Genomic DNA, 57,671 nt, shown 5'->3' on the forward strand with positions numbered 1-57,671 from the left:
TTACAAGAAAACAGCTTAAGTAAGCTATTTTCCCTTTTTCAATCTGCCCCCCTAAAAAACGGGTAGTTGAAAAAGGAAAAATGCGATAACTTTTAACAATATTAATAGGAATTAATCATAGAATTCAGGGAGAGAAAGATAGATGCCAGCTTAGCTCATAATTATACGATACTTATATCAAACTCACGTTATGTTAACAAAAAGAGTCAAATATTTTATCATTCTGCCACTTCATTCAGATTATTTATTATTAATTCTTTTAACTTATCTTCGGGAACTATGACATTAAAGTTCCCCCAAAAGTTTTTATCGTATTCGTATTTGGTTTCCGAGAATATTTTGAGAGGAGAAATACGCTCATTACGTGGAAATCCAACTACATTTTCTTTTTCCATCTTACAATTTACCATCTCAAACCAAAGATGCAGAGGTGCACTAAAGAGCCTCCTTTTCTTTCTGACTTTGAATTCTAAATCTCCACGAATATGATTTATGTAGTCATAGCCATCCTCCGATCGTTTGTATGAAACAGTATAACTGGCACGCTCAAGCGTCATTTTGAGATCTTTGTTTATCCGTTCTATAAACTGCTCTGTGGCTTTTTCTATATAACGGGGATGCAATTCGAATCGGGCTTCAATTAAAGCCTGATTGTAGGTGTCAATAAACAATTGCCCTTTATATAAGGATTCTTTAATGTAATCTTTTTGTTCGAAAGAAATAACATTCACTCTGCGACCATCTATTGTTGTAATATCCGTATGAGTATAAACAAAAGACTGTCCCCTGCCTTCGGGATCAAGAAAATCGGGAAGCTCCTTCACTATATCGAGCATCAGACAAGAATTAATCCCCGATTTTATTCTGGTAAAAATAGTATCGCTATCCAGCTTACTTTTAATTCTACGCATCTTTACCATTTTCACCTGATCGTACTTAACACTTTGAGGATAACCAGTCTTGTAAATTTTCAGGACGGCTTCGGTAAGATCAATATTTTTTTTCTTGAGGTCTATACCCTCTCTATAGAAAGCTGTTATATACACAGGCTCCGAAGGATAATTCTGCTCGCGCTTCGCCAACATTTCCTTTAATAAGTCTACCGGATTTACGGCTCTTACAATTACTTCCTGCAAAGGAATAACTTTCGGCGCAAGAGAAAATCGCACATGCTGATCAATCAATAAAGAGATTTCGATCTCCTGACTTTCATATCCTACATTGGTCAGTTTTATTGAGTGATTTAATAATGAATCAGGTAATATCAATCTGAATTCTCCATCCTGATTGGTAATAGTTCCAATCGTTGTATTATTAACTCCAACAGAAGCATAAGCCAATGGTTCTTCCGAGATACGATCATAGATTATACCTCCCAAAGTGAAATAGCTACTTTGTTCAATTATTTTATCTTCTGCAATCTGTATTTTTGTTTCCTTTTCTTCGGGCAATTGTAGTAAAATATGGTTGCCTACAACCAATATCTTTAATCGTTCGTTTCCGGTTATAGCATATATGGCGTCGCGCACTGTGTATTCTCCTTTCGGAATTTTCATTACTTTATCGTTATCTATAATCTGGCTATCATAAACAAACAGGTAGCCTGACTGATCAGATACCTGCTTCAACAAACGATAAATTGTGTCTTTACTTTTTGGTAACCGGACTTTGCGATCCAACACACTCCCATCTTCTGCCTGCAATGCCATTACTGTAAAAAACAGTAAAAAGCAGGCAATAAAACGATGAAATATGTCGCCCGTCATTCGTCTCATTCTAGTATATTTTCTTACTCGGAAATAATAATTGTATCCTCTTTTTGCGTTAGTTTAAGATCCAATGCCATGCAAATCAATTTGGCCATACTATAAGGTGTATCATCAGAGAAAGTCACAGTAAGCAATCTGTCCTCAAGCCCCGGTGCAACTTGTAATACCGAAGAACCCGAGTTTATATTAATAACATGAACGATATCTGCCAATCGCTCATCTTTAAATTGTACTTTTCTCAAATACGCACCAAATTGTCCTGCATCTATTGTCTGCATTGTCTGCAATTTATCAGATTGAAACAAGGCCGTTTCGCCAGCTTTGACATAGACAAATTTACCATCTTTTTTCGAGGTAATCTTAACCTCTCCACGTTGAACCGATAAAGAGAAAGATTCATCTTTACTTTTCACATTAAAAGCTGTCCCAAGAACCTCTATCATCGTTTGCTCTGTATCTATGATAAAAGGCTTTTCCTTATTCTTACTTATATCAAAAAATGCATCTCCCTGCAAAAAGACTTGTCGTCTATCTTTAGGAAAATGGTCAGGATACTGCAAAGATGTATGGTTTGCCAAATAAACCACAGAACCATCTTCGAGAGTAGAGACCAAAGTCGGCGCATCGCCTCCATTGCTTAAAATCTGATTATAAATTTGCGCTGACTTCCTATTCTGTATAACCGATACAGATGCTATACAGATACATATAACGGCTATACTTGCTACCCATTTGAATGTGGCTGAGCGTAATACTGGTCGCTTATCTGAAGTTCTGACCTCTAATAGCCCCTCTTCATCCAACCGATTGTATAGGCGATTCCACGCCTGATCTGTAATTTTATTGTTTTCTTTTAGTGTCATAATGCATGCGTATATTTTTCCACTTCGTGGCGTAGTACCTGATATGTTTTTGTCATTTCTGCTTCAACTGTTTTTACCGATACAGAAAGAATTTCTGCTATTTCTTTATATTTACGTCCTTCCATCCGATGCATCTGAAAAATACGGAGGCGTCTGGCTGGAAGCTTTTTCAACGTTTCATTTATCAGATCCTGCAACTCTTTATATTCCAGCTCATCCAAAGGACTCGATTCTTCTATATCGTCTTTACGGTTCAGAACACTCTCCCGGTAACGGGACTGTACATTCTGATGTTCACAGTATTGCAAAGACTGATTGCGAACTGCTCCATAAAGATAGCTTTTCAAAGAACGTAGTATCTGAACATTCTCGCGCTCTTTCCATAGCGTATAAAACAATTCCTGTACAATTTCTTCTGCCGCTTCTTTCTTGCCTACTATGCTGAATGAGTAGATATAGAGAGAGGAATAGTATTGTCTAAAGACATATTCAAATGTCTTTATATCACCATCTTTTATCTTTTTGAATATAAATAAGTCATTCAGCATAGCAGACCAGAAAATAAAGTAAATTCAATCAAATATAGAAAAACTTTTCATCCAATCATTTATTTTGTTTCTTCAATTTAGTTACGGCAGATTCTAACGATTCGGTAGGCTCTATAATATTATAGTCTTCCCAGAAGTCCTGATCGTAAAAGCTACCTACTTTATCTGATAGAGAATGCTTTTCATTGAACAACAACTTAGATGGAATGCGTTCTACATGGTCTTCTTTTCTTTCTGTCATAACCATTTCCAGTAAGATTGTGTAGTTCGTAGAGAACAGGCGTCGCTTCCAGTCACATTTAAAACGAATTTCGTTACGTATATAATTCAAATAGCTTCGTCCATTTTGTTCTTTGTAAGTCACCACATATGAAACTTCTTCGGGTTTAAAACGGAGTCGATACGGCTTCTTTCTCAATATTGCTTCTGTCGCTTTATTTTGGTCGTCCATACTTAAACTAAATTCCGCACGAGAGAAGGCCAGACTTTGTTTATCGATGTAGAGCTTTCCATACAATAAGGCGTATGGCAAAATTACCTGCGGCTTAAAGCTAACTACATAATGCAAACGTTCGTTCAGAATAACAGGGTCCTCGATCGAAAACTCATAGTAAGAAAGTGTTTCGGGATTAAGCATAAGATCCTTATTCTTCACAACATCCAGATAAGTAGACAGATTAGGGCCACCTAAAAACTTAACAATAAGTGTATCCGATGGTTTCGGGCTAAGAAGTTTACGCCCCTTACAAACCTGAATATTGTCACGGGAATCGTCTTCGTCGTAAGGTGTTTTATAAACATCTACAACGGCCTCGGAGATATTAATATAATTACGTCTCTTCTTGACAGTCTCGCGATAGAATCCCGTCAACAGATTCGCATTACAGCTATTATTATCCGCAATCTTACCGATTGCAGCTTTCACTAACTCTAGCGGATCAACAGATTCGATAACAACCTCTTTCAATTTATTATCATTAGCAGTCATGAATATGGTTATATCATCTTCGTTGCCCTTTATTGAATATCTTTGATTAGCATATCCCAATCGCGAAAGTTCTAATACCTTAGCTTGAAGCGAATCTTTTACCTTGATAGAAAAGCCACCATCTTCATTTGTCACAGTACCTATACTTGTTCCGGGTATAGAAATACTTACATATTCCAGTTTATCTTTCGATTTCTTGTCTTTTACTACACCATTTATTGTAATGTAATCGGGATAGTCCTGCGCACAAAGCGGAAGCACCATACCAGCGATGAAAAAAATAATGATAAACCGTGCTACTTTTGAATATTTTGTTTTCATGTCATATTTTTTTAAGATGATTAATAAAACCGGCTGTACTAATATGATCGTTCAACGAACAAAAACCCTAAAGAAAATTGTAAGTATTTTATTCTGTTCTTTAATACAAGTAGAATTGAAACAAATTCTCTATGCTTCTGATCATAAACATGGACAATACTGTCCGATTACGGACACTTAACAAACACATAAACATCTATTTAATAATACATTAACCGATGGCACATGCTTTGCAAATATAAAATCAGAAAAAAGAACACAAAATGGATAGAGAAATTTCTGTTAGCGAGAAAAGAAAAAAGAGAAGAAAACTTATTATACGGTTTTCAATTATAGGTTCAGTATTTATTGCTGCACTTGTTTAAATTCAAGAAAAAAACGCCTTAGATTATATACCTAAGACGTTTACTTATATTTTAAAGGATTATTTCAATAAATGCGTATCACCGAACCTCCGCTTGCTGCTAAAGGTAATTCTATAACATCTCCTTTTTTTACCTTCTTAGTTAGTTTCACCAGATGATTAGGATTTACATCAACATCTTTACTATCAGCATAGGTATCAGCCGTATATTCCTTATTATCGAGGAAATCAAGAGTAACAGATAATGCTCTGGCTTCACTATTATTCAATGATCCGATGTACCAACTATCGCCATTCCGGCGGGCAATGGTGATATATTCATTTACCGATGCATTGAGAACTTTTATTTCATCCCACACAGTAGGTAGTTTTTGTATAAAATCAAAACCCGGCTGCCCCTCATACGATGGAGGAGTATCGCAAACCATACCCAGATAACTTTCGAGAACGACATACATTGCCAGCATGTGACATCTTGTGCTTGTCACCAATGGATTCGTAAATTGAACTTTAAATTTATTTTCTGGTACAGCCCTAAAACCTCCCAAATGATAATCGGTAGCACCTGCAATCAGACGAGTGAAAGGCATTGAAATATCATGATCGGCATTTATTTCGGCACCCCATTTATACCCCTCATAATTCATTGTCCCTTCACGTGTAAACTCATTCGGATAAGTACGATGAAGACCCGAAGGTTTACTTGAACCATGAAACTGGATAAATAAATGATGCTTAGCTGCTTTTGCCAATATTTCTTCCTGTATGCGAATCATTTCCTGATCATCCCTATCCATAAAATCGACCATCATACCCGAAATTCCCCATTCTTGAAAAAGGGCGAATGCCTCATCTATTTTGGCATACAATGGCTTCCAGTTTATCCAAAGGTGAATACCCACACCTTGACTATGAGCATATTTGCAAATCGCTTTCATATCAAGAGGTTTAATCGGCTTTGTTATATCGGAATTTGGTCCGGGTGTTCCAAAATCAAATCCATCGTCAACATACCAAGGCTGCTCGGCATAACCATATATAGAATGATAATCCAAACCGCTACGGGCAGCAAAATCTATATAATATTTGTTCGTATCGAAGTTATTTCCGGGAGCAAATGTTGTATCCGGTACTACATTGCCATTCCACCATGTAAAAGTTGTCTTCCCTGGTCTTAGCCACGATGTATCTTCTATTTTACAAGGTTCGTTCAGATTTGTCAGAATATTCGACTCAATAATAGCCCCAACTCTATCACTAATAGATATTACACGCCAGGGAGTGCGATGAGGAATATCTGCTTTCACTTTTATTTTTGTCTGTCCGGGTAATGGAGATAGCTTACCGACAAACATACCGTTTTCTTTCATCAGATACATTCCTGCATAATCAACAACCGCCGCTTCGGTTATAGACATGAAAATGTTGTTCGGACATTCTAGCATTATAGGCATATCCATTAGTTTATTCTCTTCTATATCATTATAATTCAAATGAGTATAAGGTCCCTCATGCGACGAAGTATAAGACGGCAAGAAAAGAGTTAAAGCCTTGGGGTTCCCTTCCAAATTGAAAGTAGTATTCTCATCATACATAATATATGAACTCCAATCAGGCTGTTTAGGGAATTCGTACCTGAAAGCAATACCATCATCAAAAGCTCTTACAACCATATTTATTTTTCTACCCTGTGCTTTTTTCTCTTCAAAAGGAATTGTAACCTCTTTGTATTGACTATGCACAGTCTTTGTCTTCCCTACTACCAACTCGTAAGTTTCGCTGCCTGTCCTATATATGGGTTTATTAATTTTAAGACCGGTACCGAATGTGCCATTATCGAAATCGAAACCGAGTGGTGAATCTTTTATCAGAATTTGCTTCTTAAACATTATCTTATACGAAGGGTATTCATCACTCAATTTCAAGGAAAAAGTGAGTCTGCCGTCAGGTGATAATAAAGAAACCGTTTTTTGAGCGAAGCCGTATTGCGACAACAGGAGTAGTAGAATAATTGATAGATTTATCCTTTTCATTATATTAGAATTAATTGAGGTTATATAAAACTACGCTTACATTTTTATTCATCCCAAAGCTACAATATTTTTATTCACACTTGTATTTATTTCCCTGTCATTAATTATTATTGCTATCAAAGATTAATGCTTTTATGTCAAAAATATAAGTGAAACTTTCAATATTTTCTTTAATTTTAGAATCCATTGCATTCGTACTAATTTATTTCTAAAACCTAAAAATAAGATTACCATGAAAGAACTAAAAATGTTTGTGGACGGAAAATTCATCGAAAACACGTCCGGTAAATGGATCGATGTTTTGAATCCATCGACAGAAGAAGTAAACTGCCGTATGCCCGAAGGCACTGTAGAAGACGTAAAAAAGGCTATAGATGCAGCAGAAAAAGCACAGAATAAATGGGAAAAAACTCCCGCTGTAGAAAGAGCCAGCTATCTGATAAAGATTGCCGCAGGCATCCGCAAAAGAGAAAAAGAATTAACTGATATTATTGTAAAAGAAGGTGGCAAAACACAAGGTCTGGCAAATGTCGAAGTACTTTTCACAGCCGACTATCTCGAATATATGGCTGGATGGGCACGCCGCTACGAAGGCGAGATTATACAGAGCGATCGTCCGAATGAAAACATATTCCTGTTTAAGAAACCAATCGGAGTAACTACAGGTATTCTCCCTTGGAATTTTCCATTTTTCCTAATAGCACGCAAGGCTGCCCCCGCATTAGTTACAGGAAACACAATCGTAGTAAAACCAAGTCAAATCACTCCGGAAAATGCATACGTATTTGCTCAAATAGTAGAAGAGGTTGGTTTGCCTGCAGGCGTATTCAATATGGTGATGGGACGCGGTTCGGTAATAGGTCACGAAATGGCGGCTAACCCGAAAGTAGGAATGGTCAGCCTTACAGGAAGTGTAAGTGCCGGACAGCAAACAATGGCTGCCGCTGCACCTAATATAACTAAAGTATCGTTAGAACTTGGAGGAAAAGCACCTGCAATCGTTATGGACGATGCCGATCTTGATTTGGCTGTAAAATCGATTATAGCATCACGTGTAATCAACACAGGACAGGTATGCAACTGCGCAGAACGTGTATATGTACACAAAAAAGTGAAAGATGCATTCCTCGAGAAACTGATTGCCGGCATGAAAGCCGTAAAAGTTGGTGATCCTGCGCAAATAGCAGATTTAGATATGGGACCACTTGTAGAGGCCAATGCTTTGAAATCGGTAACAGAGAAAGTAGAGAAAGCACTTAAACAAGGAGCTAAACTAGCCTGCGGTGGAAAACGCATCGGCACTAAGGGTTATTTCTTCGAAGCAACTGTATTAACCGAGGTTACTCAAAAGATGGATATAATTCAGGAAGAAACTTTCGGACCGGTACTACCGGTTGTTGAGTTCTCCGATATAAACGATGCTATTGACTGGGCTAACGACTGTGAATATGGACTGACATCATCTGTTTACACTCAAAATCTGGACACTGCTTTTAAGTTGGTAAGATCACTTAAATTCGGCGAAACTTATATTAACCGGGAAAATTTTGAAGCCATGCAAGGATTCCATGCAGGATGGCGCAAATCGGGTATCGGTGGTGCTGATGGCAAACATGGTCTTGAAGAATATCTTCAAACACATGTTGTTTATTTAGAAACAAAAGGCTGATAATTATGAATAACGGTATATTGAATATTCTCTTATCTGTATCCCTATCTTCCGATTCGGATACATTCTGGATATTGGCACTATGTGCTGTTATACCGGTTATTCTATTAATTGTATTTTTGGGATTCTTGAAAATGGCAGGTCACAAAAGTGCTTTATTGACATTGGTTGCCACACTGGCGATAGCAGTGCTAGTCTTTAAATTCCAATAGGCGATACAGCTCTATCCATAATTTATGGAATACTTAAAGCCTTTTTTCCTATCCTAATAATCATTATTATGGCTATCTTCAGCTATAATGTACTTGTACTGACAGGCAAAATGGAGATCATAAAAGAACAATTCACCTCCATTTCCTCAGATAAATGTCTTCAGGTTCTGCTACTCACGTGGGGATTCGGAGGATTACTAGAAGGTATGGCAGGCTTTGGTACCGCAGTGGCTATTCCTGCTGCGATATTGATAGGCCTAGGCTTTAAGCCTGTATTCTCAGCCGTAGCGAGCCTTATAGCAAACAGTGTTGCTACAGGGTTCGGGGCTGTAGGAATGCCGGTAAAAGTTTTAGCCGAACAAGCCGGAATTACCGATATTCAGACATTAAGTTCCAATTTGGTATTGCAATTGTCGCCTTTGATGCTAATAATACCTTTCGTATTGGTATTTATGACAGATCCAAGAATAAAGGCCCTACCTAAAAATATACTAATCAGTATACTTGTTGGTGGGGTATCTTTGATTACACAATATATAGCAGCTATTTACATGGGAGCCGAAACACCTGCTATCATTGGCAGTATAGCGTCTATCATAACCATAATAATATTTGCTAAGATAACAGCAAAAAAAGAAGACAAGGTACTGGCTGAGAAATCGCAGAAAAGAACTAGCGCTGAAATTTTAAAGGCATGGAGTGTATACGGTATTATACTTATTCTAGTAATACTAAGCAGTCCGTTATTATCAATAAGGGACATTTTGGCTCCCCTCCTGACATCTTCGTTCAATTTCAGCATTTTCGATTCTGTAAGTCAGCTTAACGTTACAAGATCTGTGAAAATATCATGGCTGATTGATACCGGAGTATTACTATTCTTAGGTTCTATGCTTGGAGGACTAATTCAGGGAGCCAAAATAAAAGAGCTTTTCAAATTATTATGGAAGGTTGTTAAACAGCAAAGAAAAACGTTCATCACAGTTTGCTCTCTTATTGCTTTATCTTCAATAATGGATTTTTGCGGAATGATCTATGTCTTAGGTATTACTTTGGCTTTACTAACAGGTTCATTCTATCCATTATTTGCTCCTACAATAGGATGTTTAGGCACATTCCTTACAGGAAGTGATACATCGTCTAATATATTGTTTGGAAAATTGCAAGCTAATGTGGCTCACAATATCGGAGTAGATAACAGTTGGTTAGCGGCAGCCAATACTGCCGGAGCAACAGGTGGTAAGATCATATCTCCTCAAAGTATTGCCGTAGCAACTTCAGCTATCGGAGAACAAGGAAAGGAAGGCGAAATTATGAAAAAAGCATTTCCATATGCTCTCGGATATATAATTATTACAGGACTTATGGTCTATTTCGTACCCAGAATTATGGGATCGCTCATTTTCTGATTTTGTAAAAAAACTATCAACTAAAAAATATTGACATGAAAGTAGGATTATTTATTCCTTGCTATGTGAATGCTATATACCCCGAGGTGGGAGTTGCATCCTACAAGCTGCTCGATTATCTCGGTGTAGATGTAGACTACCCTATCGACCAGACCTGCTGCGGGCAACCGATGGCAAACGCAGGATTTGAGGACAAGGCAATTCCTTTGGCTAAAGAATTCGAGAAGCTTTTTGACAAATACGAATACATTGTAGCACCGTCGGCTAGTTGCACCGCTTTTGTAAAAGAAAATTATCCCCGCTTATTAGAAAAAGAACAACATCTTTGTCAAACCAGCGGAAAAATATACGACTTGTGCGAATTTATTCACGACATATTGAAAATAGATAAATTACCAAGTAAGTTTCCTCATAAAGTGAGTGTACACAATAGTTGTCATGGTGTACGCGAATTACACTTATCTTCTGCCAGCGAACTAAATATCCCCCGCTACTCTAAAATAAAAGATTTGCTTTCTCTTGTGGAGGGAATTGAAATACTTGAGCCGCAGAAGGTAGACGAGTGTTGTGGTTTTGGCGGTATGTTTTCGATCGAAGAACCTTCTGTTTCGGTATGCATGGGACAAGACAAAGTAAAGAACCATATTGCTACCGGTGCGGAATATATAACAGGAGCTGACAGCTCGTGTCTGATGCACATGCAAGGTGTTGTAAGCAGGGAAAAACTCCCTGTTAAATTTATTCATGTTATTCAAATTTTAGCTGCCGGATTATGAGTACAAAACATACAGAAGCTGCTAATCGCTTCATTGCAAACAAAGGACAGGAGACATGGCATAACGAAACTCTCTGGATGGTTCGCGAAAAAAGAGATCGTATGGCTATGGCTATCCCCGAATGGGAAGAGCTAAGAGAATTGGCCAGCAAAATAAAAATGCACACAATTACCCATCTCGATCAATACTTGGAAAAGTTCACTAAAAACGCAGAAGCAAACGGCGTTATTATACATTGGGCTAAGGATGCAAATGAACATAATGAGATTGTCTATAAAATACTATCGGATCATAAAGCGAAAAAGCTGGTAAAGAGCAAATCGATGTTGACCGAGGAATGCCACCTAAATCCTTACCTGATAGAAAAAGGTATCGATGTTGTAGAGAGTGATCTCGGAGAACGGATTCTACAATTGATGGACGAACCGCCGAGCCACATCGTAATGCCCGCCATCCATCTCAAAAGACAAGAAGTCGGTAAACTTTTCGAAGAAAAATTACATACCGAAAAGGATAACAGCGACCCTACATATCTTACCCGTGCTGCCCGTCAACATTTACGAAATGAATTTCTCACTGCAGATGTAGGTATGACAGGGGCAAACTTCGGTGTTGCCGAAACAGGAGATATAGTTGTATGCACCAATGAGGGAAATGCAGATATGGGAACATCGCTGCCCAAAGTACATATCGTATCTATGGGATTAGAAAAAGTAATACCTAGCCATAAAGCATTGAGTGTATATACCCGCTTATTGGCACGTTCGGCTACCGGGCAGCCTGTAACCACCTACACCTCACACTTCAGAAAGCCACGCAAAGGATGTAAAATGCATATTATATTAGTAGACAACGGACGTAGCGAAATATTAAGCAATAAAGAACATATCCAGACACTGAAGTGTATCCGTTGTGGTGCATGTATGAATACCTGCCCTGTGTATCGTCGCAGTGGAGGATATTCTTACACATACTTCATTCCGGGACCTATCGGCATTAATCTGGGTATGCTAAAAGCACCAGAAGAATACTTTGATAATGTTTCGGCTTGCTCGCTTTGCTATTCGTGCAACAATGTTTGTCCTGTACAAATCGATCTGGCAGATCAAATTTACAGATGGCGGCAGAACCTCGATTCATTCGGTAAAGCCGACAAAATGAAAAAAGTAATGTCTTCAGGTATGAAGTTCCTTTTCGGTCACCCGAGCCTATACAATAACGGACTTAAATTTGCTCCCATTATAAATCACCTGCCTCGCTTCATGCTTTATAATGGATTGAATGATTGGGGAAAAGGACGTGAATTACCACATTTTGCAAGTGAATCTTTTACTCAAATGTGGAAGAAAGGAAAAGTACAGAACAAAAAGAAATAAGACAATGAGCAGCAAAAACGATATATTAGGAAACGTAAAACGACATATCACCGACAGATACGATATGCCCGACATCGATATTCAGGGAATCCGGTACGCAGATAAGATAGCACAGTTCATAGACATCAGTAAGGCTGTGGGTGGCGACGCTATTTTACTCAACGAAGGCGAAGATATAAACAAGATTATCGGCAATCTATATCCCGAGGCAAAAGTTATAGCTTCTAATCTTAACGACATTTCCATTGCGACAGACAATCCCGATAATGTTCCAGACCCTCACCAATTGAATGGAACGGATCTGGCAATCATTCAAGGCGAAGTGGGTGTCGCAGAAAATGGCTGTGTATGGATACCGCAAAATGTAAAGGAGAAAGTCGTTTATTTTATAGCCGAGTACCTTGTTATAGTACTCGACAAGAAGAATATAGTGAACAACATGCATGAGGCTTATGATAAACTCACCTTCAACGATTATGGCTTCGGTGTATTCATTTCGGGACCGTCAAAAACCGCCGATATAGAGCAATCTCTTGTGGTAGGGGCGCATGGAGCAAAAGGAGTTACGGTTATACTAAAGTAGGATATTCCTTGTGAGAATATAGACAACCATAACCTGAATTCTTTCAGATTGAGTTCAGGTTATTTACTATATTTTTAAGTTATCTTGAGAAGATATCAACAAAAACAGAAAAATGGAATATCTAAAATAATTCGGGATATTTCTCTTTAGAAATGCAGTGAGCGTGACTCTTTATATCTTCATCGACTAATGATTTCCAACCTAACTTGTCAAACTGCTCTTCCAGAGCAAGGCATACTTTAAAATCTTCATCCGAAACTTTATAAGTCTGACCATCTTTTGTACCGGATACAGTTATTTCGAAAAGATGCGCTAATACCCATATATGAACTTTATATCCGAAAATGTCTACATATTGAGGTTGTTCCAAATCATTGAATTGCGAAATTGTAATTTTCAATTTATCCAAATCATCAAATGAATATGATTCCAACGGATCGAAAGCAATAAAACCCTCTTCAAGCTTAGATAAAACTACTCCTAGCTTAGATAGTTTACCTATCAAATCCTCTCGTCCGTCATATTTTATATACACGGCAAAAGAATCGCCCTCGCAATTATGTCCGCTGCGAGCTCGCATATAATGAAAATATTGAAGCCTTTGGCACCAACGCTTTACATCTTCTTTTGTATTATTTTGAAAAAGACGCTCGTCTGATATTTTATCTAAATTCATAAGTTGTAATTTATCTATTGGGCTAAGTTATCATAAATTTTTCTTTCGGAGAAAAGTTAAAGGCGGAAGTTGATCATATTCGACAAAAACGAGAGAAGGCTTTCGGCAAGTATTCTTTAAGTAAAAGAAAAAGTCTCCCAGATCACAAGATCAAGAAGACTTTCTAATTGTTTTAGTATAAGTTGTACTTATAAGTGGGCGATGACGGGTTCGAACCGCCGACCCTCTGGGTGTAAACCAGATGCTCTGAACCAACTGAGCTAATCGCCCTTTTAAAGGGTTGCATTTTCTCTCAAACGCAGTGCAAAGGTATATCTTTTTTTCAATCTGCAAAATAATTGAAGAAAAAAAATACAAAAACATTTTCGAGAGGTTCATTTTTAGATCGATTTTTAAATCTTAATTTTTATCAATTTTCGGCGTAAATTGCAAAGATTTAGCTATTTTCGCAAACTAGAAAATATAATAAACGATGAAAGTAAAAATTATAAATAAATCGCATCATCCACTTCCCGAATATGCGACCCCATACTCTGCAGGAGTAGATCTGAGAGCAAACATAGAAAATCCAATAGTACTAAAGCCGCTGGAGAGAACCCTTGTCCCTACCGGTTTATATTTAGAACTGCCCCAAGGCTATGAAGCTCAGATACGACCCCGAAGCGGATTGGCTTTCAAACATGGATTGACCGTTCTGAATAGTCCGGGTACGATCGATGCCGACTACAGAGGAGAAATTCGTGTTATACTAGTCAACTTATCTAACGATGACTTTGTTATAAACGACGGCGAACGAATTTGCCAGATGGTTATAGCTGCTCATTCGCAAGTAGAATGGGAAAAAGTAGAATCGATAAACGAAACCGAGCGTGGAGCCGGTGGTTTTGGACATACAGGTAAACAATAACAAAGCGTATACAAAATATGCATATAAAAACATACATTCTTTGCTTTTTTGCATTCATTATTGGATGTTCGAACATCTTTGCACAAGAAAGCAAAGCAAACACAACTCTGCAAACAAAGCTATCGCTGGACGACCAGCGTAAATTCGACTACTATTTCTATGAGGCTATGAATGCCAAAGCATTAAATAAATATGCTGCTACATTCGACTATCTGAAATATTGTATCGAAATAGATTCTACAAATGCTAACGTATTGTACGAACTGGGCGATTATTACAATTCGCTGGACAAAAAAAACAAGGCCATGGATTTTTATCGTAAAGCTATCACTTACGACAGTGATAATTTTTACTATAATATGGCTTATGCAAATCTCTGTTTCGAATTTAAGCAATACAGTGATGCTATCGAAAAATACGAAGCACTGATATTGAAAAACTCTGACAACAACGAGCTATACATATATCTGTCGGAAGCCTATCGCCTGGATGGTGATCTACCCAAAGCTATAGAAGCATTGGACAAGCTTGAACAGGTTATCGGATTAAATGAAAAAATAAGTATTCAGAAATTTCAGTTATATTCGATGCTTAAGCAAGAGAAAAAAGCATTTTCTGAAATCCAGAAATATATAGACAAATATCCCACCGAAATCAGATACCAAATACTACTAGGCGACTTATATCTACAATCAGGAAAACCGCATGAAGCTTTTATGATATATAGCAAAGCTAAAGCGATAGATCCCGAAGATCCATATCTGATTTCGTCGATGGCAACATATTACGAGCAAACGGACAACAAAGCTGCTGCCGAAAGCGAATTACAAACAGCCCTTGTAAGCCCCAAAATGGATATAGATACAAAATTGGGAATATTAGCCCAATATGTAGGGACACTTCAACAGAACAAAAAAGACACAAACGTTGCCAATGCTCTTTTCGATACTCTAATGACTCAACATCCGCAAGAGCCCAAACTGAATCTGATGTATGGCAACTTGTTAATGATACAGGACAGAAAAAATGATGCCCGTTTTCAATATCAGGTATTTGCTGAATCTGAGCCGACAAATCCTACGGGATGGGAGCAAATGTTAAGTACAACCTTTCCCGACAGTATCGATCTGGCTATAAAAGTATGCGAACAAGCGATATCATATATACCTGATCAACCTCAGTTTTATTTCTATTTGGGAGTCTCCAAATATATGAAAGAAGAATACGAAGGTGCGCTGTCAGCTTTACAAAAAGGAGTTGTATATGTTGATCCTGAAAATGTCGGACTCTTGTCTGACTTTTACGGGCAAATGGGTGATCTTTTCTACAATTTAGGAAAACAGGATAGTGCTTTTGCAACATACGAAAAAGCACTGCAATATAATCCGTCTAATGTTGGTATATTAAACAATTACAGCTACTATCTTTCATTAACGAAAAAAGATCTGGATAAAGCCGAGAAAATGAGTAGCCTCACCATCAAAGCCGAGCCTACAAACCCTACTTATCTCGACACGTATGGCTGGATATTATTCGAGCAAGGAGCCTACGCTCTGGCTAAAATATATATCGAAAAAGCATTACAATATAGCGAAGATGGCAAAGAACCAATAAGCGCAGAGGTACTGGAGCATTATGGCGATGTGCTTTACAAAACGGATGAACCCGAAAAAGCACTGGAATATTGGATAAAAGCCAAAGAAAAAGGTGATAGCAAATCCAAAACTTTGGATAAGAAAATAGAAACAAAAACTTTTATTTCAGAATAATGAAATTAACTAAGTTAAAACAAACGGCAGCATTGGTTATCACAGTAACTGCACTAATTTTCGTTACAGGTTGTAAATCGAAGCAAACATCTGTAAACACAGGTGGGAAATTAGAAACTAAATCTCACAACGAGGTCATCAACGATGTTTTGGTGTCGGAACTAAAATACAAAACGATAACAACGAAAGGTAGTCTCGAACTGAAAAAAGGAAATTCGGGGAAGAAAATGACTACCGTTTTCAAGATTGTTAAGGACAGTATTATTCAGGCATCCGTGCGTCCTATGTTTGGAATGGAAGCCATACGCGTAAGTTTTACACCCGATAGCATCCTGATCATTGATCGTCTTAAAAAACAATATGTTGCAGAAAGTTTCGCAAATTCTGAAATGATTAAGAATCTCGATTTCAATTATTCGAACTTGCAGGCACTGTTTACCAATCAACTTTTTGTTCCGGGAAAAAAAGAAGTCTCGAAAGGTGACTACAAAAAATTCAATCTATCAACGACATCGGATGTTCATCTGTTACAAACAAAAGATAAAAACGACTTACTCTACAATTTCGCAATAGACGCATCGAATAGAATTGCTTCGACCTTGGTTTACAATGAAGCTAAAAAATTCACATTACAATGGTCTTACAGCGACTTTGTAACAGATGGAAAGAATATATACCCGACTTCGATGGTAGCAAAGGTAGATGTTGCGAAAAACAGAGTCGATGTAGGAATCAACTATACAAAACTGGACATAGACAAAGAATTAAATATAGACAATTCGATTCCGTCAAAATATACTAAAGTTAGTTTTATAGACTTCATGTCTTCATACATAAAATAGTAATGCGCAAATTTCTTCTTTTATTCGCCCTGCTAATCAGCATATCATCTTTCGCTCAAAATTCCAAAATTAAAGAATTGGAAGAGCAAAGGAAACAAGCTTTGCGCGACATATCGAATACCGATAAACTGCTGCGCGACACAAAGAAGAGCACGACGACCTTACTAAGCCGTATTAAACTGATTTCGAATCAAATTATTTCCCGACAACAAGTTGTTGGGCTGCTAAATCAAGAAATAGGCGGCATCAGCGATGAACAAAAGCAAATAGAGCGTGAAATAACCATACTGGAATCGGAGCTGAAGGACAAACAAAAGAGCTATGCCAAAGCCATTGATGGTATGCTGCTCAATCGCCAAAACGAAAACAAAATGCTTTTTGTACTTTCGGGCAAATCTCTGACCGAATCTTATCGTCGTTTCCGCTATCTGAAAGACTACTCCGAATGGAGAAGTAAACAAGCTGACGATATTAAAGAAAAGAGCGATCAATTGAAAGAGAGAAAAGAGGCTCTGGCAAAAACCAAATCGGAAAAATTAGCGCTTCTTGGTCAGCGAGAAACTGAACAAGCTAATCTAAAGAAAGAGGAAACCAATTATCAGGAAGAAGTTGGAGAGGCAAAGAAAAAGCAGGGTGAATTGCAAAAAATATTAACCCAAAAGAAACAACAAGCTGCGGCATTAGACAAACAGATAGCTAAACTCATAGCCGAAGAGGTTGCACGTCAGGAACGTCAAGCCAGACGCATAGCTGAAGAAAAGGCAAAAGCCGAAGAACGCGAAAGAGCAAAAAATGCAGGAAGTACCAAAACCCCGACAAGCAAACCGAAGTCTACAACTTCGACTGCACCGGCTGTCAGCGCCGAAAACGTAACTTTATCCAATACGTTCTCAGGCAATAAAGGTAAATTACCATTCCCTATAACAGGAAATTACTCTATCGTCAACCGATTTGGAACACATCAGCACAGCCAATGGCAGGTAACGACTTCGAGCAACGGTATAGACGTACAATCTCAATCGGGAGCTCAAGCCAGAGCAGTGTTCGATGGCGAAGTTTCTCGTGTGGTTGCTTTCCCGGGATACAACAACTGTATTATTATTCGTCATGGAAACTATTATACATTCTACGGAAACATTCAGAATGTATCTGTAAAACAAGGCGACAAAGTAAAAACAGGTCAATCTCTGGGTCTGGTATATACCGATCCGGACACAGGTACATCTCAACTTCACTTCCAACTTTGGCAGGGTACGACTAAACTGAACCCTGAACCTTGGTTGAGAAGATAAAACAGGGAGATATGAAACGTGAACAGATCATCGAATTACCTAAGATTATCGATCGCCGAGGGAATCTCTCCTTCGTGGAAGCCCGAGAACATGTTCCGTTCAATATAGCACGAGCATACTGGATATATGATGTTCCCGGCGGACAACGCCGTGGTAGTCACGCGTTCAAAAAGCAACAGGAGCTTATTATCGCTCTGGCCGGCAGTTTCGATGTTGTGCTGGATGATGGCAAGAAGAAACGCACTCACACGCTCAACCGATCTTATATGGGGCTCTATGTCCCGAATATGATGTGGAGAAGTCTCGAAAACTTTTCAACCAATTCGCTTTGTTTAGTTATAGCATCCGACCCCTATGATGAAGATGATTATATAAGGAATTATCGGGAATTCAAAAAGATGGCAATTTCTGATAAAACCGATTGCTTCACTATCGACAAAATTAAGGGTGACATAGATATAAGATCGCAATATAATACTGTTTTTGACTGCTCTCTCATAGAATTTCCCGTTATAAAAAATAGAGCCGGCAATATAACCCCTGTCCATAGCTCCGATAGCATACCTTTCGATATAGAAAGAGTATTTTATATTTACGATATACCTAGTGGCGAAAAAAGGGGAATGCACGCACACAAGCATTGCCATGAGATACTGATAGCAGCGAGCGGTAGTTTCAATGTGGAACTGGATGACGGAACGAACAAAAAGGTGGTAACACTCAATCACCCGATGTATGGGCTACATATACCACCGGGGGTGTGGGCTACCGAAAAAGAATATTCTTCAGGAGCAATATGCATAGCTCTGGCATCTGAGAAATACGATAAAAAAGATTATATCCATACATATTCTGAATTTAAGAAATACCGCACAGATGGAGATTAAATTATACAAGCCGGAATATAAAACAGAGTGGGATAATTTTATTCGTAACTCCAAAAACGGGACATTTCTCTTTTGCCGCGATTTCATGGAATATCATTCCGATCGGTTCAACGATCATTCATTCATGTTCTATATTGACAATAATCTGATTGCAGTCATGGCAGGGCATCTAAAGGAACAAATATTCTATACGCATCAAGGTCTTACCTATGGTGGTCTGATAATGGGCGATAAAATAACGACAGTAGATACTCTTTCCGTCTTTGAACATATCACCATAACCCTTAGGCAGCAAGGGATAAAGAAGATTATATATAAAACGATCCCCCATATCTACCATCTGTCTCCTGCCGAAGAAGATTTATATGCCCTATTCAGAAACAATGCTGTTTTGATAGAGCGAAATATATCTTCTACAATCCTCTTATCTAACAGGATCGAATACTCCGACTCTCGTAAACGAGGTCTCAAGAAGGCCGAGAAAAACAACTTGAGAATTGGATTATCTAACGACTTGAGAAGTTTTTGGAAGATATTGGGTGATAACTTAAAAGGAAAATACTGTACAAAACCCGTGCATACCTTAGAAGAAATAAGCTATTTACAATCAAACTTCCCTCAAGAAATACATCTTTTCTCTGCATTGAATACAAAAAATGAGATAATAGCGGGGTGCGTAATTTTCGAGATGAAAAACCTCATCCATGTACAATATACAGCAGGTACAGAAGAAGGAAAAGACTGCGGGGCAATAGATTTACTTATCGACTACATTATAAATGTAGCATATCCGCACAAAACATATTTTGACTATGGCATCTCCACCGAAAATAATGGTGCTTATCTTAACGAAAACCTGATTTACCAAAAAGAAGGTTTCGGAGCAAGGGGTACCGTATATGACATTTATTCAATTGAATTGTAACTATAAATGGGATTAAACTCACTACTTAGAAAAAAGAACATTAACGATATTACTACCGAAAGCGATTCATTAGGCTCAGGAATGAAACGCATTTTAGGAGTCAAAGACCTCACTCTATTCGGTATTGCAGCCATAATAGGAGCCGGGATTTTCAGCACAATCGGGAGAGCTTCATTTCATGGAGGGCCAGCCGTTTCATTACTATTCGTATTTGTTGCTATTGCATGTATTTTCACGGCATTGTGTTACGCACAATTTGCCTCTATGATCTCTGTCAGCGGAAGTGCATATACATATACTTACGTATCGCTCGGTGAAGTATTCGCTTGGGTGATTGGTTGGGCACTTATTTTAGAATATGCCGTATCGAATATGGTTATTGCTATTTCGTGGTCGGAATATTTCACTACTATGCTCGAAGGATTTGGCATTCACTGGCCCGACTGGCTTGCCATAGGGCACACCACCGCATACAATGCATACAAGACAGTGATGGAGGGCGCAACAGACCTCCCATCTAACGTAATTAAAGCTGCACAAGTTTATCAGAATGCACCGGAATTATTCGGAATAAAGCTATTAGTTAATCTGCCAGCCGGATTAATTGTTATAATACTTACTGCTCTGGTTTACATTGGAATTAAAGAATCGAAAACAGTCGCTAATCTTCTGGTTTTCCTTAAAATAGGGATCATACTCTTAGTCATTATTGCAGGAGCATTTTTTGTAAAGCCCGAGAATTGGAGTCCATTTGCGCCCAATGGCATACAGGGAGTGCTAGGTGGCGTCGCCGCAGTTTTCTTTGCATTTATCGGTTTCGATTCCATTTCGACCACAGCCGAAGAATGTAAAAATCCACGCCGAGATATGCCTCGTGCCATGCTATATTGCTTAGGTATTTGTACCATACTTTATGTTGCCATAGCACTTGTACTTACGGGGATGGTCAACTTCAAAGAACTGGGTGTAGATGATCCATTGGCTTATGTCTTCCAAAAGGTAGATATGAATTTTATAGCCGGTGTTATCTCTGCCACTGCTATAATAGCCATAACAAGTGCAATACTTGTTTTTCAGATAGGGCAACCGCGTATATGGATGACTATGAGCCGAGATGGACTGCTTTGGCCTAGATTTAGCAAAATACATCCAAAATTTAAAACCCCTACATTCGCTACATTTATTGCAGGAATACTCGTTTGTATTCCATCTCTGTTCCTCGATATGCAGTTCGTTGTCGACCTGACAAGTGTGGGTACGTTTTTTGCATTTATCCTTGTTTGTTCGGGAGTACTGTTTCTCGACCACAAAGGATTAAGTAAAAATGCTAAATTTAAAGTTCCTTATGTAAATGGGAAGTATATCATTTTCATATCATTCGCAGTTGCCGTATATTTGTTCCTTAGTTTGACTGACTATCGTGCAATTATGATAAACAAACCCCTGCTATCTGTCTTTTGGCTGGTATGGTTAGGTCTATCGGTTGCCGCTTTTAAATATAAATTCTCATTATTACCCATATTGGGTATTCTCACCAATTTATATTTGATGACCGAGTTGGGATGGTCTAACTGGCTAATGTTTATATTATGGCTGGCAATAGGTTTAACTATCTATTTTTGCTACGGATATAAAAAAAGTAAGTTAGCTTTGCAGAAGCGTTTCGAAAAAGAAATAAAAAAAGAATCTATAATAGAATGAAAGAGAAAGAAATGATTTTTGGCATCCGTGCCGTAATAGAAGCCATAGAGGCAGGGAAAGAAATAGACAAAATCATTATGCGCCGTGAGCTGCAAGGTGATCTTTCGAGAGAACTTTTAGCTGCACTAAAAGATAAAGATATATCTATACAACGTGTTCCTGCTGAACGCTTAGACCGGTTTACCCGCAAAAATCACCAAGGTGTAATTGCTTTTCTTTCAGCTATTACTTACGAAAGAATAGAAGATATTATACCATTTTTGTACGAAAACGGAAAAGATCCTTTTATCATGCTACTCGATGGTATTACCGATGTTCGTAACTTCGGTGCTATTGCCCGTACATGCGAGGTGGCAGGAGTTGATGCAATCGTTATCCCTTCGCGTGGGAGTGTAACGGTAAATGCGGATGCAATCAAAACATCTGCCGGAGCATTGCTTAAGATTCCTGTATGTAAAGAAAACAGTTTGACAGAAGTTATACAGTTTCTAAAAAATAGTGGGGTGAAAGTTATTGCCGCTACCGAGCGTGCCGCTGACAATTACACGAATGCTGACTATAAAGGCCCTATTGCTATTGTGATGGGAGCTGAAGATACCGGTGTGTCGAACGAAAACCTTCGAATAGTAGACAATCTGGTAAAAATACCTCAATTTGGAACAATTAGTTCATTAAATGTATCGGTAGCCGCAGGGGTATTGATATATGAGGCTATTCGCCAACGAAAAGGATTTTAAGACAATAGTAAATATCAAAAGAAAAACAATCAATAAACACATATATGAAAAAAATAATAGCGACAACCAATGCCCCTGCGGCGATAGGTCCTTATAGCCAAGCAATAGAAGTAAACGGAATGCTTTTCGTTTCGGGACAAATACCTATTGATCCTGCAACAGGTGAATTCGTTTCGGGAGGAATCAAAGAACAAACAGCTCAATCTTTTAAAAATATAAAAGCAATTCTTGCCGAAGCCGGATTAACCATGGATAATGTTGTAAAAACAACTGTTTTACTAGCTAGCATTATGGACTTCGGAGAGATGAATGATGTGTATGCAAGCCAGTTTGAGGGCACATTCCCTGCCCGTTCGGCATTTGCGGTAAAAGATCTGCCAAAAGGTGCACTCGTAGAAATAGAAGTAATAGCAGCACGCTAATTTTTCATAAAAAAGAGTTTGAATAAAATATCCATCTGAAATTTGCGTTTCTCCAATTAGTAACTCAAAGAAATATGATTGTCGACGAAAAATATATGCACCGCTGCTTACAATTAGCAACTAACGGAAAGGGTCTTGTAAGCCCCAATCCAATGGTTGGTGCAGTTATAGTTCATGGCAATAAAATTATCGGAGAAGGATACCATCGTCAGTATGGCAAAGCACATGCTGAGGTGAATGCTATTAATAGTGTCAGAGATAAGTCTTTACTCAAAGAGTCGACAATATATGTCTCTCTCGAACCATGTTCGCATCATGGAAAGACCCCTCCCTGCTCTCAACTAATTATTGATAGCAAGATACCTAATGCAGTTGTTGCGTGCCTTGACCCTTACCATGCCGTTGCAGGAAAGGGGATTAAAATGTTGCAAGACGCCGGCATTAATGTTATCACAGGGGTATTGGAAAAAGAAGCACTCTTACTTAATAAAGAGTTCTTTACCGCTCAAACTAAAAGACGCCCTTACATCTATCTCAAATGGGCACAGACCCATGATGGATTTATTGACAAAGAGCGTATAAAGGGCGAGAAACCTGAACCAACTCCAATCTCCAATGATTTCACACGAATGCTTGTGCATAAAAAAAGAGCAGAAGTTTCGGCTATAATGATTGGAACAAATACAGCGGTGAATGATAATCCATCATTGACAACTCGCTATTGGCATGGAAAAAATCCAGTTCGGATAATACTAGACAGACAGGCTCGCATTCCACTTGACTATCAGATTTTTGACGGGAAGGTGGAAACAATTGTATTTGTAGAGAAAAAGCCTACCATTAAGTCGGCAAACAACATACTCTATAAAGAAATAGTTTTCGATGAAACACTGTTTGCCCAAATATTTAAAACACTTAGAGATCACCATATAAATTCGGTGTTAGTAGAAGGCGGCAACCAACTACTGCAAAGCCTTATCGACCAGCAATTGTGGGATGAAGCATACATCGAAACATCGCCTATTAATTTTGGAAAAGGAACAAAAGCTCCAAGCATCCAAGGTAAAGTGATTGAGGAATGGAATTGGGGATCATCCAAGCAATTACATTTGAGTCTTACTTAGTTATAAAATTGCATAAATATTAGATTTGTTGAGGCATAAGCCGAAATTCTTTCTATTTTTGCAAATTGATATTAAACAAACCTGTTTAAACAAATGAATTTAAAGAAAAGTTTACATTTACTTCTTGCTCTGGTTCTTTCCATATATTTCTACTCTTGTGGAGAAGATGGAAATTCTACGTCATATGGAACGGCATCTTCGGATGGACAAATATACGGACTATCACTTAGTTGTATTGCGCGTTCATCTGCCGATACTATTAATTATGCCGTATTAGCAGAAACTAAATTTGTTATAGACCAAGCAGGACAGAGAATATATAATCCGGATTCTCTTCCATTCCAAACAACGCTTAAGAAGTTCGCTACAACCCTTAAGCTCTCTCCTTTTTCAACACCTGCCGGAACCACTTTACTTTTTAAAGGGGACTCGACTGCCACTTGGAATTCTACTGATTCCATTGACTATTCGATACTCGCCGGATACAGGATTTTTGCTGAAAACGGAACACCTAGAGATTACAAGATTGAACTGAGAATACATCAAATTGATCCTGACACTATTCCATGGAAGACTACTTTACCTTCTTTGGCTATCAATACGAATAATCAAAAGACACTTCTGAAAGGGAACATCTTTTATTGCTACTCGGTTTCAGGTTCAAATTTATCACTGAACACATTTGATAAAACGACAGAAACATGGTCGTCAAAAACGCTTGCAACACCTCCTTCGGGAATCAATCTTGAAAGCCTGACTTTATTTAACGATCAGTTTTATGCAATAAATAATGCCGGACAGACTTTCTCATCAACAAATGGCTCTAAATGGAATGCGCTCAGTGGCACTAATGTACACAGTGTACTAGGAATACTCCCTGATGCTACAAATACACTCTTAGTAGTTGTAAAAAGCGGAGCTGATTATTACTATGCGACAACTACAGATATGAAGTCATTTGAAACTGTAACGAACATAGTCGGTGCCCCTTCCAACAAAGTCAAGTCAAGTTTTCCATCAAATGGATTCAGTTCAGCAACAAATTATGGAAATGACAAAATGCTAATTATTACCGGAGGAAATAACTTCAGCAATAACAAGACAAATTTATCATGGCAAATTAAAAATGGAGATGATGGATTAGAAGTCGAATATACTCAACAAAATAATATATTTGAAGCAACTTCCGGGATTGCGAGTTTCATTTATGATAATAAGCTTTATGCACTGACCGGAAATCAGTTTTACATATCATCCAGTGCAGGAGTTAAATGGGTTAAAGCCCCGGCTAAACAAGCTTTAGACCCTGGCATGCCTAAGACATCCGGACAGTCGGTTATTGTTGACAGTGAAAATAACATTTGGATATTCGGTGGAGTAGCAAATGGTCCTATAAAGGTATACAAAGGAAGATTGAACAGACTTAATCCGAAAGTGTAATTAAAGTTTACTTACTATATACTTTTAGTCTCATTTTCTGCGTTAAAGAAGATATTGCACAATAGATCATAGATGAAAAAAGAAATAAAAATAAGCATACTTTTATTTGTCATCTATTCTCTATTCTCATTCACAGCTCTAAAGGCGCAAGATGATTATAAATATGAGATTGGGGGAATGGCTGGTACCTCATTCTATATGGGTGACGCCAACAAGACAAGACTGTTTCAGAATCCGGGATTGGCAGCCGGCATTGTATTCAGATACAATAAAGACTTACGCTGGTCTATCAAGAATAATTTTGTTATAGGACGCGTTTCAGGTGACACAAGAGATTCTGGAAATGCATTTCCTTTTGGGCAGCAAGCTAGTTTTAGCCGAATGTTTTATGAGCTGGGAAGCCAGATCGAATTTAATTTCTTTAATTATAGTGATAAGTTCGAATATCTGGGAACAAAACGAATAAGTCCCTACGTATTTACCGGAATAGGATTTACATACGGATCGGGGGAAAAAACTTTTTTTGATGCAAATATACCAGTGGGTGTTGGCGTAAAATATAAATGGAAAGAACGGTTGAATATTGGATTTGAGTTTTCATTCCGAAAACTATTCAGTGACTCTTTTGATGTAACAGATAAAGATAGCGACAAGTTCAATCTTGATGATCCATATGGAATTAAAAGTAATGTATTTAAAAATAAAGACTGGTACTCTCTTACTATGATAAGTGTAACTTGGAATTTTGGAGCAAGAGTATGTCCATGTCTCAATATTGATTAATAAAACCTAAAATTAAGGCGAATGTCCGTTTTAGATCTAATAAATAAAAATAAACTTCCACAACACATCGCCATTATAATGGATGGCAATGGACGCTGGGCTAAACAGCAAAGTCTAGACCGAGTAATGGGTCATAAAGAAGGCGTATCGGCTGTTAGACGGATAATAGAGGCAGCCACTAAGATAGGTGTGCCCTATCTGACCCTTTATACCTTTTCAACTGAAAACTGGCATCGACCAGAGGAAGAAGTAAAGGCGCTGATGTCGCTTATGATACAAGCTGTCGTAAGAGAGACTCCCGATCTAATAAAGAATGATGTCAGAATAAAGACTATTGGTGACCTCGATCGTTTGCCTGAAGATACAAGAAAAGCTTTAGAGCAATGTATGGAAGACACCTCTCATTGTACAAAACTGACTGCCGTATTAGCATTAAGCTATTCCTCGAAGTGGGAAATAACAAGAGCTATGAAAAACATTGTATCAGATATAAAAGCCGGCAAGATAAAAGAAGAGGATATAAAAGAGGAGTTAATTGACGAATACCTGACTACGAAAGACATACCTGACCCGGATATACTGATTCGAACTGGAGGCGAAAAACGGATAAGTAATTTCCTATTATGGCAAATAGCTTATTCGGAACTATATTTCACAGACCAGCTTTGGCCAGACTTCAACGAAGACTCCCTATATCAGTCTATTGTCGATTATCAGAACCGTGAAAGGCGATTTGGTAAAACCAGCGAGCAAGTTCTGAATGAACAATAAAAAATTTAATTATAAAACAATACATTTTAGTAAGTAACGACTAATTCTGATATGTTAAAAAAAGGCTTATTTATCCTATCTATCATCTTGTTATCTATAACAAATCTATATGCACAAGTTGTAGATAGTACTGAGATTCGCAATGTCAACAAAGCTCTAGAAGAAAATGTTGAGAATTTACCTGTGATCTCGTACAATACCAGCAAAAAATACGAAATTGCTGACATCAAAATATCCGGTCTTGTAAATCCGATGTATGAAGATTACGTTCTTATCGGATTCTCTGGATTAGTTGTTGGCGACAAAATTGAAATCCCGGGAAATGAGATAACGAATGCCGTAAGACGTTTCTGGAAACAAGGATTATTCTCCGATGTAAGAATATCTGCATCAAAAATCGAAGATAATAAAATCTGGCTCGATATCAAGTTGAAAGAACGTCCACGTATTTCCGACATCATCTATACCGGAATGAAAAAAGGAGAGCGTCAAGACATTGAAGCAAAAATAGGTATGGTGAAGAGTTTGCAAATAACACCTAATCAGCTTAACAAAGCCAAAGATGTAATCAGAAAATATTTCGATGAGAAAGGATTCAATAAGGCAGAAATAAACATAACTCAAACGCCTGATCTCTCGAAGGAAAACCATGTCTTTTTGAATATTGATGTTCAAAAGAAAAATAAAACTAAAGTTAATTACATCGTTTTCGAAGGAAACGAAGAGGTTAAAGATAAAACCTTAGAAAAGGCCATGAAAAAGACAAGGCATAAAAGCACTTTTCAATCATGGATTACCAATTTCCTACGCTCTACTAAATATGTACCTGAAAGCTACGAAGAAGACAAAGAAAATATTATCGCCAAGTATAATGAACTTGGATATCGTGATGCTACCATTGTATGGGATACAGTATTCACTGATAGCAAAAAAACCGACAAAGTAGATATTGAAATAAAAATAGATGAAGGTAAACAGTATTTCTTAAGTGACATTAAATGGGTCGGTAATACCGAATATCCTACCTCTCAACTCCAAGCGCTTCTAAACATGAAGCCAGGTGATGTCTACAATCAAAAGAAACTGACCGAACGTCTAATGGCCGACGAAGATGCCGTAATGAATTACTTCTACCAAAATAACGGGTATATCTTTTCTCATGCCGATCCTGTAGAAATCAATATTACGAATGACTCTATCGATCTGGAAATACGTATCACCGAAGGCCCGCAAGCTACAATCCGTAAAGTATCCATTTCGGGTAACGACAGACTATATGAAGATGTAGTGCGTCGCGAACTGCGTATCAAGCCGGGAGCATTATATAGCCGCGAAGATATCATGCGTTCACTTCGTGAGATCATGCAAATGGGGCATTTCGATCCGGAAAGCCTTCAACCATCTATCGTGCCGGATGATGCAGAAGGAGTAGTAGATATAGGCCTTCCTCTAACACCTAAAGCGAATGACCAAGTGGAATTCTCTGCCGGATGGGGACAAACAGGTATAATCGGTAAATTGAGTTTGAAATTCTCGAATTTCTCAATAAGAAACTTACTGAATCCTAAATCATATAAAGGTATCCTGCCACAAGGGGAAGGACAGACTCTGACTCTTAGCGGACAAACAAATGGTCGATTCTATCAATCGTACTCTGCTTCATTCTTCGACCCATGGTTTGGAGGAAAACGACCGAATTCACTAACAGTTAGTGCATTCTACTCGAAGCAAACCGATGTATATAGCCGATTTGCAAATAACAACTTTAACTTTGGAAACAGTGGTATGTACGGAAATAGTCTTGGCAATAGCTACTCAGATATCGGATATGCCGCTGACCCTAACAAGTCGATACAGATGCTTGGTGCATCGGTAGGTTATGGTAAACGATTGAGCTGGCCTGATGATTATTTCTATATACAGGCAGAACTTTCATATCAGTTGTACAAAATGAGAGACTGGGCTTACTTTATTGTTAGAGATGGAAATGCTAATAGTTTAAGTTTAAATCTATCATTAAACAGACGTACTATCGATAATCCGATATATACCCGTAGAGGTTCAGACTTCTCTGTAAGCTTGGAATTAACCCCTCCTTATTCTGCTTGGAATGGTGTAGATTATGCAAGCATGGTGCCCGATGAAAATGGTTTTGAACCTGGAGAGAAATTTAAATGGATAGAGTTCCATAAATGGAAATTCAGATCGAAAATATTCATTCCTCTTGCTGAAACTAAGAAAACACCGGTATTGATGACCCGTGCCGAATATGGTTTCGTAGGTTATTACAATAGACATAAAAAGTCTCCTTTCGGAACATTCTATGTTGGGGGTGATGGTATGTCAGGATATTCCAGTACGTACGCAACAGAAACCATCGGTCTTCGTGGATATGAAAATGGTGCATTAGGTAATCAAGCGAGTGCATACACCCGTTTAGCCCTAGAATTCAGATACCCACTAATTCTTGAACCGACATCGACTATCTACCTACTATCATTCGTAGAAGCCGGTAATGCATGGTATGATCTTACAAAGTTCAGTCCTTTTGATTTGAAACGTTCTGCAGGTTTCGGAGCCAGAATCCATTTACCGATGATCGGACTTATGGGTATCGACTGGGCATACGGATTTGACCCTATCAACGGATCGAGAGACAGAAGCGGAGCTCAATTTCACTTTATTATCGGGCAGGAATTCTAACCGATATAGCTAATTAACATTATTTATGTAAGGTTGAGTAAACAAAAGTCGTTACTAGATGTCTTATATAGTATACTAAAAAATATAGTTATGAAGAAAATATTATTACTATTCACACTACTCTTAGGTATTTCATGTGGAAGTTATGCGCAAAAATTTGCACTAATTGATATGGAATATATATTAAACAACATCAGTACCTACGAAACTGCTCAAGAACAGATAGAGGTGATATCCCAAAAATGGCAGGCTGAAGTTGAAAAAGGACAGCAGGAAATTAAAGGCTTATATAAGTCGTATCAGTCTGATCTCGTTTTTCTGTCGGCAGAGCAAAAGACAAAAAGAGAAAATGAGATCGTAGAAAAAGAAAGAGATGTTCAACAATTGAACCGCACTTACTTTGGACCCGAAGGAGAACTATTCAAAAAGAGAGAGGCTCTTATAAAACCTATTCAAGACGATATATATAACGCAGTAAAAGAAATCTCTGAAGCAAAAGGCTATCAACTGATACTTGACAGAGCTTCAGCCGAGAGTGTGATATTTGCATCCCCTAGGATAGACATAAGTAATGAGGTTCTTGCAAAACTAGGATATTCAAAATAATTATATATATTTGTCGAATAAAATTTGAAACCAATAATTAAAGACTAACTTATTATGTTGAAAAAAGTACTCTTACTACTACTTGTTATTGCTCCATTATCGATATTTGCTCAAGAAAAAATCGCATATATCAACGCGCAAGAAATATTTACTCAGATGCCAGAATTTGCAGGTGCGCAAGCAAAGTTGAAAGCTAAAAGCGATCTTATGGAAAAAAATGCTGCTGCTATTGAAAATGAATATGCTGCACTAATCAAGAAATTCCAAGAATCAACTGAGGAACCAACTGTAAGTTTGGCTGCTGATCGCCAAAAACAAATAGATCAATTGAAAGAAAGATACGAAAGTTTCGTGCAAACAAGCCAGGCTGAACTTGAAAAAGCTCAACAAGAGGAATATGCACCCCTTCAACAAAAATTGAGAACAGCAATTAAAGAAGTAGGCGACGAAAACAACTATACTTACATTGCCGATGCTGCTATGTTTTTACATATCGGAGCTCATGCTGCAGATGCAAATAAACAAGTAAAAGCAAAATTAGGTATCAAAGAATAATCTTTTATCTATATGAGATATAAAAAGAGAATGGTAATTAACCATTCTCTTTTTGTTTTCTACAAACACCAAAAGATAAAATATGTATCTTTATGGTCATAATAAAATATTGAACCCTGATTCAAAACTATGGAAATAAAATCAGACATTGAAATTGCCAGAAGTATTAAATTAAAAAACATATCTAGCATTGGCTCTCAACTCAACATAGCTGAGAGCAATTTACATAATTACGGGAAGTTTATCGCAAAAGTTCCGATTTCTCTAATCGACGAACAAAAAGTAAATAAAAATAATCTTATCCTCGTTACTGCCATTACGCCTACAAAAGCCGGCATAGGAAAAACAACAATCTCGATTGGTCTTGCACTTGGACTAAACAAAATAGGGAGGAAGACCGTGGTTGCTCTTAGAGAACCATCTTTAGGACCATGTTTCGGGATGAAAGGCGGGGCAGCAGGTGGCGGATATGCACAAGTGTTGCCGATGGAAGATATAAATCTACATTTCACAGGAGACTTCCACGCTATTACATCGGCCCACAATATGATCACTGCTCTTTTAGATAACTATCTGTATCGTAACAGAGGAACAGATAAATCCCTAAAAGAAGTTGTTTGGAAAAGAGTTCTCGATGTAAACGACAGAAGTTTGAGACATATTGTTACCGGCCTCAACGGTTCAGAAAATGGTATCCCATCAGAATCCGGATTTGAGATAACACCAGCATCTGAAATTATGGCTATCCTCTGCTTGGCGAAGGATATAGATGATTTGAAAAGACGTATTGAGAACATTATTTTAGGATATACAGCTGCCGGAAATACTTTCACAGTAAAAGATCTTGAGGTAGCAGGAGCTATTACAGTGCTGCTAAAAGATGCCATCAACCCTAATCTGGTACAAACAACCGAAAATACGCCAGCCTTTATACATGGAGGCCCTTTTGCTAATATTGCACATGGATGCAACTCTATCATTGCTACGAAAATGGCAATGAGCCATGCTGATTATACAATTACCGAAGCTGGATTCGGAGCTGATTTGGGAGCGGAAAAATTCTTCAATATTAAATGTAGAAAGTCAGGGTTATCTCCTAAATTAACTGTTATAGTAGCTACAACACAAGCATTGAAAATGCATGGTGATGTCCCAATCCAAGACATAAAAAAAGAAAATATAGAAGGATTAACTAAAGGCTTTGCCAATCTAGATAAGCATATTGAGAATATGAAATCTTTCGGACAAAGTGTTGTTGTCGCCCTTAATAAATATGGCTTTGATACGGAAAATGAGATTGAGTTGATCAAACAACACTGCAAACAAGTCGGAGTTGGATTTGCTATCAATGAAGCATTCATGAAAGGTGGAGAGGGTGCCATTGAGTTAGCAGAAGCCGTTGTTGCTGCTATTGAAAAAACTCCGTCTGAAGCAGTTAGATTCACTTACGACAACAACGATTCCATTGAAACCAAGATAAGCAAAGTAGCTACAAGTGTTTATGGAGCCAATTCTGTTAAATTTAGCGATAAAGCAAAAAAGAAACTATCTCTAATAAATAGACTGGGGTTAGAACACTACCCAGTATGTATTGCCAAAACCCAATACTCGTTTTCTGACAACGCACATGCATATGGGGTATCCAGAGATTTCACTTTTACGATCAATGATATTGTAATTAATAACGGCGCCGAATTTATTGTTGCAATAGCTGGCAGCATAATGCGTATGCCAGGATTGCCTAAAGATCCGCAAGCAAATCATATAGATTTAGTAAATGGACAAATTGAAGGTTTGAGTTAAATATGAAAATTGCTAATATTGCCATAATAATACTGCTTCTTGCTCTATCTCCCAATATAGCAAATGCAACTATTGTATATAGTAAAGCAGACTCATTAACTTACGAATCATACATCAAACAGGTTTCCCCATACAAGAACGAACCAATTAACGAGCTAGTTATAAGAACAGCCAAATTCTTTATAGGCAGACCTTACGTAGCATCGACTTTAGAGGGTAATACAAAAGAAAGCCTGGTAATAAATTTGCACGAATTTGATTGCACAACATTTGTTGAAACTTGTATTGCATTATCGAAAGTGATCAAATCCGATGATTTATCTTTCTCTAATTATTGCCAGACACTAACTTCTATACGTTACAGAAACGGAGTAATCGATGACTATTCCTCTCGCTTGCATTATTCGAGTGACTGGATATATGAGAATGAACAAAAGAAAATATTTAAAGATATAAGTATTGACTTGGGTGGAAAGATTAGCTCTAAGAAAATTAACTATATGTCGACTCATCCTCAGCTTTATAGTCAACTAAAAAATAACAACATCAATATAAGGGAATTGAGAGGTATTGAAAACAAAATTAACGAAAGAAATAATTATAAGATTATACCTTCTGATGCTATATCATCTGCTGACGAAAACATTTTAGATGGAGACATTGTTCTATTTGGAACAAATATAAATGGACTAGACTACTCTCACATGGGAATTGCATATAGAAGCAACAACATTCTTCGATTTATCCATGCATCTAGCCGTGCAAAGAAAATTATTATAGAAAGCAAATCATTAAATGAATATTGTGCAGAATCTAAAACGTGCAATGGCATAACTATATTACGACTAAACTAACATTATTGAAATGATTAATAAAGAGATCTTTTATAGAATGGGAGGATGGTCACAATTATTATTCCTTTCATTATTAACTATTCTGGGACTAATGATAGGCATTGTACTTATATCAATAACCAGTTTGGCTTTCGCACAAGAAGATGGGATCGCTGCTCTGTCGCAATCTATATCATTTCTAAAAACAGCTCAGGTAGTACAAACAGTCTCCATATTCATTATCCCTGCATTTATATTTGCATATCTTTTCAAGAATGATCCAATGTCTTTCTTGAGAATAAATATTGCACCAGGTTATAAATTTGTGCTCTTGGCTCTTACTCTTATTGTTGCTGTTCAACCAATATTGCAACTAACAAGTTATTACAATCAACAAATTAGTTTTCCCGAATCGTTATCTACTATAGAAAATTGGATGAGAGAAAAAGAAGATGGGGTGAAAAAGATTATTGAAATGTTTCTTGCGGATAAATCCATATCAGGAATCTTAACAAATTTATTTATCATAGCCGTTTTAGCCGGAATTGCAGAGGAACTATTTTTCAGGGGTTGCTTACAGCAAATCATAAAAAAAATAGTTTCAAATAAACATATTGCCATTTGGATAACAGCTATCATTTTTAGCACTATACATTTCCAGTTCTATGGTTTCTTCCCACGAATGATTGCCGGAGCCCTATTAGGCTATCTATTCCTCTGGACAGGCAATTTGTGGATTCCAATTATAGCGCACACTATTCACAATGCTATTAATCTTATTTTATCGCAGATATACTTTGGAACACCGCAATACGATAATATGGAATATATGGGTATTGAAGACCATAAATGGCTAGCTCTAGTTAGCGTTATTGTTTGTTGCGCTATAATATATATCTTTGTCAAGAGAGGACGGCAAATACAAAATACTAATACTAGTTTATCATGAAAGAAATGTCCGAAAGAAGAGAGAGTTATGGATACCTGATTGATTGGATTATCCGTTTTGGAGATCTTATCCTCATCAATTCATTTTTCTTCATGCTATATTTTCTTTTTTGCAAAGAATTTATTCCTGAAATATCTCTTTCTTACGAAAAAAAGATTGAAGCTATATTATTAATAAACCTATCATATTTTGTAGCATCTACCTTCGTGCGCTTTAATATATCGTCAAATATTATTTCTATAGACAAGATTATTCAAAGCTCATCATATTTTATAGCTCTATATATAGTTATCGTAACAGGTAGTTTTTCCTTATTTGATATATTATCTATCCCTGTAGTACCCTGGTTGATAAGCTTCCTTGTATTGGGTATGTTATTTTGTATCTCTCATATTTTGTTCCGTCTCATGCTAAAAGCATATCGGAGAAAAGGGTATAATTACAGAAGAGTCATTATCATTGGCGGCGGAATTAATGGGATTGCGATATACAATGAACTCGTCGGTAGTGATTTCGGATATAGAATACTTGGCTTTTTCGATGATAATATTGCAAATATAGATGCCCTACCCAATTATTTAGGTGATACATCTAAGATTCAAGAATTTGCAAAAAAAGAAAAAATTGAGCAAATCTACTGTACTTTACCAGGGAATCAAGATGCAAAAATATTAGAACTGATCAGCTTTTGCGAAAAGAACATGATTCGTTTCTTTTTGGTTCCAGAGTTTTATAAATATATTAAAAGAAGATTTGCTCTTCATTCTTTGGAAACGATTCCAATTCTTAGCCTTAGATACGAACCCCTACAACATAAGTCTAATCAATTTATAAAAAGAACTTTTGATCTTGTATTCTCGATCTTAATTCTGGTATTAGTATTCCCTTGGATCTATCTGATCTTTGGATCAATAATTAAGATATCATCTCCAGGTCCTATATTTTTCAAACAAAAAAGAACCGGAATCAAAGGTAAAGAGTTTTACTGTTATAAATTCCGGTCGATGCGTCTTAACGCTGCAGCAAATAGTATCAGCGCGACAAAAGAAGATCCCCGAATAACCAAAGTCGGCTTGTTTATGAGAAAAACCAGCATCGACGAATTACCTCAATTCTTTAATGTTTTAATGGGAGACATGTCTGTAGTAGGACCTCGTCCTCACATGCTTAAGCATACTGCTTTATATTCAATGCTCATAGAGAAATTTATGGTTCGCCATTTAGTAAAACCAGGCATCACAGGATGGGCACAAGTTACCGGATTCAGAGGTGAAACAAAAACATTAGCTGATATGGAAGGCCGTGTAAAGAAAGATGTGTGGTACATCGAAAATTGGTCTTTCTTCCTTGATCTTAAGATTATATTCAAAACCGTTATGAATGTCTTTAAAGGAGAAGAAAAGGCATACTAAGACTTCTCAAACAAAAAGACAATCTACTGATAATAAGTAAATCTCGAAACTTAATAAATACTACGCGCATTAAGTGCTTGCCTATACTTATTTGCATTCTGCTGATGTTCACCAAAGGTCACTGCAAAGTTATGCCTTCCCGAAAAATCATCTTTAGCACACATGTATAGATAATTGTGTTTGCTGTAGTTTAAGACACCATCTATACCCTTAATAGACGGCACACGGATTGGTCCCGGAGGTAACCCTGTATTCAAGTATGTATTGTAAGGTGAATCTACCTCGAGATGCTTGTTCAATATGCGGCGCAAACTAAAGTCTCCCACTGCAAATTTCACCGTAGGATCAGCCTGCAATGCTTGCCCCCTATGCAAGCGGTTCAAATACAAACCTGCGACCATAGGATATTCGTCTGAATAGGTACATTCCTCCTCTACGATAGATGCCAAAGTCGAAACTTCAATTGGCGATAATCCAATTCCTTTAGCCTTATTAAGCCGCTCCTGTGTCCAAAATTTTTGATATTCTTTATTCATCTTCGCCAGAAAAGCATCAACCTTTACATCCCAATAAAATTCATAAGTATTAGGTATAAACATAGCAATGATAGTCTGAGGATTGAAGCCGAGGTCGGCACAAATTTTCTCGTCATTGAGAATCAATAACAGCTCATCATTCGTAAACATGAGTTGCTCTGAAATACGTTCCGTTAAATCTTCCTTTGTTCGTATATTATTAAACTTAATTTTAACAGGTACTTGATGGCCATTGCGGAGATTTCTCACTAAATCTAAAACAGTCATATCCGGTGTAACGGCATACTTACCTGTTCTCATCGCTGTTCTATAATCCAAAAAAGAAGCGACTTTCTCAAAGCTGCCTATACTCTGAACCTTTGCTGTTGATTCCAGCTCTTCCAACAAAGCATTGTAATCTTTGCGAGAATCGACATAAACATACACCGTTTCCTTAATATTGAATCCCGTGGAAATAATACTATAAACATATCCTGCGACAGCGATACCAATCAGTAACAGAACGCCGATAACAATTCCTATTTTCTTCTTCATAAATAAATTTAGTCTTTCAATAATAACGAACTGTCACCATAACTAAGGAAGCGATAGTCGTTGTTAAGTGCATGTTCATATATTTTCTTCCAATCATTACCCGAGACAAACGCCGATACCAATAGCAACAATGTACTTTTAGGCTGATGAAAGTTTGTCACTACACCGTTCACTATCTTAAACTCATATCCCGGTGCTATTATAATCTGTGTATTTGCAATCAAGGTATTTAATTTATTGCTATCTAGGTAGGCTAGTATATTTTTTAACGCTTTTTCTTTAGATAATCTATTGCTAGTGTGGAAGTATGGTTGCCATTGTGAGACAGTCAATTCTTCAGGCTGATCATTCTCTAGCAACTCACCTAAGTAATAAAGGCTTTCGAGTGTACGCACAGATGTCGTTCCCACGGCAATAACCTTACCTTTATGATTAAGCAGACGCTCTATTAAATCTTTACGAACCGAAATGAACTCAGAATGCATCTCATGATCTTTTATCTGTTCCGATTTAACAGGTTTGAAAGTACCTGCCCCTACATGCAGTGTCACCTCGTCGGTTACTATCCCTTTTTCCTTTAATGCTGAAAAAACAGTATCGGTAAAATGCAGACCTGCCGTAGGTGCCGCTACCGAACCTTTTATCTTTGAGTAAACGGTCTGATAAGTCTCCTTGTCTTTTTCCTCTGTATCCCTGTTCAAGTAGGGAGGTATAGGCAGTTCGCCACCACATTCCAGAATATCGGAGAATGAGATATTTATGTTATCCCATTCAAACTCTATAATGTGAGAATCACCATGCGATTGTAGTTTGCGTGCCCTTATCAGAATCTCACAATCGTGTACAGTGAGTGCTTTTATCAATTCGCCCTCTTTCCATTTCTTGAGATTGCCTACAAGACATATCCACGAGCATCGTTCAGTTTGTTGAAAATTCAATAAGTAATCGTTCGGTTGATAAGGCTCTAAGCAGAATATCTCGATCAGTGCCCCTGTCTGCTTTCTAAAATGCATACGTGCCTGAATAACCTTTGTATTATTAAATATCATCAGGCTATCGGCTGGAAGATGATCGGGCAATGTTTTGAAACAAGTATCAGTTATCGCACCTTGTTTATAAATCAGCAGCTTCGAACTGTCTCGTTCAGCCAGAGGGTATTTCGCAATACGATCGTCGGGCAGATTGTAATTGTAATCATCAATGCGTATTTCCCGAGGGTTTGATATTTCCACTTTTTACTTTTTTTATCCGACAAAAATAGTCAACTTTGTGTGAATAAAAAAGTCTAGACGAGGCTTAACAAGATAAATTAAGATTTATGAAAACAGGAGATAAAGTTCGCTTTCTAAATACTACAGGAGGCGGCGTTGTTAGTGGCTTCAGAGGTAAAGACATAGTTTTGGTAGAAGATGAAGATGGTTTCGAGATTCCAATATTAATGCGGGAATGCATCGTTATCGAGCCGGCGAACGACGCACAGGTAAGACAATCGACAAAACCAAATGCCGAAGTTACCAGAACTGCAACCACTCAGCCCAAAGAAGAATATAAAATAGAGGAAACGAAGGAAGGAGAACAGATAACCATCTGCCTTGCTTATCTGCCCAACGATATAAAGAATCTAAGCACAACCGATTACGAATGCTACTTGGTGAATGACAGCAATTATTACCTGTCGTTCAACTACATGAGCCGATCGGATGCAGGATGGACAAGCCGTAAAGCAGCTGTAATAGAACCTAACACAAAGCTGTTTCTTGAAGCATTCGACAAAGCCGAGCTAAACGACATGGAACATATCTGCTTCCAGTTCTTCGCTTATAAGGAAGATAAGCCTTTCGCATTGAAGAATCCGGGGTCTATCGAATTACGTATAGATACCGTTAAGTTCTACAAGCTGCACAGCTTTAAAGACAATGATTATTTCGACGAAAATGCGCTAATATATCCTATTGTAAAACGCGACTTACCCGAAAAGGAGCTGATTATTTCGACCGAAGATTTAGAAAGGGCAATGCTCGAAAAAGAGACTCCCCGCCCGCGTGTACAGCCAATAGTGAAGAATGAGAAGAATACAATTATCGAAATCGATCTACATATCGATGAACTTTTAGACAACACCAATGGTTTATCTTCTGGAGACATACTCGAATATCAGTTGAAGAAATTCAACGAAGTAATGAACGAGAATAAGCACAATAAAGGACAAAAGATAGTGTTTATTCATGGTAAAGGCGACGGTATTTTGAAGAACGCTGTTCTAAAAGAGTTAAAGAACAAATACAAAACCGCCTATACACAAGATGCTTCATTCCGCGAATACGGGTACGGAGCAACAATGGTTACAATAAAATAAAACAGAATAATGAAGAAAAGAATCTTAGGTTTCCTAATGATCGCCACCGTATTAATCGGTTGTAATAGTGTGCAAAAAGAATTAACAAGCGCATACAATATCACTAAATGTGAATATAGCTATAAATCCATTTCAGGAATAAAAGTTTCCGGTATGAATCTATCGAATGGTGTATCTATCACCCAAATACCGAAAATAACATCGATACTATCGGGCAATGCATCCTCTATCCCACTCGATTTTACACTCAATCTGAATATAAAAAATCCTAACGAATCGGCAGCCATACTTCATGGTCTACAATATGTTATCAGCATCGATGATATAGAATTTACCAAAGGAGCTGTCAACGAAACATTAAATATAGCTGCCGGCGAATCTCAATCTTTGCCTCTTAATATTGGTGTCGATCTGGCTACTTTAGCCCGAACCAATTCGCAAGAAACAATCGTTGAAATTGCTAAGAACTTCGTAGGTATAGGCTCTCAAAAATCGAATGTTTCAGTGAAATTAAAACCAACATTTATGATTGGTAATACACCCATAACTTCTCCAACCTATTTTCCTGTCAATTTCAGTTTTGGTGGAGGTAAATAACGATTATTATGGATATAAAAGTCATACACAATCAAAAAGAAAGCCGATTTGAAACGCACATTGGCGATCAAATAGCACTCGTAGATTATATTGACAACGGGAGTAATTGCCTAAGTATTACACATACCGAAGTGCCGAAAAATCTGGAAGGAAATGGCATCGCCGCCGTTCTGACAAAGACTATTCTCGATTATGCCCGTGAAAACAATTACAAGGTAAGACCAATATGCCCCTACACTGCAATCTATATACAACGGCATCCGGAATACGCAGATATCGTAGCTGGCAGATAATTTATTTAGACCAATAATTCACCCACTTTTGCTCCTCATTCGTAAGGCTGTCGAATGTGCTTTTATAGTTCGGATCGGGAGTGTACCACGCCTGCGTCAGATAGTAGGCTTGTATTTGTGGTGTAGTGAAAATATATCCACGACGGGCAAAAGGCAGATTACGTAATATCTTTTTCGATATTTCATCGGCCGGCTCTATATACTCCATCGATTCGTTATCATCTATATAAAAGGGAAGTTGAGCTTCTCTATAATCGAATACCAATAAACCATTAACACGACGAGAAAATATAGTTAATTCATCTTTCGTTTTATAATTCATCTTCTGATATATAGCTTGCCCTTTTGAAACAAAGAAGCGAGTATACAGAAGTGAAATTCCTTCTGATTCCTCATACCCAAATGGGTTCGGAACATCTTTCTGCATATTACCAGTACCGGCAAGAGTCCATTTAGAGGATTTGCCAAAAGGAGCATTATTAATATAAAAATCCTGAAACTCACCCATATCAATAATAAGTGTAAAATCGTCTATCTGGTGATTGCCCCATCTCATAGCAGCAGATAGAATATAATCGAAACTATATTTGTAATCGACTCCTCCAGAAAGGTCGCAAGTATAAGTATGCTTTACACTATTTAATCCCGGTTTGAAATTTGCCGTAAAATGATAAACATAGTAGAAATCTGAATACCCTTCATAACAATGCTCCTCAATCTCCGATTTCGTCAGCTCTTTTATTGTTCCATTCTTATTATATAGACTATCGCTTACAATAGAAACATTATAAGGAAAAATTACATCGTTCATCTCTACCGTAAAGTTATTCATATAAGGATGCCGGCCATTCTTGGGAGTAGGATCAACATCACCTGACGGAGAGAATGCCTCGAATCCGACAGTCAGACTTTTAGCATCTTTTGGATTGTAAAATTCATAATAAACTGTGACATCAACCTGTTTTTCATTCCTCCGTTTGATAGTCAGTATTTCTTTTTTGACAGAAATATCAGTCTCTATCATCGGAATCAAATGGTTTCCACTGATATAATAGGCTCCGTCATTTGCAAACGAGGTAATAGTAAAGAACAGAAGTAAAGTAAATAGTGTAAGGCTATTTTTCATTTATTTATACGAAGTTTTATCCCAGACCAGAACTTTAGGTTCTTCTATCAGGAATGGCTGTATCTTATTATAGTCGTCTTCTGATAAATAATTCTTGATCTCGTATTTAACTGATAAACTATCATTGTCCGCAAATAGTTTTATCTTCATCGGATTCATAGTTAAAGCAGCATAAGCATTTTTAAACTCTTGGCTATTACGATCTGCATCAGCTTTTATAAACCAATCGACATTTGGCTTTGGCATAAAACCTGTCTGATCTATTTCGACCCACTTAGATGTATAAAATTTCACTTGACTATCACAGATATTTCCACAAACAGTTTTTACTACACATATAATCTTAGAGTCGTTAATAAGCGGCAATAGCTTAATCTGGGTAGTTGCTTTTTCCGATGTCTGTAGCCAGATGTAGTTAGGCGATATCGCTTTTCTTTTGATCTTGGCATAGAGTGCGCTTTCTACTGACACAGTTGCAGTATCCTCCGGATTAGAGAGCAATCTGTCCTTTTGTTCGGGCTCCAAGCCAAAAAGCACTTCATCGGGAACCGACAAAAAAACTGTTGTCATATCTTGTGCCACCATAGCAGAAATGCCTGTAAAAAGAAATGCCAGAACTATTATTATTTTCTTCATCCTATTGTTAATTGTAACCGTTTATATATGTTTAACCCAAAGACCTTATTTAGTCCCCAAATATAGGAAAAACATTGCTATAATTATTAAAACAAGATCTATTGCCTTGCCTTTTAAGTTTTTTTCATTGAAGAGAAGTGCACCTCCTGCAAAAGAAATCAACACACTGCTTCTCCTTACCATTGATGCAATGGAAATCATAGCTTCACTGTCGGTCAAAGCATAGAAATAAAGGAAGTCGGCAATGGTGAGAAATACCGATATAAGGATAATACTCCACCGCCACTCGAACGGCGAGGATATTTTCCGTTTGGGATACCACAAGACAAGCAATATAACAACCATCAGAAGCCACTGATATAAATTGTACCAAAATTGCACAGCCGTAGAACTGAATCGCTGCATAAGGAATTTATCGTACAACCCACTGGCTGCGGCTAGCATAGCTGCAAAAAGAATAAAAAACACCCACTTGTTGCGGTGAAACTTAATACCTTCTTTCCGACCCGAAAGAGATAGCAGGAAAAATGAAACAATCGTTATAATTACCCCTATCCACTGATAAAAGTTGAGCCGTTCGCCAAATATAAGCAATGCGCCGACAAGTGTCATTACAGGGCGGGTAGCATTGATAGGCCCTACAATTGTCAATGGTAAATGCTTTATCGCAAAATAGCTCAATATCCATGATGACAGTACCAATATCGATTTGAGAACTATATAACCATGTGTCTCTAATGCAATAGGAGGAATATAGAATATTGTACCCTGCAACGTATCGGGCGATAATTGCGATATAATAAAAAGCGGAGACAGTAAGAGCGTACAGAAAAGTGTATTGAAAAACAATACCGGAATTACGGCATTGCCTGTCAACGATTTCTTCTTACTAATATCGTAGCATCCCAAAAAGAATGCCGAACCAAATGCTAATGCTAACCACATATTTTCTTAGTCCTTTTTCTCTTTAAGCACACGATTTAGCCATGTATATCCTAATATACCGGCAGCGAGTGAGGCTAAAAGAATCATCAGCTTTGCTTCGTTTATAATATGTATGTCGTCGAAGGCAAGCAAGGTTACAAATATCGACATTGTGAAACCGATACCACCCAACATACCTACGCCTATCATATCTCTCCATCTCAAACCCTTTGGTAATTTACATAGCTTCAACTTTATCGAAAGGAATGCAAAGAGCGTTATACCTAGTGGCTTACCTATTACTAAACCGAGTATAATACCAAGTGCAAACGGTTCGCCCAACGCTTTGTCCCAATTGCCTTCTAATACAATGGCAGTATTAGCCAAAGCAAATAGAGGAAGTATGATGAAGGCGACAGGATAGTGCAGCCAACGCTGCATACGATGGCAAGGTGAATTTCCTGTTTTCTTCTCATAAGGAATAGCAATGGCAAGTAACACTCCAGCTATGGTAGCATGTATGCCCGAATGCAGCATAAAATACCACATCACGATACCACCGAGAATATATAGTATAAGGTTTTTAACCTTAAATATTTTATTGAGAATCATCAATGCCGCAAATATTCCTAATGCCAGAAATAGGTTTGTCCACGCCAAAGAAGAGGTATAAAATATAGCAATCACAATAATCGCTCCTAAATCGTCTATCACAGCCAATGCTGTTAAGAATATCTTCAACGAAACAGGTACCCGACTGCCAAGCAGTGAGAGTATCCCCAGCGCAAATGCTATATCGGTAGCCATAGGAATACCAAAACCCGAAGTTGTAGCCGTACCCACATTCAATGCAATGTAAATACCTGCGGGAATAAGCATACCACCCAATGCTCCCGAGATAGGCAAAAGTGCAGACCTCAGACTCGCCAACTGACCTTCGTAAATCTCCTCAACCAGCTCGAGTCCGACCAAGAGAAAGAAAATAGCCATTAGCCCATCGTTTATCCAATGCTCAATACTATGTCCTCCCAAATCGAAATGCCAGGCAGCAAGATAACTTTGACCTATGCTCGAATTGGCCAAAAGGATTGAAATAAGCGTACAAACAATCAGGACTAAGCCTCCCGATTTCTCGCTTTCAATAAAATCTGTCAACGTATGTTTTATTCTCATTGTTATATCATTATTTTAATTTTCACAGGCAGTTATAGACAGGAAAATAAGCATACATAGTTATTATTATTTTTATATTTCAAATATATCATCCGGATACTCCACATCTTCTAAAAACAAGGCATGCCCCGGGACAGAAGTCCCTGCAACGCCTCTATCCTTTGCCTCAATAATGCGACGCATACCGTCAGTATCTAACCGACCACGACCCGCTTCGAGCAAAGTACCTACAATAGAACGAACCATGTTACGAAGGAAGCGATTAGCCTTGATTGTAAATACATAATCATCGCCATCCTGCTCCCAGCGGGCATACATTATCTGACAATCGTTTGTTTTTACATCGGTATGCAGTTTACTGAAACTGGTGAAATCTATATATTCGAATAAAATATCTGCACAGGCATTCATTGCCTCTACATTCAAATCGCCTATCGCTCTGTATTTCAGCTTATGCAGAAAAGGATCTTTAGCTGTTGTTATATAATACTTATAAAGTCGTGATACAGCATCGAATCGTGCATGAGCATCAGCTTTTACCTCTACTATTTTATAGATTGCAATATCTTTGGGTAAAATACTGTTGAGTTTACTCGTCAAGCGTTTTAAGTCCAGACCCTCGCAGTCACTATCGAAATGTGCTGCCATCATTCGTGCATGAACCCCTGCGTCGGTACGTCCTGCTCCAACTATGGGCGTTGGATCGCGCAAAAGGGTAGCCAAGGCCTTCTCTACCACTTCCTGCACAGCAAGTCCATTCGGTTGGATTTGCCAACCGCAATAGTTTTCACCATTATAGGATAGATATAGAAAGTATCTTTTCATTTCATTTAGTTAATGTTTCCGGAAAACACTGTCATTCCGAACTAAAAGGAGGAATCTACTACAACTCTCTTAATACAGTGCATATGACAGATCCCTCACTACGTTTCGGGATGACAAAGAAAATATTAATAAAGATTACTCCTCACATATAATTATCATCGTACTGTTATATGAAAACACGATTGCTTTCGCTCATGTTTAATATAACATCTGTCACGCTGATGTAAATCGTTAAGCACCTGTCCAAGCACGGCTTTAAGCCTACCGTCATCCAACGTACGTTCGTCTGTCTGATTTACTTTATCGAATCGCGTCCAAGCTATATCAAATGTCGTGCCATAGCGATGAGCCGAATTGTCACTCGCATTACCATTACGTCTCGACAAGCTTTTCACATCATCGTCGGTACGGGTAATGCTGGTAATAATAAGTTTATAAAGCGGCATATCCTTCCTGATAAGAGAATCCCGAAAATTAAGCCCGATATCAGATAATAACGCTGCTGCTTTAGGCACAAGAAAAGGCATAGAATGCTTCAACTTATCGGTTTTATATATTTCCAGTTCGTTAGGAATCCGTACCAAATCATCCATATACAAAGCTGTATCGCTTCTCGAAACAAAAGGCCCTACTCCATTCTCTATCGCTGCAGCAATATGTAATTCGTGCAAATCGCCGAATGTCTTATTATAATTACCACTGAATCGAGAGTATCTTTTAGCTTCAACAGGTTCATCTGTTCCCGATTTGCTATCTGCTGACCCACAGCTGATAAGTAATAGAATGGCAGATAGAGCGATATAGGAGTATTTCATATAAATTTTATCTTTTGCTTTTATAAGTTTGTTACGACTATCGTACCGAAGATATACAGCAAATAGTCATGCAAAATAAAAGGACAATATATATTCTTAACCTTGTCATATTTATTTCGGACACAAAGGTAAGAAATTTGGACTTTAGTCTGTAATTAATCCGTATTTTTGAGGTCGCAGACCATTTTATTAACCATCTATGTACAACATAAAAGTCTGTGATAAGTAAACAATAGTGTTTTAACGATTTACATTAAGCTAAACAATCAATAGATATGGAAAGGATAACCAGCCTGCAAAATCCGAAAATAAAAAATATAGTGAAGCTCGCAAAAAACAAAGAGCGACACGAACAAAACCTTTTTATTATCGAAGGAGCACGCGAATTATCTCTTGCCTTATCAGCAGGTTATATTATAGAATCGGCGTATGTGTGCCCCGAACTTTTTACAAAAACCGACTATCCTGATGTACTTAATTCGATAGATGAAAACAAAATAATAGAAGTGCCTCAAGCCGTTTTCGACAAAGTTGCTTATCGTGAGGGTTCGGATGGACTTCTAACCTTAGCACGACCAAAAGCGCACGATCTCAATAACCTGAAACTATCGGACAACCCTTTCATTATCGTACTCGAAGCTGTGGAGAAACCGGGCAACTTAGGTGCTATTCTTCGCACAGCAGATGCCGCGCAAATAGATGCCGTTATCATTTGCGATCCTACTACAGATCTGTACAATCCGAATGCTATACGCTCTAGTGTAGGCTGTTCTTTCACTGTACAAACTGCCATTTGCACCTCACATGAAGCACTTGGTTTCCTTAAAGAAAAGAACATAAAATCGTATGCAGCCGAACTGCAAGCATCGCAATGGTATCAGGATACAGACTTCACCCAACCATCAGCTATTGTTATGGGAACAGAAGCGGATGGGTTGACAGCTACATGGCTTAATAATGCTGATGCTAGAATTAAAATACCAATGCGGGGAAAAATAGACTCACTAAATGTATCGGTGTCTACTGCTGTACTAACTTTTGAGGCAATGAGACAGCGTGGATTTTAAATAAAAAGCAAACGTAGATACACAAACTATCCAACCAGATATCGCGTCAACCAATAAATATAAATGGCAAAAAGGAAGAGAAAAAAGCAGTCGGGTGTAGAGAAGAATATTCGCACCATACTTGCAATTATCATAGCATTAGTTACTGTCTTCGGTGGATCGAAAATATATGACTTAGATCTTTTCCCGACCGAGACACCTGACAATAAGCAGACAGAAGCAATAATTGTAAAACCCAACGATAAGCTTAACGGTAAAATTATCCGTATATCGGACGGAGACACAGTAGTCTTATTAGATAGCCTAGGTACGCATCATAAAATAAGACTTGATGGGGTCGACTGCCCAGAGACAGGGCAAGACTTCGGAACTAAAGCGACCAACTTCACAAAAGACCTGTGTATAGATAAACACATCACTGTAGATGTAGTTGGCACAGACCAATATCAACGCATATTGGGGGTAGTATATGTTGATGATATAAATATAAATGAAGAACTGCTTAAAAACGGATTGGCATGGCGATATAAGTATAATAAATCGCCACGCTATCTTGAACTGGAAGAGGATGCACGCCTCCGTAAAATAAATATTTGGAGCATGAAAAATCCGGTAGCACCTTGGGATTTCAGAAAGAACAATTAATAACCTCCAGTACATCACTAATAGTCAACACATTGGAGGCGAAAGATTAACATATAGGTAACTATTTCTTCGTTTTAATTATAATAACCCCACTTGCTCCCCGTGTGCCATAGCCGGCACCATCTCTTATTACCTCTATACTTTCTATAGTTTGAATATCTAATGACGAATCGACATCAGCGAGACTTGAATATTCCGTATTATCTACTATAATAAGCGCCGCACTTTTCAAATTTATAGAGTTATCTCCTCTAAAACGGATTCCAATAGCGCCATCTACCCCTGTATAAACGTTTGCCCCGGCAAATCTCCTCTTTATAAGTTCTGATACCTGATTAAGTCCCGAGTCTACGATTTCTTCCCGAGTCATTTTATCTCCTCTGGGAGCGCGCTTCTTATAGGAATATTCATGAGTTGTTTTTTCAGTACCATTATCGACATCGAATGTTTTCTTATCAAGAACAATATTAAATACATTTTTATCTTTTACAGCAATTAAGGCCTCCGTATAAGTCGATATTTTAATAACCAAAGTATCACTTTCGTTAACATCACTTAAAGAGAATGCACCGTCTTTGAGTGTTTCTACTTGATTGAACTGTCCTTTAATCTTGACGACTAAATTCTTCTTCGGCTTCCCTTTACTGTCGAAAATTGCACCTGAAATATCCTTGCCTTTCATTACTAACACCGAGAGAATGTAAAAACAGATTAATAGTAGCTTTTTCATAGTCAGATTAGGTTAAATGGAGAATAGGTTAAAAAACACCGGATATAACCAGTTACGTATCAGGTTATATCTCAAAGATAAAATAATTTTACTTAATATTTGACTTCTGAAATAAAAATCACCAACGACCCTCAGAAATACTTATTACTTTCTTTTACACAGCTATCTTTTACAGCATCAGCCCTCTATATATGAAAAACTTTGTGTACATTTGTGCGATTTTAAGAAGTTTAGAAAAAAAGAAATTATGATGAATCCGATTACAAAAAGTATCGATTTAGGTGATGGAAGGTCTATCACCATTGAAACCGGAAAATTAGCAAAACAAGCCGACGGCTCTGTTATGGTACGCATGGGTAACACCATGATGCTAGCAACAGTGTGTGCAGCAAAAGATGCTAAACCGGATGTAGATTTTATGCCACTACAAGTAGAATACAAGGAAAAATTTGCGGCATTCGGCCGTTTTCCCGGTGGCTTTCAAAAGAGAGAAGGACGTGCTTCAGATTACGAAATTCTGACATGTCGTTTGGTTGACCGTGTGCTTCGCCCATTGTTCCCAGATGACTATCACGCTGAAGTATTTGTTAATATTATATTGTTTTCTTCAGACGGAATAGATATCCCTGATGCACTTGCAGGTCTTGCTGCTTCAGCAGCTCTTGCTGTATCTGATATTCCTTTCAACGGACCTATCTCGGAAGTGAGAGTGGCTCGTATAGATGGCAAATTTGTGGTTAATCCGACATTCGAACAACTTGAAAAAGCGGATATGGATATCATGGTAGGTGCTACTATGGACAATATCATGATGGTAGAAGGCGAATTTAAAGAAGTGTCAGAAGCAGAAATGCTTGAGGCTATCAAAGTTGCGCACGAAGCCATTAAAGTACAATGCCAAGTTCAATTAGAACTAATGGAAGCTTGCGGTACGACTAAAAAACGTGAATACTGCCACGAAACAAATGATGAAGACCTACGCAAAGACGTATGGGCTAAATGTTACGACAAAGCATATGCTGTAGCAACATCTTGCAACACGAATAAACACGAACGTGGTGATAACTTTGCTGCAATCGTTGACGAATATAAAGCAACTCTTACAGAGGAAGAACTAAAAGAAAAAGGTTCTCTTATCTCACGTTATTACCATGATGTAGAGAAAGAAGCTATGCGCCGTTCTATCCTTGACGAAGGTAAACGTCTTGATGGACGTTCTACTACCGAAATCCGTCCTATCTGGAGCGAAGTAGATTATCTACCGGGAGCTCACGGATCGGCCATCTTCACTCGTGGAGAGACTCAATCGCTTACAACTGTTACTTTAGGAACAAAAATGGATGAGAAAATCATCGATGATGTTCTTAACAACGGCAGAGAGAGATTCCTTTTACATTACAACTTTCCTCCATTCTCGACAGGTGACGCTAGACCACAACGTGGTGTTGGTCGTCGCGAAGTAGGACACGGAAATCTTGCTCACAGAGCACTTAAACCAATGATCCCTACAGACTATGCATACGTAATACGTATTGTATCTGAGATTCTTGAATCGAACGGATCATCGTCTATGGCTACTGTATGTGCCGGAACTCTTGCCCTAATGGATGCAGGTGTTAAAATCAAAAAACCGGTAACAGGTATTGCAATGGGACTTATCTCTGAGAAGAAAGGTACAAACTTTGCTGTACTATCTGACATCTTGGGAGACGAGGATCATTTAGGTGATATGGACTTCAAGGTATGTGGAACAAGAGACGGTATCACTGCTACTCAAATGGATATAAAAGTAGATGGTCTATCGTACGAAATTCTTGAGAAAGCATTGAACCAAGCTCGTGAAGGTCGCCTTCACATCTTAGGTAAAGTACTTGAAACAATCGCTGAACCAAGAGACGACTTCAAACCAAATGCTCCGCGTATCGAAGTTGTAATTATCGGTAAAGAATTTATTGGTGCTGTAATCGGACCTGGTGGAAAGATTATTCAAGGTATCCAAGAAGAAACCGGTGCTGTAGTTACTATCGAAGAAATTGACGGATACGGACGTGTTGAAATATCAGCTAACAACAAGGTAGCTATCGACGCTGCTATGGCTAAGATAAAAGGCATCGTTACTGTCCCTGAAATAGGTGAAGTGTACGAGGCTAAAGTTCGCTCTATAATGCCTTACGGTGCATTCTGCGAATTCTTACCGGGCAAAGATGGCTTGCTTCATATCTCTGAGATCTCTTGGGATCGTATCGAAGATATGGAAAATGCAGGACTAAAAGAAGGTGATATCATCGAGGTGAAACTTGTAGATATCGATGCGAAATCGGGTAAAATCAAACTCTCTCGCAAAGTTCTCCTTCCTCGTCCTCCAAGACCTGAAAGACCAATTATCAAACAAGATAACGGTAACAACCCCGAAGCTTAAATAGTTAATTCTATTCACATATAAAGAGGCTGGCTCAATAAGAGTTCAGCCTCTTTTTTTGCCTTATCAGTAATGTTAACCTTTAAAGATCTATAGTCCAAATAATATATGAGCTTCGCCACATATTATTTCTAACGCACACTACCTATTATAAATTAGATAATTACCCAACAATCGATGAACATTATACATTAAAGTTATGTTATAGAAAGTAAAAGTTAAAAGATTTACATGAATTCGTAAATATTGCGAAACAATAAACGCCTTTTTTTGTTAATTAATATAGAAGCAAATAGAATTAATATTAGGATTTATAAAAAAGAAAATTATAAAATTATGAGAGCATTTAAGTTTTTTTCGCTAGTACTATTTAGCGTACTGATATTTACCTCATGTAAATCGTCACTGACCGTATCTACCGACTATGATCGTAGTGTAGACTTCTCGAAATATAAAACATTCGGTATCTATAAGCTAGACACTGAAGCGCAAACTATCACCGAATTGAACAGAGCACGCATATACTCATCAATAAAAGCAGCTTTGATAGAAAGAGGACTTACCGAATCGGAAAATCCTGATTTATTGGTAAATGCCTTAGCTTTTGTTGAATCGAGAGAATCTCATTCCAGTTCCACTATGACTACCGGTATGGGTATGGGCATGGGCGGCATGGGTATGGGTGGTATGATGATGGGTGGATTTCACCGACCTTACATGTGGGGTGGCCCTATGATGATGGGTGGATCTAGCGTATCTCGTACTCAACACAATGTAGATATTTATCACAAAGGATCGTTATTGATAGACTTGATAGATGCTAAACAAAACACACTTGTTTGGCATGCAGCAGGTAACCGCGACATCGATAAGAACTTCGGACGCGATGCAGATGCAAGAATTATGAAATATGTTACTCAAATGCTTGCAAGCTTCCCTCCTGCAACAATCGTAAATTCAACAGTGAAGTCTAAGTAAAATCACTATAACAGAAAATTAAAGAAAAAGCTGCTCCTTTGTGGGCGGCTTTTCTTATCTTATGCAAACAATAGATTAATAGTGTAAATTCATTTTTCTCGTTAAATTTGTGATTATATAAACAGATATGCGACTGATAAGAAAACAACAATTGTAAATCAAAAAAAACGGTAAAAGTTGGATAAGCAGTTTATGACGATGATACAGCAGAACGAAGGTATCATTTACAAGGTTGCCTCTTTTTACACCGATAAAGAATATCCCATAGGAGACCTTTATCAGGAAATTGTACTCAACCTTTGGAAATCATATCCTTCATTCAGGGGCGAGAGCAAATATTCGACATGGATATACCGCATCGCTTTGAACACATGCGTATCGTTCTATCGGCGTAGCACGAGAAATATCAACATAGTTGATATTGCGATCGACATACCCGATATAACTGACAACAACGACCAGATAAAAGAATTGTATAGTCTCATAAACAGACTGGGAAAAATAGAACGGGCATTGGTTCTACTCTATCTTGACGATAAGTCTTATAAAGAAATAGCAGAGATTACAGGGTTAAGCGTAACCAACGTAGCCACAAAGCTAAATAGGACTAAAGAGAAGATGAAACAGATGTCGAACAAGTAACACTATCTATTATGGATTTAGACAATATAAAAAAGAGTTGGCAAGAAAGAGAAATAAAGCCAACAATAAGCGAAGAGAAAATTCAACGAATGCTCGATAACAGAGGCAAAAATGCATTAGAGAATTTAATGACATTCGAAAAATGGGGATTACTTGTCGGTCTTCTATGCCTACCTTGTTCCTTTATTTTCGACGAAGATTTCTTATTTTTTTTCTATTTAGCCAGTGTTATTTGCATGCTAATATGGCAAACATATAAATATAAGTTTCTGAAAAAAATCAATCTTTCAAAAATAGGAATATTAGACATCTCAATTGCAATTACAAAATATAGAAAGTATATATTCGCCGAACTTATTCTTGCCATTCTCTGGATATTTATTTTTATGGGAAGTTTTCTATACTTGAAAATATTTAAGCGAATATTTGCCCATTTAGAAGAAACAAGTACCTTCAACCTTTCCATTACGCTTTCTATTGCTATTGGTACTATATTTACATTAGCTCTAACCGCATACGTTTTATACCGCTATATCTATATGCAAAACATAAAACAGATAGAGAAATCAATAGCCGAAATTAAAGACTTCGAGCAGGACAACGGGTAATATTAATCATCTAACATCAAAAGTTATAATGAAAAAAACATTTATCACTTTAGTCTTACTGATATTTACAGCAACAATAGCTTCGGCTCAGGATATAAATAAGCTTTCCGGCTCGCTATTATGGAAAATATCGGGTAACGGCATTACACGGCCTTCGTATATAGTAGGTACTCACCATCTGGCTCCTGTAAGCTTTACAGACAGCATATCGGGCTTGAAAGAAGCCTTAAACGCAACCAATCAGGTAGTAGGAGAAATACTTATGGGTAATGAGGCAGAAATGCAAGCCAAACTGCTAAAAGTAGCAATGATGCCTGACGGCGAAACTTATCATACACTCTTATCGAAAGAAGATTATGAAATACTCGACAAAGGCTTGAATGAGGTATTAGGCGTAGGTCTCGACAAGGTAGGCAGAATGAGACCGGGCATTTTATCGACACTCTACAGCCTGGCTTTATACACAAAGCTATATCCTGAATATAAAATGGGACAAGAGTCTATCGACGAATATCTACAACGTACTGCAAATGATAATGGTAAAACAATACTCGGACTGGAGAGCATCGAAGATCAGGTTCATGCACTATTAGACTCCGAACCAATGGAGGCACAGATAGAAGTATTGATATGTACGGTAAGTAATAACAGCTTCGAAAAAGAAACGGCAGACCTGCTAAACGATTACTATTATGCAGGAAACCTGACCGGGATGTACAATCTAGCATTAAATGATCCGAATGATCCCTGCCCGACATCGAAATCTCATAAAGATGCTTTATTGAGAAACAGAAACAACAAATGGATAGGTGAACTACCTGCCATAATGAAAGATAAACCCAGTATGATAGCCGTAGGTGCATTGCATCTGGCAGGTGAAGAAGGACTTCTTTATCAATTATCGAAATTGGGATATACAGTGGAAGCTGTAAAATAAGGAATCTAACAACAATTAGATATAAACACTACTATGAAGAAGCCCCGTAATTGTGATAATTACGAGGCTTCGCTTTTTTATTTCAAGAGAATAAACTTATATCAAATTTAAAATAACTGACCAGATCGGACATATACCTGAGATTTGCCACGATTGTCTACCGACCATAAAACATTATAAACGGCAGAACCCGATCCGTTAGTAGCACTGATATATACCATTCTGCTGATAGGATCGTAAAAGACAGACGTATTCTCAAGAATCGGTTCGAACAAATAATCGAACAGACTTCTTGGTATTGTTGTACTCCTTCCCTTTACAGTTACTACTATCGATTGATAACGTCTTGTAGGGAATGAATTGACAACGCCCATAGCTTGTTTAGTACCTACCATGCGGCGACCGTCAGCACCTTCCTTAATCGTTCTGTCGCCCGCTGCAACATTCGATGTAGAAACAACTACACGTATAGAATCGTTTCTGAATGAGATATTACCATGAGCCGACAAGCGTTCTACTTCTATTAACTCCTGATCGCGAACATCTTCCGTAAAATTACTATTTACATAACCTGACTCTATATCTCCTGTCGCTGTATAATAATCGGCCTTTCGCCATGGCAGTACATCCCTATCTGCCTGATAGAGAAACAAGACCGAACCATTTGGCATAGTCGCCTTCACCTGACCCTCGTCGGCCATTCTTTCATAAAGCTTTGCAGACCCTCTTATCGAATCCTTTACTATCGCAAATTGAGCGGACTCAGTTTGAGCGTAAAGGCTCAACGAAAAGAATACACATAAAAATAAATACACTCTTTTCATAATCATAATAATCATTGAATTACTTTATACGATTGTTTTGCTTCCGTTAACGGTACGGCATTAAAATGCCACCACTCTCCCCTTATAGTCTGGTATCCGGCCGATACCATCACTTTGCGCAACAGTTCCCTATTCTTCACATGTGCAGGTGTAATAATACCCTTCTGCACAAGTTCTGCCTCTTTATTGATCTGCGCAGCATATCCAAGATGATCGAAAGGTGTACCCATCTCCAATGGTTTCCCATTCAGATCGCAGATAGTGAGATCGACTGCCATACCATAATTGTGCAACCCTGTTCGTGCAGGATTGGCCACATAAGGTGCTTGCGGAGTACCCTGCACCACCTTATACATCTTACGCTGCACACTCAACGGACGGGCAGCATCGTAGACCAAAAGCGTCAGTTTAGGATTAAGCTCCTTCAGATATTTCTGAGCCTTTGCCAGCTTCTTAGCCGCTAAAGGATGCAGATATGCATTGTTAAGTGTATCGTAAAGAATCACATTAGTGAAATTATCGGTCGTTGCATACTTCAATTCTACACGAATAGTAGAATCTAGGGTATGAATATTTACCATACCGCTTTTCTGCAAATGTGCTTCGATTGTAGACCGTTTTTTTCCTGCCTGCTGTGCTTGCAGGGGTGAAGTTGTTCCTGATATAAAAATCAAGAAAAGAACTATTGCCCAATATTTATTCACCCTATTATTCTTTATCATCCGATTCATCGTCTTCAATATACTCTCTCCTCAATATTTCATCTATCAATGGGTACTCTTGCGAGTATTCGTCCGAATTATTCAATCTGTCGAGTGCCTGATATGCAGCTCTCAGAGATTCGAGGGTTATTATATCCTCTTGGTTGGCTCCCGTTTGCGGGTTATCCATAAACCAATCGAGTACATTCTCGAAATCAGACTTCACTGCGGCGTAGAGAGCCATTGCCGTTTCGGTATTACCTACCTGCTCCATCAGTTGTGCAGACTCTATCATATCGGGGCCAACCATATTTTTGTAATGCCCCATAATAGCCAGCGTAATCTTCGTTTTCATAAGAGTAACGTCCAGTTGCCGCTGCGCTTCTTCTTTCAGTTTATAATAGTACGCATAGTTGGTAAAAGCCGAGCGTATTCCTGCTGCTTCCATCCATACTAAAGCACCTATCGGATTTTCGGGATAGTCGTTGGCTTCTTTCTGTACATTGGCTACAATGTCTTCGAGCGACAAGAACAGCTTGTCGATAACCTTCAGGCTGACATCGTCGTACTCACCGTTTATATCTAAAGCATAAAGCAGCTTCACTAAATTATTGAAAAGGGAACTATTGTCAGGCTGAATCGTTACAAAGTCATGGTTTTCCAACGTAAAGCTCTCACCTACCGAGAATAGTTCTCCCAGTATAATATCCAATGTTCTCTTTGGCTGGTCTTGTTCTCCCGAGAGATGAGCCAACAAAACATCTGTATTATTACTAAGAATAAGATTCCAGATATACTGATTATCATCATCAAAGAATAATTTCAGCGAATCAGTTAATTGTAGTTGCGCCATTACTTGTCTTTATTGCTTTATAAATTTCTTCCTGAATGCGAGAGCGAATCGCTAAACCGGTAATTCCTTTATGGGTACGTTTCGGATATACTCTGTTCGACAGGAATATATATATTAACTTATTATCGGGATCGATCCAAAAACAGGTCCCTGTAAATCCCGTATGACCATAGGTATTCATAGGAGTACTTATGCTCGTCGGGCTCGATTTGCTTGTTCGCGGTTCGGGTCTGTCAAAACCCAGACCTCTGCGCGATGTTGGGCTTTGGGTAGATGTAAATAAATTACATGTCTTTTCAGACAAGTATCGTTCATCGCCATAAACACCTTTATTGAGCCACATCTGATAGAGCTTCGCCAAATCGTTGGCATTCGAAAACAAACCTGCGTTGCCCGATATTCCACCCATGAATGCCGCTCCTTCGTCGTGCACATATCCTTGCAGGAGTTGTTTGCGTAAGAAGTCATCCTGCTCGGTGGGTACAATCTGGCTTTTATCAAACTTGGTCAACGGATTGTAAGTCGTTGTTGTTGCTCCCAGTCCACGAAAGAAATTATCCTGAACAAAAGCGTTCAAATCTTCCTTTGCCTCCCTTTCTATAACCTCTTTGAGTAGCATAAAGTTCAAACAACTGTACAAATATGACTTTCTTTTTCGCAATGTGGAACTTGCAATAGACGACAGAATAGTGTCTTTATAAGCCCGATTGACATACAAGCCATCGGCTAAAGGCAAGAAACCATCTTGCGGTTTAGACGATACAAGATTCGATTTATACTTATAATCGGTACGCGCCCATGTATTGGCATCGAACTCTGCCAGAAAAGGCGAACCCTCACTTCGGTCGAACAGCTTGCCTGCATAACTTGTCTTATCTATCGCATCCATATAGTAAGGGATGAAAGATGTCAGCCCTGTTTCGTGAAAGAGTGCCTGTCTTACCGTTATATCCGACTTGTCCGTACCCTTAAGTGCAGGCACAGAGTTGCTGAGAGGATCGTTGAGTGTTATCTTTTTCTCATCGTAGAGTTTCATTATAGCAGGGATGGTTGCCGATGCTTTGGTCATAGAAGCTATATCGTAAATATCGTCATTTGTAACGGAACGCTTGCCATCGTACTGAAACGAACCGAACGAGCGATCGTAAATCACTACACCGTCTTTGGCTATCAATACCTGACAACCGGGAAAAGCCTGCCCTTTTATTCCTTCGTTTACAATAAACTCTATGCTATCCAGTTTATTGGATTGAATACCCACTGCTTCGGGAAGGTTATAACTTAGTCTTACTTTTTTCGTATCGACACCGTTACCCATTTTGAACAATCCTTTTACCGATACTGGAATTTTACCGTTCACCACATTTCCACCGAATATAGCTTGCGCCGCATACTCCTGAGCCA

The 57,671-nt window shown here is 38.1% G+C and carries 53 protein-coding genes, 1 tRNA gene and 1 pseudogene (1 of these 55 running past the window's edge); 35 read left to right on the forward strand and 20 right to left on the reverse strand.

The features are described 5' to 3' along the window. Positions 1–218: 218 nt before the first annotated feature. The 5 genes from G7Y56_RS13045 to G7Y56_RS13065 all read right to left on the reverse strand — a co-directional run bounded on the left by G7Y56_RS13045 (position 219) and on the right by G7Y56_RS13065 (position 6,886). On the reverse strand, positions 219–1,775 hold the full coding sequence (locus tag G7Y56_RS13045; protein WP_255498751.1) for a carboxypeptidase-like regulatory domain-containing protein: 1,557 nt from the start codon (positions 1,773–1,775) through the stop codon (positions 219–221). Positions 1,776–1,789: 14 nt separating this feature from the next. After that, complete coding sequence (locus G7Y56_RS13050; RefSeq protein WP_165044105.1) at positions 1,790–2,632, reverse strand: FecR family protein; 843 nt, start codon at positions 2,630–2,632, stop codon at positions 1,790–1,792. Then, positions 2,629–3,180 carry an RNA polymerase sigma-70 factor gene (locus G7Y56_RS13055; RefSeq protein WP_165044107.1) on the reverse strand — a complete coding sequence of 184 codons (552 nt, stop codon included), beginning with the start codon at positions 3,178–3,180 and terminating at the stop codon, positions 2,629–2,631. Before G7Y56_RS13055 ends, G7Y56_RS13050 begins: the two co-directional genes overlap by 4 nt. A gap of 55 nt (positions 3,181–3,235) precedes the next feature. Further along, on the reverse strand, positions 3,236–4,489 hold the full coding sequence (locus G7Y56_RS13060; RefSeq protein ID WP_165044109.1) for a carboxypeptidase-like regulatory domain-containing protein: 1,254 nt from the start codon (positions 4,487–4,489) through the stop codon (positions 3,236–3,238). Between the two features lie 429 nt (positions 4,490–4,918). Then, positions 4,919–6,886 carry a glycoside hydrolase family 97 protein gene (locus G7Y56_RS13065; RefSeq protein WP_165044111.1) on the reverse strand — a complete coding sequence of 656 codons (1,968 nt, stop codon included), beginning with the start codon at positions 6,884–6,886 and terminating at the stop codon, positions 4,919–4,921. 232 nt (positions 6,887–7,118) lie between these two features. On the opposite strand from G7Y56_RS13065, the gene aldA reads away from it, so the two are divergent. The 5 genes and pseudogenes from aldA (at position 7,119) to G7Y56_RS13090 (ending at position 12,911) form a co-directional block, all read left to right on the forward strand. Beyond that, positions 7,119–8,555: an aldehyde dehydrogenase gene (gene aldA, locus G7Y56_RS13070; protein WP_165044113.1), complete on the forward strand. Its 1,437-nt coding sequence runs from the start codon at positions 7,119–7,121 to the stop codon at positions 8,553–8,555. Positions 8,556–8,626: 71 nt separating this feature from the next. Beyond that, positions 8,627–10,176, forward strand: a pseudogene (locus G7Y56_RS13075) (L-lactate permease). A gap of 35 nt (positions 10,177–10,211) precedes the next feature. Continuing rightward, on the forward strand, positions 10,212–10,952 hold the full coding sequence (locus G7Y56_RS13080; protein ID WP_165044115.1) for a (Fe-S)-binding protein: 741 nt from the start codon (positions 10,212–10,214) through the stop codon (positions 10,950–10,952). Continuing rightward, entirely contained in the window at positions 10,949–12,328 is a 1,380-nt protein-coding gene (locus G7Y56_RS13085) for a lactate utilization protein B (protein ID WP_165044117.1), read from the forward strand. The genes G7Y56_RS13080 and G7Y56_RS13085 overlap by 4 nt, the downstream gene beginning before the upstream one ends. 4 nt (positions 12,329–12,332) lie before the next feature. Beyond that, positions 12,333–12,911, forward strand: a complete 579-nt coding sequence (locus tag G7Y56_RS13090; RefSeq protein WP_165044119.1) for an LUD domain-containing protein — start codon at positions 12,333–12,335, stop codon at positions 12,909–12,911. 121 nt (positions 12,912–13,032) lie between these two features. Here G7Y56_RS13090 and G7Y56_RS13095 read toward each other — a convergent pair whose 3' ends face one another. Both G7Y56_RS13095 and G7Y56_RS13100 read right to left on the reverse strand, forming a co-directional pair. Then, positions 13,033–13,587, reverse strand: coding sequence for a hypothetical protein (locus G7Y56_RS13095; RefSeq protein WP_165044121.1), 555 nt, complete (start codon positions 13,585–13,587; stop codon positions 13,033–13,035). A 195-nt stretch (positions 13,588–13,782) separates the two neighbouring features. Beyond that, positions 13,783–13,857: transfer RNA gene (locus G7Y56_RS13100), tRNA-Val, on the reverse strand. Positions 13,858–14,059: 202 nt separating this feature from the next. Between G7Y56_RS13100 and dut the strand changes: the two genes are divergently transcribed. The 20 genes from dut to G7Y56_RS13200 all read left to right on the forward strand — a co-directional run bounded on the left by dut (position 14,060) and on the right by G7Y56_RS13200 (position 36,048). Continuing rightward, positions 14,060–14,494, forward strand: a complete 435-nt coding sequence (gene dut / locus G7Y56_RS13105) for a dUTP diphosphatase (protein WP_165020199.1) — start codon at positions 14,060–14,062, stop codon at positions 14,492–14,494. 17 nt (positions 14,495–14,511) lie between these two features. After that, positions 14,512–16,263 carry a tetratricopeptide repeat protein gene (locus tag G7Y56_RS13110; protein ID WP_165044123.1) on the forward strand — a complete coding sequence of 584 codons (1,752 nt, stop codon included), beginning with the start codon at positions 14,512–14,514 and terminating at the stop codon, positions 16,261–16,263. After that, on the forward strand, positions 16,263–17,105 hold the full coding sequence (locus tag G7Y56_RS13115; RefSeq protein ID WP_165020197.1) for a DUF4292 domain-containing protein: 843 nt from the start codon (positions 16,263–16,265) through the stop codon (positions 17,103–17,105). Before G7Y56_RS13110 ends, G7Y56_RS13115 begins: the two co-directional genes overlap by 1 nt. Before the next feature lie 2 nt (positions 17,106–17,107). Further along, positions 17,108–18,397: a murein hydrolase activator EnvC gene (locus tag G7Y56_RS13120; protein ID WP_165044125.1), complete on the forward strand. Its 1,290-nt coding sequence runs from the start codon at positions 17,108–17,110 to the stop codon at positions 18,395–18,397. 11 nt (positions 18,398–18,408) lie between these two features. Beyond that, positions 18,409–19,284 (forward strand): FdtA/QdtA family cupin domain-containing protein, encoded by an 876-nt coding sequence (locus G7Y56_RS13125; protein WP_165044127.1) that lies wholly within the window; start codon positions 18,409–18,411, stop codon positions 19,282–19,284. Continuing rightward, a complete protein-coding gene (locus G7Y56_RS13130) occupies positions 19,274–20,209 on the forward strand; it encodes a GNAT family N-acetyltransferase (RefSeq protein WP_165044129.1) in 936 nt (311 codons plus the stop codon). The genes G7Y56_RS13125 and G7Y56_RS13130 overlap by 11 nt, the downstream gene beginning before the upstream one ends. A gap of 6 nt (positions 20,210–20,215) precedes the next feature. Further along, the gene (locus tag G7Y56_RS13135; RefSeq protein WP_165044131.1) at positions 20,216–21,910 is read left to right on the forward strand and encodes an amino acid permease; all 1,695 of its coding nucleotides are present in this window, start codon (positions 20,216–20,218) and stop codon (positions 21,908–21,910) included. Continuing rightward, complete coding sequence (gene rlmB, locus G7Y56_RS13140; protein WP_165020192.1) at positions 21,907–22,647, forward strand: 23S rRNA (guanosine(2251)-2'-O)-methyltransferase RlmB; 741 nt, start codon at positions 21,907–21,909, stop codon at positions 22,645–22,647. The genes G7Y56_RS13135 and rlmB overlap by 4 nt, the downstream gene beginning before the upstream one ends. A gap of 44 nt (positions 22,648–22,691) precedes the next feature. Continuing rightward, entirely contained in the window at positions 22,692–23,069 is a 378-nt protein-coding gene (locus tag G7Y56_RS13145; protein ID WP_165020191.1) for a RidA family protein, read from the forward strand. A gap of 74 nt (positions 23,070–23,143) precedes the next feature. After that, positions 23,144–24,193: a bifunctional diaminohydroxyphosphoribosylaminopyrimidine deaminase/5-amino-6-(5-phosphoribosylamino)uracil reductase RibD gene (gene ribD, locus G7Y56_RS13150; RefSeq protein WP_165044133.1), complete on the forward strand. Its 1,050-nt coding sequence runs from the start codon at positions 23,144–23,146 to the stop codon at positions 24,191–24,193. 93 nt (positions 24,194–24,286) lie between these two features. Further along, entirely contained in the window at positions 24,287–25,633 is a 1,347-nt protein-coding gene (locus tag G7Y56_RS13155) for a DUF6242 domain-containing protein (protein ID WP_165044135.1), read from the forward strand. Between the two features lie 72 nt (positions 25,634–25,705). Next, entirely contained in the window at positions 25,706–26,416 is a 711-nt protein-coding gene (locus tag G7Y56_RS13160) for a DUF6089 family protein (protein ID WP_165020188.1), read from the forward strand. A gap of 21 nt (positions 26,417–26,437) precedes the next feature. Then, on the forward strand, positions 26,438–27,187 hold the full coding sequence (locus G7Y56_RS13165; RefSeq protein WP_165044137.1) for an isoprenyl transferase: 750 nt from the start codon (positions 26,438–26,440) through the stop codon (positions 27,185–27,187). Between the two features lie 51 nt (positions 27,188–27,238). Then, entirely contained in the window at positions 27,239–29,890 is a 2,652-nt protein-coding gene (locus G7Y56_RS13170) for an outer membrane protein assembly factor (protein WP_165020186.1), read from the forward strand. A 90-nt stretch (positions 29,891–29,980) separates the two neighbouring features. After that, positions 29,981–30,496, forward strand: a complete 516-nt coding sequence (locus tag G7Y56_RS13175) for an OmpH family outer membrane protein (protein ID WP_165020185.1) — start codon at positions 29,981–29,983, stop codon at positions 30,494–30,496. 54 nt (positions 30,497–30,550) lie between these two features. Then, a complete protein-coding gene (locus G7Y56_RS13180; protein WP_165020184.1) occupies positions 30,551–31,051 on the forward strand; it encodes an OmpH family outer membrane protein in 501 nt (166 codons plus the stop codon). 135 nt (positions 31,052–31,186) lie between these two features. Continuing rightward, positions 31,187–32,854 carry a formate--tetrahydrofolate ligase gene (locus tag G7Y56_RS13185; protein WP_165044195.1) on the forward strand — a complete coding sequence of 556 codons (1,668 nt, stop codon included), beginning with the start codon at positions 31,187–31,189 and terminating at the stop codon, positions 32,852–32,854. A 2-nt stretch (positions 32,855–32,856) separates the two neighbouring features. Continuing rightward, a complete protein-coding gene (locus G7Y56_RS13190; protein WP_165044139.1) occupies positions 32,857–33,708 on the forward strand; it encodes an N-acetylmuramoyl-L-alanine amidase-like domain-containing protein in 852 nt (283 codons plus the stop codon). Positions 33,709–33,718: 10 nt separating this feature from the next. Continuing rightward, positions 33,719–34,636 carry a CPBP family intramembrane glutamic endopeptidase gene (locus G7Y56_RS13195; RefSeq protein WP_165044141.1) on the forward strand — a complete coding sequence of 306 codons (918 nt, stop codon included), beginning with the start codon at positions 33,719–33,721 and terminating at the stop codon, positions 34,634–34,636. After that, entirely contained in the window at positions 34,633–36,048 is a 1,416-nt protein-coding gene (locus G7Y56_RS13200) for an undecaprenyl-phosphate glucose phosphotransferase (RefSeq protein ID WP_185154001.1), read from the forward strand. Before G7Y56_RS13195 ends, G7Y56_RS13200 begins: the two co-directional genes overlap by 4 nt. Positions 36,049–36,098: 50 nt before the next feature. On the opposite strand, the gene mltG is transcribed toward G7Y56_RS13200, so the two are convergent. Both mltG and G7Y56_RS13210 read right to left on the reverse strand, forming a co-directional pair. Continuing rightward, complete coding sequence (mltG, locus tag G7Y56_RS13205) at positions 36,099–37,118, reverse strand: endolytic transglycosylase MltG (RefSeq protein WP_165044143.1); 1,020 nt, start codon at positions 37,116–37,118, stop codon at positions 36,099–36,101. An 8-nt stretch (positions 37,119–37,126) separates the two neighbouring features. Continuing rightward, entirely contained in the window at positions 37,127–38,350 is a 1,224-nt protein-coding gene (locus G7Y56_RS13210) for an S-adenosylmethionine:tRNA ribosyltransferase-isomerase (protein WP_165044145.1), read from the reverse strand. An 86-nt stretch (positions 38,351–38,436) separates the two neighbouring features. Between G7Y56_RS13210 and G7Y56_RS13215 the strand changes: the two genes are divergently transcribed. Genes G7Y56_RS13215 through G7Y56_RS13225 form a run of 3 tightly spaced genes read left to right on the forward strand, consistent with a single transcriptional unit; the run spans position 38,437 to position 40,364 of the window. Next, entirely contained in the window at positions 38,437–39,474 is a 1,038-nt protein-coding gene (locus G7Y56_RS13215) for a DUF2027 domain-containing protein (RefSeq protein ID WP_165044147.1), read from the forward strand. A gap of 9 nt (positions 39,475–39,483) precedes the next feature. Continuing rightward, positions 39,484–40,071 carry a hypothetical protein gene (locus G7Y56_RS13220; RefSeq protein ID WP_165020178.1) on the forward strand — a complete coding sequence of 196 codons (588 nt, stop codon included), beginning with the start codon at positions 39,484–39,486 and terminating at the stop codon, positions 40,069–40,071. 8 nt (positions 40,072–40,079) lie between these two features. Further along, entirely contained in the window at positions 40,080–40,364 is a 285-nt protein-coding gene (locus tag G7Y56_RS13225) for a GNAT family N-acetyltransferase (protein ID WP_165020177.1), read from the forward strand. A 1-nt stretch (position 40,365) separates the two neighbouring features. Here the strand turns inward: G7Y56_RS13225 and G7Y56_RS13230 are convergent, their stop codons facing one another. The 6 genes from G7Y56_RS13230 to G7Y56_RS13255 form a co-directional block, all read right to left on the reverse strand. Continuing rightward, positions 40,366–41,490, reverse strand: coding sequence for a YARHG domain-containing protein (locus G7Y56_RS13230; protein ID WP_165044149.1), 1,125 nt, complete (start codon positions 41,488–41,490; stop codon positions 40,366–40,368). Continuing rightward, the gene (locus G7Y56_RS13235) at positions 41,491–42,126 is read right to left on the reverse strand and encodes a DUF3256 family protein (protein ID WP_165020175.1); all 636 of its coding nucleotides are present in this window, start codon (positions 42,124–42,126) and stop codon (positions 41,491–41,493) included. A gap of 45 nt (positions 42,127–42,171) precedes the next feature. Then, entirely contained in the window at positions 42,172–43,071 is a 900-nt protein-coding gene (locus G7Y56_RS13240; RefSeq protein ID WP_165044152.1) for a DMT family transporter, read from the reverse strand. Between the two features lie 6 nt (positions 43,072–43,077). Then, positions 43,078–44,223, reverse strand: coding sequence for a Na+/H+ antiporter NhaA (gene nhaA / locus G7Y56_RS13245; protein WP_165044154.1), 1,146 nt, complete (start codon positions 44,221–44,223; stop codon positions 43,078–43,080). A gap of 72 nt (positions 44,224–44,295) precedes the next feature. After that, positions 44,296–45,048, reverse strand: coding sequence for a tRNA pseudouridine(38-40) synthase TruA (gene truA, locus G7Y56_RS13250; RefSeq protein ID WP_165044156.1), 753 nt, complete (start codon positions 45,046–45,048; stop codon positions 44,296–44,298). A 155-nt stretch (positions 45,049–45,203) separates the two neighbouring features. Next, positions 45,204–45,863 carry a DUF5715 family protein gene (locus tag G7Y56_RS13255; protein WP_165044158.1) on the reverse strand — a complete coding sequence of 220 codons (660 nt, stop codon included), beginning with the start codon at positions 45,861–45,863 and terminating at the stop codon, positions 45,204–45,206. A gap of 275 nt (positions 45,864–46,138) precedes the next feature. Between G7Y56_RS13255 and G7Y56_RS13260 the strand changes: the two genes are divergently transcribed. Then, entirely contained in the window at positions 46,139–46,930 is a 792-nt protein-coding gene (locus G7Y56_RS13260; RefSeq protein WP_165044160.1) for an RNA methyltransferase, read from the forward strand. A gap of 63 nt (positions 46,931–46,993) precedes the next feature. Beyond that, entirely contained in the window at positions 46,994–47,575 is a 582-nt protein-coding gene (locus tag G7Y56_RS13265; RefSeq protein WP_165044162.1) for a thermonuclease family protein, read from the forward strand. Positions 47,576–47,636: 61 nt separating this feature from the next. On the opposite strand, the gene G7Y56_RS13270 is transcribed toward G7Y56_RS13265, so the two are convergent. Next, positions 47,637–48,305: a TonB-dependent receptor plug domain-containing protein gene (locus G7Y56_RS13270; protein ID WP_165044164.1), complete on the reverse strand. Its 669-nt coding sequence runs from the start codon at positions 48,303–48,305 to the stop codon at positions 47,637–47,639. Between the two features lie 247 nt (positions 48,306–48,552). Between G7Y56_RS13270 and pnp the strand changes: the two genes are divergently transcribed. The 5 genes from pnp (at position 48,553) to G7Y56_RS13295 (ending at position 53,889) form a co-directional block, all read left to right on the forward strand. Beyond that, positions 48,553–50,724: a polyribonucleotide nucleotidyltransferase gene (gene pnp, locus G7Y56_RS13275; RefSeq protein WP_165044166.1), complete on the forward strand. Its 2,172-nt coding sequence runs from the start codon at positions 48,553–48,555 to the stop codon at positions 50,722–50,724. A 336-nt stretch (positions 50,725–51,060) separates the two neighbouring features. Then, positions 51,061–51,702 carry a DUF4136 domain-containing protein gene (locus tag G7Y56_RS13280; protein ID WP_165044168.1) on the forward strand — a complete coding sequence of 214 codons (642 nt, stop codon included), beginning with the start codon at positions 51,061–51,063 and terminating at the stop codon, positions 51,700–51,702. A 192-nt stretch (positions 51,703–51,894) separates the two neighbouring features. Further along, positions 51,895–52,344 carry a sigma-70 family RNA polymerase sigma factor gene (locus tag G7Y56_RS13285; protein ID WP_165020852.1) on the forward strand — a complete coding sequence of 150 codons (450 nt, stop codon included), beginning with the start codon at positions 51,895–51,897 and terminating at the stop codon, positions 52,342–52,344. Between the two features lie 11 nt (positions 52,345–52,355). After that, a complete protein-coding gene (locus G7Y56_RS13290; RefSeq protein WP_165044170.1) occupies positions 52,356–52,952 on the forward strand; it encodes a hypothetical protein in 597 nt (198 codons plus the stop codon). 28 nt (positions 52,953–52,980) lie between these two features. Next, positions 52,981–53,889 carry a TraB/GumN family protein gene (locus tag G7Y56_RS13295; protein ID WP_165044172.1) on the forward strand — a complete coding sequence of 303 codons (909 nt, stop codon included), beginning with the start codon at positions 52,981–52,983 and terminating at the stop codon, positions 53,887–53,889. Positions 53,890–53,996: 107 nt separating this feature from the next. Here the strand turns inward: G7Y56_RS13295 and G7Y56_RS13300 are convergent, their stop codons facing one another. The 4 genes in view from G7Y56_RS13300 to G7Y56_RS13315 are tightly spaced (at most 11 nt apart) and all read right to left on the reverse strand, a layout consistent with a single transcriptional unit that may run on beyond the window. Continuing rightward, positions 53,997–54,713, reverse strand: a complete 717-nt coding sequence (locus G7Y56_RS13300) for a hypothetical protein (RefSeq protein WP_165020163.1) — start codon at positions 54,711–54,713, stop codon at positions 53,997–53,999. Between the two features lie 11 nt (positions 54,714–54,724). After that, entirely contained in the window at positions 54,725–55,435 is a 711-nt protein-coding gene (locus G7Y56_RS13305; protein ID WP_165044174.1) for a M15 family metallopeptidase, read from the reverse strand. Beyond that, positions 55,422–56,267, reverse strand: coding sequence for a hypothetical protein (locus tag G7Y56_RS13310; protein WP_165044176.1), 846 nt, complete (start codon positions 56,265–56,267; stop codon positions 55,422–55,424). Before G7Y56_RS13310 ends, G7Y56_RS13305 begins: the two co-directional genes overlap by 14 nt. Continuing rightward, on the reverse strand, positions 56,245–57,671 hold the 3' portion of the coding sequence (locus G7Y56_RS13315) for a glycoside hydrolase family 3 N-terminal domain-containing protein (RefSeq protein ID WP_165044178.1). It continues 1,576 nt past the right edge of the window; the window shows 1,427 of its 3,003 coding nt (coding positions 1,577–3,003); the start codon falls outside the window, past its right edge; its stop codon occupies positions 56,245–56,247. Before G7Y56_RS13315 ends, G7Y56_RS13310 begins: the two co-directional genes overlap by 23 nt.

The organism is Dysgonomonas sp. ZJ709, from assembly GCF_011039195.1.
In the GTDB taxonomy this organism is placed as follows: domain Bacteria; phylum Bacteroidota; class Bacteroidia; order Bacteroidales; family Dysgonomonadaceae; genus Dysgonomonas.

Bases quoted from the DNA above. Each gene is read 5' to 3' on its own strand.
- G7Y56_RS13240 (WP_165044152.1), bottom strand. From the start codon at position 43,071: ATGTGGTTAGCATTAGCATTTGGTTCGGCATTCTTTTTGGGATGCTAC.
- G7Y56_RS13060 (WP_165044109.1), bottom strand. From the start codon at position 4,489: ATGAAAACAAAATATTCAAAAGTAGCACGGTTTATCATTATTTTTTTC.
- G7Y56_RS13270 (WP_165044164.1), bottom strand. From the start codon at position 48,305: ATGAAAAAGCTACTATTAATCTGTTTTTACATTCTCTCGGTGTTAGTA.
- G7Y56_RS13190 (WP_165044139.1), top strand. From the start codon at position 32,857: ATGAAAATTGCTAATATTGCCATAATAATACTGCTTCTTGCTCTATCT.
- truA (WP_165044156.1), bottom strand. From the start codon at position 45,048: ATGAAAAGATACTTTCTATATCTATCCTATAATGGTGAAAACTATTGC.
- G7Y56_RS13290 (WP_165044170.1), top strand. From the start codon at position 52,356: ATGGATTTAGACAATATAAAAAAGAGTTGGCAAGAAAGAGAAATAAAG.
- nhaA (WP_165044154.1), bottom strand. From the start codon at position 44,223: ATGAGAATAAAACATACGTTGACAGATTTTATTGAAAGCGAGAAATCG.
- G7Y56_RS13260 (WP_165044160.1), top strand. From the start codon at position 46,139: ATGGAAAGGATAACCAGCCTGCAAAATCCGAAAATAAAAAATATAGTG.
- G7Y56_RS13095 (WP_165044121.1), bottom strand. From the start codon at position 13,587: ATGAATTTAGATAAAATATCAGACGAGCGTCTTTTTCAAAATAATACA.
- G7Y56_RS13195 (WP_165044141.1), top strand. From the start codon at position 33,719: ATGATTAATAAAGAGATCTTTTATAGAATGGGAGGATGGTCACAATTA.
- G7Y56_RS13050 (WP_165044105.1), bottom strand. From the start codon at position 2,632: ATGACACTAAAAGAAAACAATAAAATTACAGATCAGGCGTGGAATCGC.
- dut (WP_165020199.1), top strand. From the start codon at position 14,060: ATGAAAGTAAAAATTATAAATAAATCGCATCATCCACTTCCCGAATAT.
- ribD (WP_165044133.1), top strand. From the start codon at position 23,144: ATGATTGTCGACGAAAAATATATGCACCGCTGCTTACAATTAGCAACT.
- aldA (WP_165044113.1), top strand. From the start codon at position 7,119: ATGAAAGAACTAAAAATGTTTGTGGACGGAAAATTCATCGAAAACACG.
- G7Y56_RS13200 (WP_185154001.1), top strand. From the start codon at position 34,633: ATGAAAGAAATGTCCGAAAGAAGAGAGAGTTATGGATACCTGATTGAT.
- G7Y56_RS13265 (WP_165044162.1), top strand. From the start codon at position 46,994: ATGGCAAAAAGGAAGAGAAAAAAGCAGTCGGGTGTAGAGAAGAATATT.
- G7Y56_RS13065 (WP_165044111.1), bottom strand. From the start codon at position 6,886: ATGAAAAGGATAAATCTATCAATTATTCTACTACTCCTGTTGTCGCAA.
- G7Y56_RS13125 (WP_165044127.1), top strand. From the start codon at position 18,409: ATGAAACGTGAACAGATCATCGAATTACCTAAGATTATCGATCGCCGA.
- G7Y56_RS13255 (WP_165044158.1), bottom strand. From the start codon at position 45,863: ATGAAATACTCCTATATCGCTCTATCTGCCATTCTATTACTTATCAGC.
- G7Y56_RS13145 (WP_165020191.1), top strand. From the start codon at position 22,692: ATGAAAAAAATAATAGCGACAACCAATGCCCCTGCGGCGATAGGTCCT.
- G7Y56_RS13230 (WP_165044149.1), bottom strand. From the start codon at position 41,490: ATGAAAAATAGCCTTACACTATTTACTTTACTTCTGTTCTTTACTATT.
- rlmB (WP_165020192.1), top strand. From the start codon at position 21,907: ATGAAAGAGAAAGAAATGATTTTTGGCATCCGTGCCGTAATAGAAGCC.
- G7Y56_RS13110 (WP_165044123.1), top strand. From the start codon at position 14,512: ATGCATATAAAAACATACATTCTTTGCTTTTTTGCATTCATTATTGGA.
- G7Y56_RS13300 (WP_165020163.1), bottom strand. From the start codon at position 54,713: ATGAAAAGAGTGTATTTATTTTTATGTGTATTCTTTTCGTTGAGCCTT.
- G7Y56_RS13305 (WP_165044174.1), bottom strand. From the start codon at position 55,435: ATGATAAAGAATAATAGGGTGAATAAATATTGGGCAATAGTTCTTTTC.
- G7Y56_RS13045 (WP_255498751.1), bottom strand. From the start codon at position 1,775: ATGAGACGAATGACGGGCGACATATTTCATCGTTTTATTGCCTGCTTT.
- G7Y56_RS13165 (WP_165044137.1), top strand. From the start codon at position 26,438: ATGTCCGTTTTAGATCTAATAAATAAAAATAAACTTCCACAACACATC.
- mltG (WP_165044143.1), bottom strand. From the start codon at position 37,118: ATGAAGAAGAAAATAGGAATTGTTATCGGCGTTCTGTTACTGATTGGT.
- G7Y56_RS13170 (WP_165020186.1), top strand. From the start codon at position 27,239: ATGTTAAAAAAAGGCTTATTTATCCTATCTATCATCTTGTTATCTATA.
- G7Y56_RS13295 (WP_165044172.1), top strand. From the start codon at position 52,981: ATGAAAAAAACATTTATCACTTTAGTCTTACTGATATTTACAGCAACA.
- G7Y56_RS13215 (WP_165044147.1), top strand. From the start codon at position 38,437: ATGAAAACAGGAGATAAAGTTCGCTTTCTAAATACTACAGGAGGCGGC.
- G7Y56_RS13080 (WP_165044115.1), top strand. From the start codon at position 10,212: ATGAAAGTAGGATTATTTATTCCTTGCTATGTGAATGCTATATACCCC.
- G7Y56_RS13160 (WP_165020188.1), top strand. From the start codon at position 25,706: ATGAAAAAAGAAATAAAAATAAGCATACTTTTATTTGTCATCTATTCT.
- G7Y56_RS13085 (WP_165044117.1), top strand. From the start codon at position 10,949: ATGAGTACAAAACATACAGAAGCTGCTAATCGCTTCATTGCAAACAAA.
- G7Y56_RS13220 (WP_165020178.1), top strand. From the start codon at position 39,484: ATGAAGAAAAGAATCTTAGGTTTCCTAATGATCGCCACCGTATTAATC.
- pnp (WP_165044166.1), top strand. From the start codon at position 48,553: ATGATGAATCCGATTACAAAAAGTATCGATTTAGGTGATGGAAGGTCT.
- G7Y56_RS13175 (WP_165020185.1), top strand. From the start codon at position 29,981: ATGAAGAAAATATTATTACTATTCACACTACTCTTAGGTATTTCATGT.
- G7Y56_RS13280 (WP_165044168.1), top strand. From the start codon at position 51,061: ATGAGAGCATTTAAGTTTTTTTCGCTAGTACTATTTAGCGTACTGATA.
- G7Y56_RS13310 (WP_165044176.1), bottom strand. From the start codon at position 56,267: ATGGCGCAACTACAATTAACTGATTCGCTGAAATTATTCTTTGATGAT.
- G7Y56_RS13285 (WP_165020852.1), top strand. From the start codon at position 51,895: ATGACGATGATACAGCAGAACGAAGGTATCATTTACAAGGTTGCCTCT.
- G7Y56_RS13155 (WP_165044135.1), top strand. From the start codon at position 24,287: ATGAATTTAAAGAAAAGTTTACATTTACTTCTTGCTCTGGTTCTTTCC.
- G7Y56_RS13130 (WP_165044129.1), top strand. From the start codon at position 19,274: ATGGAGATTAAATTATACAAGCCGGAATATAAAACAGAGTGGGATAAT.
- G7Y56_RS13225 (WP_165020177.1), top strand. From the start codon at position 40,080: ATGGATATAAAAGTCATACACAATCAAAAAGAAAGCCGATTTGAAACG.
- G7Y56_RS13135 (WP_165044131.1), top strand. From the start codon at position 20,216: ATGGGATTAAACTCACTACTTAGAAAAAAGAACATTAACGATATTACT.
- G7Y56_RS13120 (WP_165044125.1), top strand. From the start codon at position 17,108: ATGCGCAAATTTCTTCTTTTATTCGCCCTGCTAATCAGCATATCATCT.
- G7Y56_RS13235 (WP_165020175.1), bottom strand. From the start codon at position 42,126: ATGAAGAAAATAATAATAGTTCTGGCATTTCTTTTTACAGGCATTTCT.
- G7Y56_RS13055 (WP_165044107.1), bottom strand. From the start codon at position 3,180: ATGCTGAATGACTTATTTATATTCAAAAAGATAAAAGATGGTGATATA.
- G7Y56_RS13115 (WP_165020197.1), top strand. From the start codon at position 16,263: ATGAAATTAACTAAGTTAAAACAAACGGCAGCATTGGTTATCACAGTA.
- G7Y56_RS13180 (WP_165020184.1), top strand. From the start codon at position 30,551: ATGTTGAAAAAAGTACTCTTACTACTACTTGTTATTGCTCCATTATCG.
- G7Y56_RS13090 (WP_165044119.1), top strand. From the start codon at position 12,333: ATGAGCAGCAAAAACGATATATTAGGAAACGTAAAACGACATATCACC.